This is a genomic window from Microbacterium shaanxiense (assembly GCF_054779995.1).
Map to the genome: position 1 here is coordinate 556897 of NZ_BAAGXE010000003.1, position 55857 is coordinate 612753.

At 66.9% G+C, this 55857-nt stretch carries 56 protein-coding genes and 1 tRNA gene (2 of these 57 cut by a window edge); 20 read left to right on the forward strand and 37 right to left on the reverse strand.

Going from position 1 to position 55857, the window contains the following annotated elements:
• A protein-coding gene (locus ACYVG2_RS12290; RefSeq protein ID WP_460781244.1) for a Pr6Pr family membrane protein crosses the window boundary here: on the forward strand, window positions 1-342 show its 3' portion. Its footprint begins 312 nt before the window's first position; the window shows 342 of its 654 coding nt (coding positions 313-654); its start codon lies off the left edge, out of view; its stop codon occupies window positions 340-342.
• Here ACYVG2_RS12290 and ACYVG2_RS12295 read toward each other — a convergent pair.
• Together ACYVG2_RS12295 and ACYVG2_RS12300 are read right to left on the reverse strand one after the other, a co-directional pair.
• Window positions 299-1675 (reverse strand): flavin monoamine oxidase family protein, encoded by a 1377-nt coding sequence (locus ACYVG2_RS12295; protein ID WP_460781245.1) that lies wholly within the window; start codon window positions 1673-1675, stop codon window positions 299-301. The genes ACYVG2_RS12290 and ACYVG2_RS12295 overlap by 44 nt on opposite strands.
• 74 nt (window positions 1676-1749) lie before the next feature.
• Window positions 1750-2325 carry a dihydrofolate reductase family protein gene (locus tag ACYVG2_RS12300; RefSeq protein ID WP_460781246.1) on the reverse strand — a complete coding sequence of 192 codons (576 nt, stop codon included), beginning with the start codon at window positions 2323-2325 and terminating at the stop codon, window positions 1750-1752.
• A 69-nt stretch (window positions 2326-2394) separates the two neighbouring features.
• On the opposite strand from ACYVG2_RS12300, the gene ACYVG2_RS12305 reads away from it, so the two are divergent.
• A complete protein-coding gene (locus tag ACYVG2_RS12305; protein WP_460781247.1) occupies window positions 2395-2964 on the forward strand; it encodes a TetR/AcrR family transcriptional regulator in 570 nt (189 codons plus the stop codon).
• A gap of 126 nt (window positions 2965-3090) precedes the next feature.
• Here the strand turns inward: ACYVG2_RS12305 and ACYVG2_RS12310 are convergent, their stop codons facing one another.
• The 3 genes from ACYVG2_RS12310 to ACYVG2_RS12320 form a co-directional block, all read right to left on the reverse strand.
• Window positions 3091-4725, reverse strand: a complete 1635-nt coding sequence (locus ACYVG2_RS12310) for a fucose isomerase (RefSeq protein WP_460781248.1) — start codon at window positions 4723-4725, stop codon at window positions 3091-3093.
• A gap of 19 nt (window positions 4726-4744) precedes the next feature.
• Window positions 4745-6247 (reverse strand): FGGY-family carbohydrate kinase, encoded by a 1503-nt coding sequence (locus ACYVG2_RS12315; RefSeq protein ID WP_460781249.1) that lies wholly within the window; start codon window positions 6245-6247, stop codon window positions 4745-4747.
• Window positions 6248-6352: 105 nt separating this feature from the next.
• Complete coding sequence (locus ACYVG2_RS12320) at window positions 6353-7414, reverse strand: LacI family DNA-binding transcriptional regulator (protein WP_460781465.1); 1062 nt, start codon at window positions 7412-7414, stop codon at window positions 6353-6355.
• Between the two features lie 48 nt (window positions 7415-7462).
• Here ACYVG2_RS12320 and ACYVG2_RS12325 point away from each other — a divergent pair, with 48 nt between their 5' ends.
• Complete coding sequence (locus tag ACYVG2_RS12325; protein WP_448964230.1) at window positions 7463-8260, forward strand: DeoR/GlpR family DNA-binding transcription regulator; 798 nt, start codon at window positions 7463-7465, stop codon at window positions 8258-8260.
• Window positions 8261-8288: 28 nt separating this feature from the next.
• Here ACYVG2_RS12325 and ACYVG2_RS12330 read toward each other — a convergent pair whose 3' ends face one another.
• Genes ACYVG2_RS12330 through ACYVG2_RS12355 form a run of 6 tightly spaced genes read right to left on the reverse strand, consistent with a single transcriptional unit; the run spans window position 8289 to window position 14554 of the window.
• A complete protein-coding gene (locus ACYVG2_RS12330) occupies window positions 8289-9248 on the reverse strand; it encodes a ketose-bisphosphate aldolase (RefSeq protein ID WP_460781250.1) in 960 nt (319 codons plus the stop codon).
• Between the two features lie 8 nt (window positions 9249-9256).
• On the reverse strand, window positions 9257-9913 hold the full coding sequence (locus tag ACYVG2_RS12335) for a class II aldolase/adducin family protein (RefSeq protein WP_460781252.1): 657 nt from the start codon (window positions 9911-9913) through the stop codon (window positions 9257-9259).
• A complete protein-coding gene (locus tag ACYVG2_RS12340) occupies window positions 9910-11403 on the reverse strand; it encodes an FGGY-family carbohydrate kinase (RefSeq protein WP_460781254.1) in 1494 nt (497 codons plus the stop codon). The genes ACYVG2_RS12335 and ACYVG2_RS12340 overlap by 4 nt, the downstream gene beginning before the upstream one ends.
• Window positions 11400-12290, reverse strand: a complete 891-nt coding sequence (locus ACYVG2_RS12345; protein ID WP_460781256.1) for a carbohydrate ABC transporter permease — start codon at window positions 12288-12290, stop codon at window positions 11400-11402. Before ACYVG2_RS12345 ends, ACYVG2_RS12340 begins: the two co-directional genes overlap by 4 nt.
• Window positions 12287-13177: a carbohydrate ABC transporter permease gene (locus tag ACYVG2_RS12350; protein ID WP_460781257.1), complete on the reverse strand. Its 891-nt coding sequence runs from the start codon at window positions 13175-13177 to the stop codon at window positions 12287-12289. The genes ACYVG2_RS12345 and ACYVG2_RS12350 overlap by 4 nt, the downstream gene beginning before the upstream one ends.
• Window positions 13178-13237: 60 nt before the next feature.
• The gene (locus ACYVG2_RS12355; protein ID WP_460781258.1) at window positions 13238-14554 is read right to left on the reverse strand and encodes an ABC transporter substrate-binding protein; all 1317 of its coding nucleotides are present in this window, start codon (window positions 14552-14554) and stop codon (window positions 13238-13240) included.
• A 289-nt stretch (window positions 14555-14843) separates the two neighbouring features.
• On the opposite strand from ACYVG2_RS12355, the gene ACYVG2_RS12360 reads away from it, so the two are divergent.
• Entirely contained in the window at window positions 14844-15881 is a 1038-nt protein-coding gene (locus tag ACYVG2_RS12360) for a lactonase family protein (RefSeq protein WP_460781260.1), read from the forward strand.
• Window positions 15882-15889: 8 nt separating this feature from the next.
• Here ACYVG2_RS12360 and ACYVG2_RS12365 read toward each other — a convergent pair whose 3' ends face one another.
• The 9 genes from ACYVG2_RS12365 to dnaK form a co-directional block, all read right to left on the reverse strand.
• Window positions 15890-16759, reverse strand: coding sequence for a dihydrodipicolinate synthase family protein (locus ACYVG2_RS12365; RefSeq protein WP_460781261.1), 870 nt, complete (start codon window positions 16757-16759; stop codon window positions 15890-15892).
• Window positions 16756-18405 carry a tripartite tricarboxylate transporter permease gene (locus ACYVG2_RS12370; RefSeq protein ID WP_460781262.1) on the reverse strand — a complete coding sequence of 550 codons (1650 nt, stop codon included), beginning with the start codon at window positions 18403-18405 and terminating at the stop codon, window positions 16756-16758. The genes ACYVG2_RS12365 and ACYVG2_RS12370 overlap by 4 nt, the downstream gene beginning before the upstream one ends.
• Window positions 18402-18929: a tripartite tricarboxylate transporter TctB family protein gene (locus tag ACYVG2_RS12375; protein ID WP_460781263.1), complete on the reverse strand. Its 528-nt coding sequence runs from the start codon at window positions 18927-18929 to the stop codon at window positions 18402-18404. Before ACYVG2_RS12375 ends, ACYVG2_RS12370 begins: the two co-directional genes overlap by 4 nt.
• 54 nt (window positions 18930-18983) lie before the next feature.
• Window positions 18984-19952, reverse strand: a complete 969-nt coding sequence (locus ACYVG2_RS12380; RefSeq protein WP_460781264.1) for a tripartite tricarboxylate transporter substrate binding protein — start codon at window positions 19950-19952, stop codon at window positions 18984-18986.
• 152 nt (window positions 19953-20104) lie between these two features.
• A complete protein-coding gene (locus tag ACYVG2_RS12385; RefSeq protein WP_460781265.1) occupies window positions 20105-20770 on the reverse strand; it encodes a GntR family transcriptional regulator in 666 nt (221 codons plus the stop codon).
• Window positions 20771-20845: 75 nt separating this feature from the next.
• Entirely contained in the window at window positions 20846-21271 is a 426-nt protein-coding gene (locus ACYVG2_RS12390; RefSeq protein WP_448964670.1) for a heat shock protein transcriptional repressor HspR, read from the reverse strand.
• Window positions 21272-21298: 27 nt separating this feature from the next.
• A complete protein-coding gene (locus ACYVG2_RS12395; protein WP_460781266.1) occupies window positions 21299-22285 on the reverse strand; it encodes a DnaJ C-terminal domain-containing protein in 987 nt (328 codons plus the stop codon).
• 11 nt (window positions 22286-22296) lie between these two features.
• The gene (locus ACYVG2_RS12400; protein WP_460781267.1) at window positions 22297-22953 is read right to left on the reverse strand and encodes a nucleotide exchange factor GrpE; all 657 of its coding nucleotides are present in this window, start codon (window positions 22951-22953) and stop codon (window positions 22297-22299) included.
• Between the two features lie 2 nt (window positions 22954-22955).
• On the reverse strand, window positions 22956-24821 hold the full coding sequence (gene dnaK, locus ACYVG2_RS12405) for a molecular chaperone DnaK (RefSeq protein ID WP_448964673.1): 1866 nt from the start codon (window positions 24819-24821) through the stop codon (window positions 22956-22958).
• 143 nt (window positions 24822-24964) lie between these two features.
• Between dnaK and ACYVG2_RS12410 the strand changes: the two genes are divergently transcribed.
• Complete coding sequence (locus ACYVG2_RS12410; RefSeq protein WP_460781268.1) at window positions 24965-25642, forward strand: hypothetical protein; 678 nt, start codon at window positions 24965-24967, stop codon at window positions 25640-25642.
• Window positions 25643-25651: 9 nt separating this feature from the next.
• On the opposite strand, the gene ACYVG2_RS12415 is transcribed toward ACYVG2_RS12410, so the two are convergent.
• Window positions 25652-26113, reverse strand: coding sequence for a DUF3817 domain-containing protein (locus ACYVG2_RS12415; protein WP_448964675.1), 462 nt, complete (start codon window positions 26111-26113; stop codon window positions 25652-25654).
• A 95-nt stretch (window positions 26114-26208) separates the two neighbouring features.
• On the opposite strand from ACYVG2_RS12415, the gene ACYVG2_RS12420 reads away from it, so the two are divergent.
• Window positions 26209-27120, forward strand: coding sequence for a helix-turn-helix transcriptional regulator (locus tag ACYVG2_RS12420; protein ID WP_460781269.1), 912 nt, complete (start codon window positions 26209-26211; stop codon window positions 27118-27120).
• A 12-nt stretch (window positions 27121-27132) separates the two neighbouring features.
• Here the strand turns inward: ACYVG2_RS12420 and ACYVG2_RS12425 are convergent, their stop codons facing one another.
• Entirely contained in the window at window positions 27133-28323 is a 1191-nt protein-coding gene (locus ACYVG2_RS12425; protein ID WP_460781270.1) for an MFS transporter, read from the reverse strand.
• Window positions 28324-28590: 267 nt separating this feature from the next.
• On the opposite strand from ACYVG2_RS12425, the gene ACYVG2_RS12430 reads away from it, so the two are divergent.
• Window positions 28591-29448 carry a serine protein kinase RIO gene (locus ACYVG2_RS12430; protein ID WP_460781271.1) on the forward strand — a complete coding sequence of 286 codons (858 nt, stop codon included), beginning with the start codon at window positions 28591-28593 and terminating at the stop codon, window positions 29446-29448.
• 59 nt (window positions 29449-29507) lie between these two features.
• Here ACYVG2_RS12430 and ACYVG2_RS12435 read toward each other — a convergent pair whose 3' ends face one another.
• Entirely contained in the window at window positions 29508-30086 is a 579-nt protein-coding gene (locus ACYVG2_RS12435; RefSeq protein ID WP_460781272.1) for a TOPRIM nucleotidyl transferase/hydrolase domain-containing protein, read from the reverse strand.
• 76 nt (window positions 30087-30162) lie between these two features.
• On the opposite strand from ACYVG2_RS12435, the gene ACYVG2_RS12440 reads away from it, so the two are divergent.
• Window positions 30163-31533, forward strand: a complete 1371-nt coding sequence (locus tag ACYVG2_RS12440) for an MFS transporter (protein ID WP_460781273.1) — start codon at window positions 30163-30165, stop codon at window positions 31531-31533.
• A gap of 12 nt (window positions 31534-31545) precedes the next feature.
• Here ACYVG2_RS12440 and ACYVG2_RS12445 read toward each other — a convergent pair whose 3' ends face one another.
• The gene (locus ACYVG2_RS12445; RefSeq protein ID WP_460781274.1) at window positions 31546-32097 is read right to left on the reverse strand and encodes a MarR family winged helix-turn-helix transcriptional regulator; all 552 of its coding nucleotides are present in this window, start codon (window positions 32095-32097) and stop codon (window positions 31546-31548) included.
• 89 nt (window positions 32098-32186) lie between these two features.
• Between ACYVG2_RS12445 and ACYVG2_RS12450 the strand changes: the two genes are divergently transcribed.
• The gene (locus ACYVG2_RS12450; RefSeq protein WP_460781275.1) at window positions 32187-32921 is read left to right on the forward strand and encodes a MarR family winged helix-turn-helix transcriptional regulator; all 735 of its coding nucleotides are present in this window, start codon (window positions 32187-32189) and stop codon (window positions 32919-32921) included.
• A 137-nt stretch (window positions 32922-33058) separates the two neighbouring features.
• Here ACYVG2_RS12450 and ACYVG2_RS12455 read toward each other — a convergent pair whose 3' ends face one another.
• The 3 genes from ACYVG2_RS12455 to ACYVG2_RS12465 all read right to left on the reverse strand — a co-directional run bounded on the left by ACYVG2_RS12455 (window position 33059) and on the right by ACYVG2_RS12465 (window position 35555).
• Window positions 33059-34084, reverse strand: a complete 1026-nt coding sequence (locus tag ACYVG2_RS12455) for a hypothetical protein (protein ID WP_460781276.1) — start codon at window positions 34082-34084, stop codon at window positions 33059-33061.
• A 165-nt stretch (window positions 34085-34249) separates the two neighbouring features.
• Complete coding sequence (dcd, locus tag ACYVG2_RS12460; protein WP_460781277.1) at window positions 34250-34855, reverse strand: dCTP deaminase; 606 nt, start codon at window positions 34853-34855, stop codon at window positions 34250-34252.
• A 22-nt stretch (window positions 34856-34877) separates the two neighbouring features.
• Window positions 34878-35555 (reverse strand): GAP family protein, encoded by a 678-nt coding sequence (locus ACYVG2_RS12465; protein WP_460781278.1) that lies wholly within the window; start codon window positions 35553-35555, stop codon window positions 34878-34880.
• Between the two features lie 123 nt (window positions 35556-35678).
• Between ACYVG2_RS12465 and ACYVG2_RS12470 the strand changes: the two genes are divergently transcribed.
• A tRNA-Gly gene (locus ACYVG2_RS12470) sits at window positions 35679-35752 on the forward strand.
• 18 nt (window positions 35753-35770) lie between these two features.
• Here ACYVG2_RS12470 and ACYVG2_RS12475 read toward each other — a convergent pair.
• From ACYVG2_RS12475 to ACYVG2_RS12500, 6 genes are all read right to left on the reverse strand, one after another.
• Complete coding sequence (locus ACYVG2_RS12475; RefSeq protein ID WP_460781279.1) at window positions 35771-36550, reverse strand: alpha/beta fold hydrolase; 780 nt, start codon at window positions 36548-36550, stop codon at window positions 35771-35773.
• Window positions 36551-36601: 51 nt separating this feature from the next.
• The gene (locus ACYVG2_RS12480; RefSeq protein ID WP_460781280.1) at window positions 36602-37591 is read right to left on the reverse strand and encodes a PdxA family dehydrogenase; all 990 of its coding nucleotides are present in this window, start codon (window positions 37589-37591) and stop codon (window positions 36602-36604) included.
• Window positions 37588-39471: a beta-L-arabinofuranosidase domain-containing protein gene (locus tag ACYVG2_RS12485; RefSeq protein ID WP_460781281.1), complete on the reverse strand. Its 1884-nt coding sequence runs from the start codon at window positions 39469-39471 to the stop codon at window positions 37588-37590. Before ACYVG2_RS12485 ends, ACYVG2_RS12480 begins: the two co-directional genes overlap by 4 nt.
• 31 nt (window positions 39472-39502) lie before the next feature.
• Window positions 39503-40324: a carbohydrate ABC transporter permease gene (locus ACYVG2_RS12490; RefSeq protein ID WP_460781282.1), complete on the reverse strand. Its 822-nt coding sequence runs from the start codon at window positions 40322-40324 to the stop codon at window positions 39503-39505.
• A gap of 92 nt (window positions 40325-40416) precedes the next feature.
• The gene (locus ACYVG2_RS12495; protein ID WP_460781283.1) at window positions 40417-41346 is read right to left on the reverse strand and encodes a carbohydrate ABC transporter permease; all 930 of its coding nucleotides are present in this window, start codon (window positions 41344-41346) and stop codon (window positions 40417-40419) included.
• 2 nt (window positions 41347-41348) lie between these two features.
• The gene (locus ACYVG2_RS12500; protein WP_460781284.1) at window positions 41349-42623 is read right to left on the reverse strand and encodes an ABC transporter substrate-binding protein; all 1275 of its coding nucleotides are present in this window, start codon (window positions 42621-42623) and stop codon (window positions 41349-41351) included.
• Between the two features lie 144 nt (window positions 42624-42767).
• Between ACYVG2_RS12500 and ACYVG2_RS12505 the strand changes: the two genes are divergently transcribed.
• On the forward strand, window positions 42768-43826 hold the full coding sequence (locus ACYVG2_RS12505; protein ID WP_460781285.1) for a LacI family DNA-binding transcriptional regulator: 1059 nt from the start codon (window positions 42768-42770) through the stop codon (window positions 43824-43826).
• Window positions 43823-44701: an SMP-30/gluconolactonase/LRE family protein gene (locus ACYVG2_RS12510; RefSeq protein ID WP_460781287.1), complete on the forward strand. Its 879-nt coding sequence runs from the start codon at window positions 43823-43825 to the stop codon at window positions 44699-44701. The genes ACYVG2_RS12505 and ACYVG2_RS12510 overlap by 4 nt, the downstream gene beginning before the upstream one ends.
• 6 nt (window positions 44702-44707) lie before the next feature.
• Here the strand turns inward: ACYVG2_RS12510 and ACYVG2_RS12515 are convergent, their stop codons facing one another.
• A complete protein-coding gene (locus tag ACYVG2_RS12515) occupies window positions 44708-45337 on the reverse strand; it encodes a TetR/AcrR family transcriptional regulator (RefSeq protein WP_460781288.1) in 630 nt (209 codons plus the stop codon).
• Window positions 45338-45405: 68 nt separating this feature from the next.
• Between ACYVG2_RS12515 and ACYVG2_RS12520 the strand changes: the two genes are divergently transcribed.
• Genes ACYVG2_RS12520 through ACYVG2_RS12530 form a run of 3 tightly spaced genes read left to right on the forward strand, consistent with a single transcriptional unit; the run spans window position 45406 to window position 47861 of the window.
• Window positions 45406-45837 (forward strand): organic hydroperoxide resistance protein, encoded by a 432-nt coding sequence (locus tag ACYVG2_RS12520; protein WP_460781290.1) that lies wholly within the window; start codon window positions 45406-45408, stop codon window positions 45835-45837.
• A 30-nt stretch (window positions 45838-45867) separates the two neighbouring features.
• Window positions 45868-46443 (forward strand): hypothetical protein, encoded by a 576-nt coding sequence (locus tag ACYVG2_RS12525; protein ID WP_460781291.1) that lies wholly within the window; start codon window positions 45868-45870, stop codon window positions 46441-46443.
• Window positions 46443-47861 carry a dihydrolipoyl dehydrogenase family protein gene (locus tag ACYVG2_RS12530; protein ID WP_460781292.1) on the forward strand — a complete coding sequence of 473 codons (1419 nt, stop codon included), beginning with the start codon at window positions 46443-46445 and terminating at the stop codon, window positions 47859-47861. The genes ACYVG2_RS12525 and ACYVG2_RS12530 overlap by 1 nt, the downstream gene beginning before the upstream one ends.
• 54 nt (window positions 47862-47915) lie before the next feature.
• Here the strand turns inward: ACYVG2_RS12530 and ACYVG2_RS12535 are convergent, their stop codons facing one another.
• Window positions 47916-49505, reverse strand: a complete 1590-nt coding sequence (locus tag ACYVG2_RS12535; RefSeq protein WP_460781293.1) for a molybdopterin-dependent oxidoreductase — start codon at window positions 49503-49505, stop codon at window positions 47916-47918.
• Window positions 49506-49670: 165 nt separating this feature from the next.
• Between ACYVG2_RS12535 and ACYVG2_RS12540 the strand changes: the two genes are divergently transcribed.
• From ACYVG2_RS12540 to ACYVG2_RS12550, 3 genes are read left to right on the forward strand one after another with little or no spacing between them, the layout of a single operon-like run.
• On the forward strand, window positions 49671-50864 hold the full coding sequence (locus ACYVG2_RS12540) for a MalY/PatB family protein (RefSeq protein ID WP_460781294.1): 1194 nt from the start codon (window positions 49671-49673) through the stop codon (window positions 50862-50864).
• 32 nt (window positions 50865-50896) lie between these two features.
• Complete coding sequence (locus ACYVG2_RS12545) at window positions 50897-51490, forward strand: PQQ-dependent sugar dehydrogenase (RefSeq protein WP_460781295.1); 594 nt, start codon at window positions 50897-50899, stop codon at window positions 51488-51490.
• Window positions 51491-51497: 7 nt separating this feature from the next.
• On the forward strand, window positions 51498-51980 hold the full coding sequence (locus ACYVG2_RS12550; RefSeq protein ID WP_460781466.1) for a PQQ-dependent sugar dehydrogenase: 483 nt from the start codon (window positions 51498-51500) through the stop codon (window positions 51978-51980).
• Window positions 51981-51983: 3 nt separating this feature from the next.
• Here the strand turns inward: ACYVG2_RS12550 and ACYVG2_RS12555 are convergent, their stop codons facing one another.
• Together ACYVG2_RS12555 and ACYVG2_RS12560 are read right to left on the reverse strand one after the other, a co-directional pair.
• Window positions 51984-53000 (reverse strand): magnesium and cobalt transport protein CorA, encoded by a 1017-nt coding sequence (locus tag ACYVG2_RS12555; protein ID WP_448964702.1) that lies wholly within the window; start codon window positions 52998-53000, stop codon window positions 51984-51986.
• Between the two features lie 9 nt (window positions 53001-53009).
• Window positions 53010-54545, reverse strand: coding sequence for an MFS transporter (locus ACYVG2_RS12560; RefSeq protein WP_460781296.1), 1536 nt, complete (start codon window positions 54543-54545; stop codon window positions 53010-53012).
• A gap of 225 nt (window positions 54546-54770) precedes the next feature.
• On the opposite strand from ACYVG2_RS12560, the gene ACYVG2_RS12565 reads away from it, so the two are divergent.
• Together ACYVG2_RS12565 and ACYVG2_RS12570 are read left to right on the forward strand one after the other, a co-directional pair.
• Window positions 54771-55697 (forward strand): ABC transporter ATP-binding protein, encoded by a 927-nt coding sequence (locus ACYVG2_RS12565; RefSeq protein WP_460781298.1) that lies wholly within the window; start codon window positions 54771-54773, stop codon window positions 55695-55697.
• Window positions 55694-55857, forward strand: the beginning of a protein-coding gene (locus ACYVG2_RS12570) for an ABC transporter permease (RefSeq protein ID WP_448964705.1). It continues 649 nt past the right edge of the window; only the first 164 of its 813 coding nucleotides appear in the window; its start codon is at window positions 55694-55696; its stop codon lies off the right edge, out of view. Before ACYVG2_RS12565 ends, ACYVG2_RS12570 begins: the two co-directional genes overlap by 4 nt.

Here is a 55857-nt window from a genome sequence, read left to right on the forward strand (position 1 = left end):
GTCGATGTGCCGTGGTCCGATCAGGTGCTGCACTTCTGGTTGCCCGCACTCACCGCGATCGCGTGGACCCTCACGCCCGGCCACAGGTCGGTGCCGTGGTGGATCATCCCCGGGTCGCTGCTGTTCCCGCTGGTGTGGGGCGCGGTGACGATGTGGCGGGGGCCGATGATCGGCTGGTACCCGTACTACTTCCTCGACCTGCGCCAGGTCAGCGGCATCGGAGAATTCCTGGTGACGAGCGTGCTCGCTCTGGCGATCTTCGCCCTCATCGCCGCCGTGCTCGCGGTGATCAGCAGGGTCAGTCCGTCGCGCCGGAAGGCAGGAACAGTTCGAGGGATGTGAGCGCCGACAGCAGCGCACTCTCCTCCTCGAGCTCGGCGAAGCGCTCCGCGTCCTCACCGCCGACGATGCCCACCAGCAGGTTCTCCCCCGTGACCGGAAGCAGGTTGATCCAGGTGCGCACCGGCACCGTGTCCTCCCGCACCAGGCCACCGCCGACCAGGCCATCGCCCGCGACATGCCAGATCGTCGCCTCGGTGTCCCAGAACGGCTCGTCATAGCGCAGCCAGATCGTCTCGATGTGCCCCATGCCGAGCGCGTTCAACGCACCGCGGTGCGTGAAGGGCAGCGGCGGGGCGAACTCGATGCCCTCGCGTTGCAGCACCCCGAGCGGAACCGTGACCACGACCCGATCGAACGACGTCGACTCCCCGGTGCCGAGTCGCAGGCTGACGCCGGAGTCGTCGTAGGCGATGCGCGTCACAGGCGAGGACAACGTCAACTGCGCGTCGGCCAGCTGCTCCTGCACATACGCGCCCAGATCCCCGATGAATCCTCCGCGCACACTCTGCGGCAGCGCGGGAGGGAACCAGGTCGAGAGCTGGTCCGCATCGGCACCGGCAGTGGTCGCCAGGTAGGCGAGAAGGCCTGCGAGGCCCGGTTCCTCGGGGTTCGCGCCCGTCTCCTCCAGGGCCTCGGCCAGCGCGACATCGGCGGGGAACGCCTGCGCCGCAGCGATCGCCGCTTCCAACGGCGCGGTGCTCGGGGGCTCGTTCGCGCCCTCCGCCGAGCGCCATACGGCGGTCGCCAACTCGACGGTGTCGGAGAGGCCGGTGTCATCGTCAGGGCCGACCAGCCATCCGCCGAGCTGCACCGGCAGAGGCCAATCGTCCTCGAGCTGGGAGTGGATGCGTCCGCCGACCCGGTCGCGTGCCTCGAAGACCGTGACCTCGACGTCGAGATCGGCGAGGTCGGCCGCGACGGCGGCGCCGGCGAGGCCCGCGCCGATCACCGCGATGCGCTCCCCCGCCTCGACGGTGGCCCGCAGCCGCATCGCGGCGCTCTCACCCGAGCGGATGGCGCCTCGTATCGTGGCGGGATGGTCGGAGTCTGTCGCCTCGCCCGCGAAGTAGACCCGCCCCTGGATGGGCTCTGCCAGCGTCTCGCGTGTGGCCGACTGCACGCCGATGCGCGTGTAGCTCACTGCGCCGCGCGAGAACGGATCGCTCGCCCAGGTGCTGCGCATGTGCGCGGCGGGAGCCGGCACCCTCGTGGTCGGCAGAGGTGTCGGACTGCGCGTCGGCGTGGGCGTCGGCGCGGGCTCCGGGGTGCAGGATACGAGCAGCACGCCGAGAGCGCCTGCTCCGGCGCCGATCAGCAGCTGGCGACGCGTCATCCTCATCGTGTCGCCACACTACCCGCTCCCGGCCGACTTCTCGCTTCGGCGCAGGAGCGGGCAGTCGACGCGGCTCAGCCGCGCACGTACTCGGCGAGCACGACTCCGGACTTGTACGGCGTGACGCCGGTCGGGCGGAAGTCGGCCGGCGCGTAGTCGCGCCCCTCGAACAGAGGGATGCCGGCGCCGAACAGCACGGGATTACGCTTGAGCGCCAGGCGGTCGATCTCGTCGCGCAATACCGACGCCAACGCGCCGCCGCCGCAGAGCCAGATCCCCTTGCCCTCCTCGGCCTTGAGTTCGCGCACGACCTCGACAGGGTCACGATCGGTGAATTCGACGTCACCTGAGCCCTCCGGTGCGTCGTGTCCGCGCGTGAAGACGATCTGCCGGAAATGCCGATACGGGCTCGGCAACTCCGGAAGCCCCACGGCGTAGGTGTTCCACCCCATGAGCACGGTGTCGAACGGACCGCCGTCGATCGGGAAGCCCGCTCTCTCGGCGAGTTCGGTCGGCGCTGTGCCCTGATACTTCTCGCCGATGCCGGCGGCATGGTCGCCCTCGAACAGGAACCGGTCGAATTGTCCGTCAGGGCCGGCGATGAAACCGTCGATGCTCACGGCGACGTAATAGGTGAGTTCTCGCATCATTTCTCCAATAACTACAGGTGCAGTGATTGGAGACTACAACAGTTGCAGTGGTTGCGCTAGAGTCATCGCATGGCGAAGAACGAGACGCGGCGAGCGCTCCTCGCCGATGCGGGCATCGCGGTGCTGGCACGCGAGGGATCACGGGGGCTGACCCATCGGGCCATCGACGCGGAGGCGGGCGTGCCCGTCGGAACCGCCTCGAACTACTTCCGCAGTCGAGAGGCCCTGATCACCGGGCTTTTCGAACGCATCGGCGTCCGGCTGGCACCGACATCGGCCGAGCTGGAGGCCAGGGCGGCGGAGCACCCGAGCCGCGAGCTCTTCGCCGACTACATCCGTGACATCGTGCGCCGTCTGCTGACGAACAGAGAGGTCACGCTCGCACTCTACGAGCTGCGCCTCGACGCCGCCCGTCGCCCCGAGCTCGCCGCATCATTGGGCGAGTGGCAGCGCACGGGCTTCGACGGCGACGTCGCGTTCAACGAGGCGGCGGGACTTCCGGGCGGTCGCCGAGAAGTGGCCCTGTTCCACTACGCGATCGAGGGGCTGGTGTTCGACCGGCTCACCTCGCCGATCGATCCCGGCACCCCGACCGACGAGGTCGTCGACGCCCTCGTGGCGGGGCTGCTGCCCGCCTGAGCGGGCGCGCTCGCCCGCGAGAAGGCGTCTGCAGCGCGAGAAGGCACGTGCGGCATGAGAAGGGGTCACGCAACTCCCTTCTCATGCCGCAATTGCCGCTTCGTGCCGGAAACGGGCGTGAGCGCGTCAGATCGCGACGTCGCCGATCAGGTTCACCTTGATGCCCATGCCGTCGAACATCGCCGCCTTCGCGATGAGGGCCTTGTCGGCGGTCTCGGCATCCGGCGCGTAGACGAGCTGGGCGTGGTTGGCCTTGTGGCGGGCCATGAACTGGTCGCGCGAGACGCCGTGCAGCACGACGTGCGCGAGCGGCCACTCCTCGTTCGTGGCGGCCTTGCGGCGCTGCGTCTCCTCCTCCGGCAGCTCGACGACCGAGGCGCGGAAGATGTCGGCCTGCAGGATGCCGTCGGCGATGAACACGCGGCTCAGCACCACTTCGCCGGGCTGGGAGACGCCGTTGAGGGTCGCGCCGCCCGCGGGGAAGAAGACGTGGCCCTGACGCCATCCCTCCGCCTTGTCCCAGCCGCCGAGGTGCGAGGCCGGCACGGAGCCGGAGATCTCGTACGCCCAGACGAACTGACCGTCGTACTCCTCACCCCAGCGCACGTCGTGCAGGGTGTTGTCGGGCACGAGGCCCATGGCGCGCCACACGCGGTCGGTGACCAGTGCGTCGACCGCGACGCCCTCGTCGGCCTCGTTGAAGTGCGGGAAGGCGCGGCCCTCGTGCAGCACGCGCGAGCCGTCGCGCGAGGTCACCGGAGGGCGCTCAGTGGAGTTCAGGATGCCTTCGGCGAGGTCGGATGCCGGGACGAGGTCCTTCAGCCCCTGCTGGTACTGGATGCCGACAGCATCCAGTCCGAAGTCGTCAGCGATGCGCAGGGCGGCGATGTACATCTTCATCTGCCACTGCACCTGCTCGCGGGTGAGCTCGGTGGCGCCGTCCTCGCCGTAGCGGAACGTCATGCCGTGATCGATGAGCCAGTCGTAGGCGGCATCCGCCTCGCGCTCCTGCACCTGCAGCATCTCCGCATAGAGCGCCGACTGCGACAGCCGCTCCTTGTAGATCCCGGTCTGGTTGAGCAGCTCATCGTCGAAGATGGCGTTGTACATGCCCATGCAGCCCTCGTCGAAGACGCCGATGATGGCCTTCTCGTCGAGAAGCTGCGCCGCGAGCGCCTCGCCGAGCTGCTTCTCCGGGCTGTCCGGCAGCGCCGGCAGCTCTCGTACGTGCGAGTAGTCGTGGGTGATCGTACCGGTCTCGATCCACTCCTTGATGGTCGCCTTGAACCAGTCGTCGGAGAAGTCGACCGACCAGGTCGACGAGTAGGGCTTGCCCATCTTGGTGAGTCCGGCGTTCAGGCCGAGCAGTCCGACCAGGCCGGGCCAGTCCGGCGCGAAGTTCGCGGTCGTGAGGATCGGGCCCTCGTGCGTGCGGAGACCTGCGAGCACGTGGTGCGAGTACTGCCAGTTGGCGATCGCGACGATCAGCGGCGCGTCCGTCGGGATGTTCTTGAAGACCTCCATGCCCATGCGCTGGCTCGAGATGTAGCCGTGACCGGTCTCGGGGTCGACGTCGAACGCGCGGATGACGTTCCAGCCGAACTCGTTGAAGACGGAGGTGACGCTGACCTCGAGCGCCGCCTGCGTCGCCCATCCGGCGGTGTTGGCCGACTCTCGCAGGTCACCGGAGGTGATCAGGTAGGCGGTCTTCGGGGCGGATGCCGGGCGGGATGCCGCGGCGGGAAGTGTGTAGCTGGTCATGATTCCTCCGGGGTTGGGGTCAGGCACCGCGCTGATCGGCGGCGAGTTCGTGGACGACGTCCTTCGTGCCTTCGTAGAGCCGCACGTAGCGATCGAAGAGGGTGTCGTAGAAGGCACGGGTGTCGGGATTCGGCGTGATGGTCTGCGCGATCGGGTTCCAGTCGGTGATCGCCGGCTCCGCACCTTCCGGCGCGACCGCGGATGCGGCGAGGAACGCCGCACCGTAACTGGCGCCGATCGTGGTCTCTGGGACTTCCTGCACGAGGCCGGTCACATCGGAGATGACCTGCAGCCACAGCTGCCCCTGCATTCCGCCGCCGACGGCGACGATGCGGGTGATGTCGGCACCGGCTGCGCGCATCGTTTCAACGTTGTGACGCACCCCCAACGCGGTGGCCTCGAGTGCGGCGCGGTACAGGTCGCCGCGGCCGTGTTCGAGCGTGAGGCCTGCGACCACCCCGCGCGCGTCGGGGTCCTGGATCGGCGTTCGCTCCCCCGCGAAGTAGGGCAGCATCAGCAGTCCTCTTGCGCCCGGGCCCGAGATCGCGGCCTCTGCGAGCAGCTCCCGATAGTCGGATCCGGTGAGGCCCTTGAGCCATGCCGTGAGCGCACCGGACGTGGAGAGACCACCGGCCAGGTTTCGGGTGCCGGGGAACGCGCCGGCAGTGGTCCACATCGAAGGTGTGCGCAGGGTCTGTCCGCCCGTGGCGACGGTGTTCGTGAAGACCATGAACATCGTGGTGCCGTACATGAGCATGAGGTCGCCGGTCTCATGGGCCCCCACGCTGACGGCCTCGGTCCACGCGTCGATCGTGCCCGTGATGACCGGCGTGCCCGCCGGGATTCCGGTGATCGCGGATGCCGCATCCGTCACCTCACCGGCGATGTCTCCCGCCCAGGCGAGCCGGGGTTGCTCGATCGTGCCGGCGTACCGCTGCCACCACGGGTCGTACCAGGTCTCGTTCTCGATGTCGTACAGCGGTGACGTCTGGCTCGCCGACTGGTGGTCGAGCACGTAGGCGCCGGTGAGCTTGCGAGCGAGCCAGGATGCCGGCATGAAGAAGCGACGGGCCGCGGCCGATGCCTCTGGCTCCTCTTCCGAGATCCAGGCGATCTTCGCGCCTCCCGCCTGGGAGGTCAGAGTCGATCCGCCGACGCGTGTGATCTCGTCGATGCCGAGCTCTTCCGTCATGCGTGCGATCTGGGCACCGGAGCGCGTGTCGACGCCGTAGAGGATCGCGGGCCGCACCGGTTCGTCGTCAGCGTCCGCGAGCAGCACGCACGGGCCCATCCCGCTCACGCCGACGGCGGTGATCTCCGCTTCCGGGTGCGCCGAGATCAGCTCATTCGCGATGCTGACGAACTCATCCCACCAGATGTGCGCATCCATCTCGACCCAGCCGGTGCGCGGGCGATCGACGCCGTGGGAGCGTGTGGCCGATGCCACGATCGAGCCGTCTGCCGCGACGAGAACGCCCTTCGTGCTCGACGTGCCGATGTCGACACCGAGGGTGCAGTGCATGGCGGTCCTCCTTGAACACGTCGGTTCTTCAACTTTACGCGAAATCGATTTCATGAATCAACAACGGCTGGGCTCCGCAAGGCGGAACGGCGCCGTTGCGGGCGCTCAGCGCAGGGCGCTCGCCACCTGCACCTCGTTGCGCAGCACGACAGTGCGGGCGGGCTGCCGGTCGCCCCTGATGCGTTCGAGCAGCATGTTGGCAGCGGTCATCCCCATGTGCCGAGCCGGCAGTCGCACGACCGTGACCGCGGTCGGCGACAGTGTCGTGAACGGCAGCGAGCCGATCACGGCGACACCGACCTCGGGCGGTGTGAGTCCGCGCTCGGTGAGCACCTGGATCGCGCCGACGCCGATCAGGTTGTTACCGGCGACGACGGCGTCCGGCGGGTCGTCCATCGACAGCAGCTCCTGCATGGCTGCGCGCCCTCCGTCGACCCGGAACGTCGCGAACCGTTCCAACGCGCGGGTGTCGAGTGCAGGATCCGAGGCCGCGACGACCGATCTCCACCCCTCCGCACGCTCCACTGCGGTGTCGATGTGCTCCGGCCCTCCGATGTAGGCGATGCGTCGGTAGCCTGCATCGATCAGCGCGCGAGTGGCAGCGACACCCGCGACCCGGTTCGCCATCACGACCTCGTCGACGTCATGCCCCGTGCCGCGGTCGACGACGACGACGGGACGCCCCGTCGAGAGGACGGGAGTCAGATCCGTCGTCTCGGATGCCGGAGCGATGATGACCCCCGACATGTGCTCTGCGACGGCGATGTTCAGGTACGTCGATTCCTTGTCGGTCTGGGAGTCGGAGTTGCACAGCACCACCGAGTACCCCGCCTCCGAGGCGGCGTCCTCCACACCCCGTGCCATCTCCGTGAAGTAGGGGTTCTCGATGTCGGGGATCACGAGCGCGATGACTTCCGAACTCTGCAGTCGCAGGGAGCGTGCGGTGCGGTTGGGAGTGAACTTCAGCAGCTCGGCCGCCTCGCGAACGGCGGTCACCTTCGCAGCGGACACGTTCGTGCCGTTGAACACGCGCGACACGGTCGCCGGCGAGACTCCCGCCTTCTTCGCTACGTCATAGATCGTGGTCATGCTCGCCTCCTCCCGTTCTTCATGCCCATCGGACTGAAGAACAGTATCTCGTCGTTGGAACGCCCACGCGCGGCGCAGGACGGCTGTCGAACGCGACCCTCGTCAGACGCGGCTACGCTGAGCACCATGCCTGAGTGGTCGCAGTCCGTACCAGCGACGGTTCGACGCGAACAGATCGTGTCGATCATCGAGCGCCAAGGCTTCGCCCGCGTGCAGGAATTGAGCCGAACGCTCAGCGTCTCCGAGGTGACGGTACGCAGCGATCTGGATCTGCTTGCGGAAGAGAACGTGATTCAGCGCGTGCATGGCGGCGCCATCTCAGGCATCAAATCGACCGCGCAGTCGCCGGATTATGAACGAGCACTCGCGCGAGCAGTCACCGAGAAACGACGCATCGGCAATGCTGCAGCAGCGCTCGTCGACAGTGAGATGGCTATCCTTCTCGATGCGGGCACCACCACCCTCGCGATCGCTCGAGCGCTCCGTGCTCGTGAGGACCTGCGGGGTGTCGTCGTCTTCACGAACTCCCTCACGATCGCACTCGAGCTCGGCGTCGCCGAGCCGCACCACATCACCGTCGTGGTCACTGGCGGCACCGTCAATTACAAGCAGCGTTCGCTCATCGATCCGTTGGGCGATATGTTCATCGGCTCCGTGCACAGCGATATCTGCTTCATCGGCTGCAACGGAGTCTCGTCGCGCGGCTTCACGAACTCGAGCCTCCCGGAAGTGACGATGAAGAGGCGATACCTCGACTCGGCTGCGCGAGCGATCGTCGTCGCCGACAGCTCGAAGATCGGGAAAAGTCAGGTAATCCAAGTCGCGCCACTGCAACGGATCGACATGCTCGTGACCGGCGTCGAAGCGCCTCCGGTCGAACTGGAGGCGCTTCGAGAGGCCGGTCTGACGATCGAGCTCGCCTGACGCCGCAGCGGCGCCCAAGAATTCGGGGTCACGCTCGGCCGGCCGAGCCGAACTCGCGCATGCGCCGCGCGACCATCTCGCGAAATCCGCGGATCGCCGGGCGAAGCTGCTCGCTCGGCTCCACCACTGCCGGGTTCTCCTGCAGGAAGCGCCGCAGCTCCGCGCTCCAGGCGAGGTGCGAGTCGGTGCCCTGATTGATCTTGCGGATGCCGGCCGCGACGCCCTGCGTTTTCTGTACTGGAGTGATTCCGTAGGACGGACGAACCTCGCCACCGTGCGCGTTGATCACGGATACGGCATCCGCCGGCACCGAGGACGAGCCATGCAAGACGAGGAACGTCTTGGGCAAGCGGCTCTTGATCTCGGCGATGAGCTCGAGTCGCAGGCGCTGTCCGCCGGCGGCATCCGTGAACTTGACCGAGCCGTGGCTGGTACCGACGGCCACGGCGAGGGCATCCACCGCCGTCTGTGCCACGAATTCCACCGCCTGATCCGGGTCGGCGAAGACGATCTCCTCGACGATGGCGCCGACGCCCGCCTCCGCGCCGCCAATGGTGCCGAGTTCGCCCTCCACGCTCACGCCGGCCGGAGTTGCCGTGTCAACGACTCGTCGGGTAGCTGCCACGTTCTCGTCGAACGATGCCGGTTCGTCCGTATCGGTGGAGCGCGAGGCGTCGATCATGACGCTCGTGAATCCGTGGTCGATGGCCCGCACGCAATCATCGTAGGTACGGCCGTGATCGAGGTGCAGCACGACCGGCACCTCGGTGTAGTCCTCGACCAGACCGCGCAGACGGGTCCACCAGCGCGACTCGTCGTCGTAGGCCGACATGCCGGCGATCGACTGCAAGATCACCGGCGAGCGCTCTGCCGCAGCCGCATCGAGCACCGCGATGGCCTGATCAATGCTCGAGACGTTGAAGGCGCCGACGGCGTACGCACCCGATTCGGCTTCGGCGAGCGCGGCCCGCAGCGTCTGAAGTGTCATCCCGAGCCTCAGAGCGACTCGGTGATGCCGAGGGTGTCGTAATCGAGCACGATCGGGGTGTCTGTGAGCGCGCGGGCGTAGGCCTGCACCTTCGCGGCAGACTCCACGGCCACGCTCGTCTTGAAGGCATCGCGCAGATTCGGGCCGACGGTGAGCAGACCGTGGTTCGCCCAGACGACCGCATTCAGATCACCCATCGTGTCGCACATGTGTTCACCGAATTCGGTGTTGTTGCTGAGCTCGAACGGCATGATCGGCACGGCGCCTTTGGTGTAGATCACCATGTTGACCAGCGTGCCGAGAATCGGGGAGCCCACGACACCCCAGACATTGGAGTAGATGGGCTCTGAATGCACGATCGCATTCACATCGGGGCGTCGCTTGTACACGGCCATGTGCACTGTGACCTCACTCGACGGCCCGAGACGCCCCTCGATCAGTTCGCTGTCGCCGTTGACCAGGACGATGTCTTCGGGGGTCATCCTGTCGTACTCGAGATCGGTGGGCGTGATGAGGAAGCGGTCCTCGACCCCTGGCACGCGGATGCTGATATTGCCCTGCGTGTTGAAGTTGAGTCCGTACTCCATCGAGCGCAGGCAGTAATCGAGTATCTCCTTTTTCGCGGCGGCGATGTCGAAGCCGACCTGCAGAGTGGTCTCGGTCATGTCATGTTCTCCTTCTCGTGTGGCTGGGGTCGTGTAGTTAGGTGCGGGTTGAGGCAGCGTGTCGCCTCGTAGAGCGCGACGTAAGCGGCGCGTTGATCGGCGTACCAGCCGGCGAAGGCGTCGTCGGCGACGGGCGTGGCGCCGGCGGGCTCGAGTCGCAACGGCGTCGGGTCTTTCCCGACGCCGCGGAGCGCGAGCATCGCGGCGCCGCGGGCCGAGGCATCCCTGCCGACGGGCGTCAGCGACGCGCCGGCGGCCGCCGCACGGGCGGCGAGCGCATGTGCATTCTCCGCGCCGGCGCCGGTGACATGCAGGGCGGAGATTTCGACTCCGTGCGCGCGGAACGCAGCGATAATCTTGTGGAACTCGAACCCTGCGGCCTCGACGACGGCCCGCGCCAGTTCCGGTACCGTCGTGTCGAGGGTCAGTCCGTGGATCGTGCCCCGGGCGGAGGGATCGTTGTCGAGTGTTCCTGAGCCGGCGAGGTAGGGCAGCATGAGAAGGGCGGGAGGCGCGTCCGCAAGTTCCCCGAACACATCGGCGACGTCACGGTTCAACAGTCCGGCGAGCCATTCGAGCGCCCATCCGCCGGCCGCCGTACCGGCAAGGGTCACCCATAGCTCCTCGTCGACGCGGTAGCTCGCGAACCCGGTGGCGCCGAGACCCTGGGGACGCACGCGTGAGCCGACGGTCAGGCAATCGCTGGAGCCGAGCGCTATCACCGAGCGCACGCCGGGCTCGCCTCCCGCGCCCAGGAAGGCTGCAGCCTGATCGTGCGTCCCCGCCACCAGCGATGTGCCGGGCTCGACGCCGAGTGCATCGGCGGCCTCCGCGCGTACGACACCGATGACGTTGCCGGATGCGACTGGAATGGGCAGACGCTCTGCCTGCACCCATGGCGCTGTGACCGCGGCCGCAGCCAGGATCTCCGCGCTCCACTCCCCTCTATCCACATCCAGCATGCCGGTGCGCGCCGCTTGACCGAGGTCGATCGCCGCGACGCCGCTCCATCGCTCCGCGAGCAGGTCGCCAATACAGCGGTAGCCGGCCGCATCCGCCCAGGCATCGTCTCCGGCCATGATCTTGAACAGCGAGAACATGCCGTGCAGCGGCTGACCGGTTATCTCGGTGAAGCGTCCGTCGCCCAGGAGCGCTCCGACCGCGACAGCCGCCGCCGCCCCCCGGGTGTCCATACTCACCGCGACCCGCGCCGACGGGGCGCCGGCGCCATCTATCGGGACAACCGCTTCGCCCAGCACGCTGAACCCGATCGCACGCACAGGATCACCGGACTCCGCGGACTGCTGAGATGCGCGACGGACCACGTCTTCGGCAGCTGTGATGATCTCCTCGGCCTCGAGCTCCACGCGGCCCGTACCGTCGCGCCGCAACGTGAGTACCGCAGAGGCCGTACCGCGCACGTCGCCTCCGTCGGAGAACGCCACGGCACGTACGCCGCTGGTGCCGAGGTCCAATCCAATGACGCTCATTTGATCGCCCCTGAGAGGCCGTTTACGAGGTACTTCTGAATGAAAAGGAACAGCAGCACGACCGGGATCGAGATCAGTACCAGGATTGCGAAAAGCGCTCCCGGCTGCGAGAGGTACATGCCCCGATAGGCGAGCGGCACGAGGGTGAGCGGCTTGAGGGCGTTGTCGCCCAGCGTCACCAGCGGCAGCAGGAAGTCGTTCCAGCTCATCATCGTCTGCCACACCGCGACGACCGCGAGCGCAGGCTTGCCCAGCGGCAGGTAGATGGTCCAGAAGATCTGCCACGAGTTGGCGCCGTCCAGACGCGCAGCCTCGTAGGTCTCGAGCGGGATCGCGAGATAGGAGGTGCGGATGATGATCACCGCGAACGGCAGTCCGAGCGCCGTGTAAACCAGCACGAGCCCGAGCAGGTTGTTGTAGAGCTGCATCGACTGCAGTATCCGGAACGTCGCGACCACGATGCTTGACATCGGCAGGATCAGCGCGAGGATCAGAATGCCGAAGATCAGAGCCTTCAGCGGCACGCGCAGCCGTGCCAGCGCGAACGCCGTCATGGAACCGAGCAGACACACCAGCAGCACCGACGGCACCGTGATCAGCAGGCTGTTCAGCAGGTGCAGCAGGATCGGGTTCTGTGCCCAGATCGTGAGGTAGTTCTTGATGCTGAACTCCTCGGGGAAGATCCCGAAGAACTGGGTGCCGGGGTTGTTCGGCGGCATCATCGAGAGGCCGATCACCATGATGATCGGCACGAGCCAGAGCACCGACAGCGGGATGAGCGCGAAATGTAGCCAGCCCACGCGGCGACCGGGCGCCCCGTGACGCGAGCGGGTCTTCGCCGCCTCCCTCGGGACGATCAGGTTGCGGGTCTCGTTCATCGCGGTCATTTCTCGTCTCCTGTGATGAATCCGGCGCCGAAGACTCGCACCATCGAGAGCGAGCTAACGACAGCGATCACGAGCAGCACCACGCTGATCGCCGAGGCGTAGCCCACGTTCTGCAATTGGAAGGCCTCGAGGAACGCAAAGGTCGGCAGCATCTCGGACGCGTGGTTGGGTCCGCCCTGTGTGAGCACGTAGACGAGTTCGAAGGTCTTGAGCGATCCGATGATCCCGAGCAGCACGAGCGAGAGGGTCGTGGTCTTGAGGAGCGGGAACGTGATGCGCACCATGGTCTGGAAGCCGCTCGCGCCGTCGATCCGCGCCGCCTCCATCAGGCTCGGATCGATCAACTGCAGGCCAGCGAGATAGAAGAGCATCGAAAACCCGGTCCACATCCACACGTTCACGAAGATCACGGCGAAGATCGCGGTCTGCGGATCGGCGAGGTAGTTGCCGCCGAGGAACTCGAGCCCCGTGGCCTTGCCGATCGCGGTGAGAACACCGTTGAACGGGTCGAGGATCCGCTGCCAGACAATGCCGACGACCACGGGCGAGAGGATCGCGGGGATGAAGAAGATCGCCCGGTAGATCGTGCTGCCCCGCAGCCCCTGGTTAAGAGCCACTGCGAGGAGGAAGCCGATCACCCCCTGCGGGATGATCGTGAGCACGATCCAGAAGGCGGAGTTGCGGACGGTGATGAGGAACGTCGAATCCCGGAACAGCTCCAGATAGTTGTCGATCCCGACGGCGGCGCCGACGTTGACGCCGTCCCACTGCAGCGTGCTCGCCTGCACGTTGTAGAAGATGGGATAGACGACGAAAACGCCGAAAAGGATAAGGGTCGGGGCCAGGAAGGCCAGTCCCACCAGCCTCTCTCTCGTCAGGGTCTTCATGCGCGCTCCTCTCAAGCAGGGTTCGGGGATGACGCCCCGAACCCTGCACGAATCCGGTTGTTACAGAGTGTCCTGGACAGCCTGCACGGATTCCGCGGCCTCCTGCGGAGTGGCGTCACCGGTCGCGATCGCGGCCAGTGCGTCGGCGACCGCCTGGTCGAGCTTGGGAGATTCGAAGTAGCGCGACCATTTCACCTGCGGCAGCCACTCGTCGACGAACAGGTTCCAGATCTGCTCCTGCTTCTCGCTCGTGAACTTCTCGGGAGCGAGGCCGGTGACGGCGGGGACGTCGTTCATCGTGTTGACGAGCTTCTGCGCCGCGGAACCGGCGATGAAGTCCGTGAGCACCTTGCACGCCAGCTCGGGGTTGGCGGTGTTCTTCGAGATGCCGAGGCTTACGTCGATGCCGCCCACGAACTGCGACTCCGCCGCTCCTCCCGGGATGGTCGGGAACAGGAACGGCTCGTAGCCGGACATGCCCTCCGACAACGGCGGGATGTCGGACTTGGTCGGGTCGGACTGCTGGATCCACCAGGCGCCCAAGGGGATCATGGCCGCGTTGCCCGCCTCGAACTGGTTCACGGCCGAGGGGTACGCGTCGAGTCCAATCGCACCGTCCTGAGCGATGCCGTCGGAGAAAAGCTTGCCCCAGTACTCGAACGCCTTCACGATCGCGGGATCGGTCCAGTCCTTGGTGCCGGCCTCCGCCTCGTACACGGTGCCGGGAGACACGTTGTTCGCAATCTGGAGGAAGACCACGTTGCGCAGCCAGGAGTCCTTGGCCGGAAGCAGGAACGGCGCGGCATCCCCGCCGCTGAGATCTTCGGTGGTCTGCACGAGCTCGTCCCAGGTCTTCGGCACGCTCAGGCCGGCATCATCGAAGATCTCGGAGTTGGCCCACAGGTTGACCGTCTGGGTGAGGATCGGCAGCGAGTAGAAGTTGTCGTCGCCCTCGGGGTTACCCATACGCGCCTGCTCGATGCCGATCGGGTAGAACTTGCTCTGCCAGTCGTCGCCCCACGTCTCGGCCGCGCAGTCCTGCAGGGGCATCAGGTTCTCGCGGTACTGCTGAGTGAGCGCCCCCGGTTGGAGACCGAGCACGTCGGGCATGGTGTTCGAGCTCGCGCGGCTCTGCAGGTCGACGAGGTACTCCGGGTAGTTGAAGATCGTCGCATCGATCTTCGCGTCCTTGTTCTCGGCCTGGAAGGCGTCGATCATCTGGCGCGTGGTCTGTTCGATCGGGCTCCAGGAACGGAACGTGATCGCATCCCCAGACGCATTGCCCGATTCCACCGGCGCTGCGCCGCCGGCGCATGCGGTGATCCCCAGTGCGGTGACGACGGTGGCTAAGCCTGCAAGGCTCCTCTTGAGCTTCATTCTGCATTCCCCTTACTTCGGTGTAAGTCCTCGGCAAAGTGCCGGTGCCCTTCAGCTTAGGATTACTTGCGTATTTCTTGCTAGAAAATCAGGCTTGGTTGACGATCTTCTTTCTTTTTTTGTGTTATCGCATGCGGCTATTTGTCCGTTCGAAAGTGAGACCAAAGACATCCAGCGCTGTGATGCAGGATCTGGTTTGTCTGCTCGCAACCGCCGTCGATCGGGAGGGAAGCACATCGTGAGTCGCGTGAGACGGCATCTAATCGCGAGTGCGCTCTACGATCGACACATGACCGATTCCGCACTCGTCCTGGTCGCCAACTCGGGCGACGGGTCCGTCACCGCTTTCCGGCTCGAGAACGGTCGGCTCGAACGCCTCGCCGTCACCGAGGGGCTTCCCGGATGCTCGACCTTCGCCGTCGATCCCGATCGTGACCTCGTCTACGCGGGAGTGAAGGGCGTGGAGGGTGCCCCCGCCGGCATCCTGACCCTGTCGCTCGATCGCGCGAGCGGAGCCCTCACACCGCAGTCGCGTCTCGATCTCCCGGACGGGAGCATGAACTATCTGTCGCTCTCGCGGGACGGCGCGGGGCTGCTCGGTGCCTCATACGGCGGCGGCTACGGCATCAGCTGCCCGATCGTGGACGGCGTCGTGGGCGAGCCCGTCTCGAAGATCGAGTACCCGAACCTGCACTCCGTGCTGCCGAGCACCGACGGCCGCTTCGCGTACTTCGTGTCGCTGGGCGCCGACCTCGTGGCGCAGTACGCGCTCACCGACGATCTCCGCCTCGCGCCGCTCGCACCCGAGACCGTGGCCGCGCCCGACGGCAGCGGCCCTCGCCACCTCGTGCTGAACGACGCGCAGGATGCTCTCTACGTGCTCACCGAGTTCTCCGGTGAGGTGCTGCACTACAGCCGCGACACGAGCAGCGGAGAGCTCACGCTTCGCGGCGCCGCCGACGCCTACGACACGACCAAGAACCTGGGGCACAGCGTGTTCGGCGCCGATCCGCTCGCCCACCATTACATCTGGGGTGCCGACCTGCACTTCGGCGCCGACGGCCGCCGGCTGTGGAGCTCGGAACGCACGGAGAGCACGCTCGGCGCCGTCGCAGTCGCGGATGACGGTTCGGTGTCCGCGCCCGAACGCTTCACCGTCACCGAGACGCAGCCGCGCGGGTTCGCAGTGAGCCCCGACGGTGCGTTCCTGATCGCCGCAGGAGAGAGGTCGACGACGGTCTCGCTGTACGCGGTGCACGACGACGACCTCGAGCTCCTCCAGCAGATCGAGACGGGTCAGGCCGCGAACTGGGTGCGCTTCGTCTGAGGGGGAACTCAGCGGTAGCGCTCGACCACCTGCCGGACGTCGGCGCGCTCGGCATCCGTCGGCTCGGCGATGGCCATGCGGCAGTGCGCGTCGGTGACGCCGAGCACGCGATAGCCCTCTTTCATCCGCGCCATGTCGCCGCCGATGAGGGAGACGACCTGGTCGACATCCGCCTGCGCCGCGGCGATCGCCGCCGGGTCGCCGGAGCGCCCGGCATCCGCCAGTGCACGGAACGGCTTCGGTGTGACGGACGAGACCCCCGACACCACACCCTGCGCTCCGACCTCGACGGCCGCGATCAGATCACGATCGGCGCCGGTGTACAGCTCGAAGTCCGCGGGGACGACCGCGCGGTACGCCGCGATCTCGTCCAGCGACAGTTCACTGATCTTCGCCCCGACGACGTTCGGCAGCGCTGAGAGCCGCACGAGCAGTTCCGGCGGGACGGGGTTTCCACTGCGTGCCGGGTAGACGTACACATACAGGCGTCCGTCGCCGACGGCATCCGAGACGGATTGGAAGTAGTCGAAGAGCGCGTCATCGGTGGAGCGGAGGTAGTACGGGGTGAGCGCGGCGAACTCGGTCGCGCCGAGCTCGCGCGCGATGCGCGTCAGTCGTACGGCCTCGAACGCGCTGGGCTGGCCGACGTGCACGACGACGCGCATCCGATCCGCGAGTTCCGCGAGCGCGGCCTCGACGAGGGCCGTGAACTCTGCCACGTCCACCGCCGGGAACTCCCCCGTCGTGCCGAGCACGAATGCACCCTCGTTGCCGGACTCCCCGACGTAGCGGAAGATCGCGCGCGAACCCTCGAGGTCGAGGCTTCCGTCGCGGTGGAACGCGGTCGGGATCGCGGTGAGGATGTCGTAACGGGTCACTTCTTGTTCTCCTTGGAGCTCTTGCGGGGACGACGCGTCTTGGGCGCCTGCGGGTTGCGCACGGTCGACGTGAGCAGGTCGGGGTCGGCGGCGAGTTCATCGTGAGCCTTCGAGAGCTGCGTGATGCTCGCGGTGTCGAGCACGGAGTCCGCGAACGACGCACGCGAGGCGCGCGGCTTCCGCGCTGCGCGGATCGCCGGCATGACGATCGAGAGCACGGCGAGCACGAGCAGCACGATCGCGATCGGGCTCACGACCTCGAAGAACGGTCGCGTCGGCAGGATGGCCAGCGTGCGCGCGAGGTTCTCCTCGGCGAGAGGTCCGAGGAGGAGGCCCAGGACGACGGGCCCTGCGGGCACCTGCATCCGCTTGAGCAGTACTCCGATGACGCCGAACACGAGCATCGTGATGACGGTGGAAAGGCTGTTGGACGTGGCGTACGTGCCGATGATGCAGAAGATCAGGATGCCGCTCCACAGGTAGGGCTGCGGCACGTCGAGCAGCTTCACCATGCCCTTCATCCGCACCAGGCTCAGCACGAGGGAGAGCAGTGTCGCGACGAGCATGATCCCGACGATCGAGACCACGAGATCGGGGCGTTCGGTGAACAGGGTGGGCCCCGGTGTGATGCCCCAGATGATCATCGAGCCGATCATGACCGCCATCACCGAGTCGCCGGGGATGCCCAGCGCCATCGTCGTCGTGAGCGAGCCGCCGAGTGTCGCGCTGGATGCCGTGTCCGACGCCGCGACGCCTTCGATCGAGCCCTTCCCGAACATCTCCGGCCGCTTCGAGGCCTTGCGCGCGCGTTCCCAGCCGATGAGCCCGGCGATGTCGCCGCCCGCGGCGGGGATGAGCCCGACGCCGAGTCCCACTGCGCCGCCGACCGCGGTCGCACGACCGCTCTGCGCGAACTCCGACCTGTTCGGCCACCAGCGACCGAGGCTCGAGATCGGACGCACATGGCTCTTGCGGTGGGTGAGCAGCTGGTCGAACAGTTCGGCGATACCGAAGAGCCCGATGATCACGGCGATGAAGTTCACGCCCTCGACCAGATCCAGAGATCCGAAGGTGAAGCGCTTGTCAGCCGTGGCGGCGTAGGTGCCGACGGTGCCGAGCATGAGTCCGAAGACTCCCGCGAGGATCCCCTTCAGCATCGACTTCGACGAGATGCCGATCATGATCGCGATGCCGAACACGACGAGCGCGAACAGCTCGGGCGACTTGAAGTAGTCGCGCGCGAAGCTCGCGATCGGAACCGCGGCGAGTGCGAAGAGGACGAGCGAGGCGAGGATTCCGACAGCGGACACGATCGCCGACATCGTGAGGGCGAGGCCGGCCCTGCCCTGTTTCGCCATGGGATAGCCGTCGAGCGTGGTCGCGATGGATGCCGGTGTGCCAGGGGTGTTGATCAGGATCGACGGCACACGGTCGCCGAAGTTTGCGGCGACGTAGATCGTCAACAGCACGGCGAGGCCCTGTACGGGCTCGAGCGTCATGGTGAATCCGGCCGCCAATGCGACGGCCATCGTGGCCGTGATGCCGGGGAATGCGCCGACCATGAAACCGAGCAGCAGGCCGACGAGCATGTACAGCAGGATCGAGACGTCGAGGAGCGAGTTCAGCCCCTCCAGCAGCGGGGTCATAGCGGGATCCTCAGCAGCATCCCGAACACGACGTAGATGAACGCCGTGAGCGATGCGGTGTAGATGATGAGACTCAGCCAGCGCCGGTGCCCGTAGACGAGCATCAGAGCGACCAGAAGAAGGGCGGCCGCGATCGGGAACACCTCGATGCGGTAACCGAACAGGATGACGGAGCCGAGTGACCACAGCGCGATGAACGCGATCGAGATCGCGAGCGTCGCCGCGACTCGTACGACCCCACCCGGCTGGATCCGCTCGATCTCCTCACGGCCCGGTGCCGGGCGTGTGATCGCGATCGCGAGGAGCACGATCGCGACGACGATCCCGGTGACGGCGAGCACCATCGGCCAGAAGCGCGCATCGATCTGCCCGGGAAGAGCTTCTCGACGCAGCGGGATCTGCGTGGTCAGCACCAGGTAGCCGGCGGTCACGGCGAGCGCCACGACGGCGAAGGCGATCTCGAGCGCGCGCGATGGCGCCGCGCTCTGATACTCGTCGCTCTCGGCGACTTCTGCTTCTGACATGTGCTTCCTCCGACGGTTGCGGAGGCCGGGGAGCACCCGGCCTCCGGCACCTGATCAGCCCAGCAGGTCCTGGAACAGGGTGAACTGCTCGCCGACGAACTCGGTGAACTCCGCGGAGTTCCGGTAGACGACGAGGTTTCCCGCATCCTCCTGGAACTTCTTGTACGCGTCGGACTCGACGGCCTCCTTGATGGCGGCCTCAAGAGTGTCGTGGACATCGTCAGGCAGACCGGCGGGAGCGTAGATCCCGCCCCAGCCGCCGAAGACGATCTCGGTGCCGATGGCCTCTTCCACAGTGGGCACGTCCGGTGCGTCAGGGTGACGCTCGTCGTTCATGACCGCGAGGATGCGCACGGCGGAGCCCTGCGACAGCGCCTCACCGAGGCCGGAGACAGCAGCGACGGTCTCGCCGGACGCCGCTGCGGCGACGGCAGGTGCACCGCCGTCGTACGGAACGGGGGTCACTTCACCGCCGGTCTCGGCGCCGAGCGCGATGCTCGCCGCTTCCCAGATCGAGCCGGCACCAGAGTTGGCGACGGTGACCGGTGCGGTCTCGGCTTTGGCGATGAGATCCTCGAGCGTCTGGATGTCGCTGCTTGCGGAGACGGTGATCACGCCGGGTGCGAGCATGATCTGACCGAGCATGTCGAAGTTCTCCGGCAGGACGTTCGCGTCCTGCGTCGTGTTCAGCATCGCGATCTCGACGGGCCCGAAGCCGATCACATAGCCGTCCGGGTCCTGCTCGGCGACGTACTCCATCGCCAGCGCGCCGGCGGCACCGGGCATGTTCTCGGGGATGACACTGACGTCGAGGATCTTCTCGAGCTCGGTGGCGAGGGCTCGCGACGACAGGTCTGAGCCACCTCCAGGATTGGCCTGGATGATCAGCCGGATGTCCTTCTCGGGGAAGGAGGACTCAGCATCGCCGCCCTCTTCGACCTTCGTGCATCCGGACATGACCAGTGCTGCGGTGGTGAAGACCGCGGCGGCTGCGAGCACGCGGTTCATTCGCTTGATGGGCATCTTTGCTCCTCTTTGAGTGCAGGTGGGGACCGTACCAACGCGCCTGAGCGTAGCATTGTTGACTGTTAACAGTCAACGCGAGGTCGTTCACGCGTCCGAGTGATCACCAGGGCGGGCTCCTGAGAAGGGATCGCCTGGTCGGAACGCCCGGATCAGGATCGACGCTGCGAGAGCTCGCTCAGCATCCGATCGCGCGCGCCGTCGAGATGCTCCGTGAGCACGAGCGCGGCCTGTTCCGGCGTACCGGTGCGCATGACGTCCATGAGCCTGACATGATCGCCGGACGACTCATGCAGGTCGTCGTCATGGTTGATCGTCACCTCGAGGAGCGCAGAGAAGGTGGGCAGGTACTGATTCCATGCGCCGGCCAGTCGCGGATGATCGGCGAGCGCGTAGATCTGCGTATGGAAGTCGAGGTCCGCGGCCACGAACGCCGCGTGATCGCCGGAATCCGCGGCTTCTCCCATACGCCCCACCGCCGCAGCCATCGCCGTCCAGCGCGACGGGTCATCGACACGCATCGCGCGCGAGAGCGCGAGCTGCTCGAGAGCACCGCGCAGGCTGTAGAGCTGATCCACGTCGTCGTCGCTGAGGCCGACGATGTAGACGCCGCGCGGACGCTGCACCTCCACCAGCTTCTCGAAGCTCAGCTGGGTGAGCGCATCGCGGATCGGGCCGCGGCTGACCGCGAACTCCTCGGCCAGCGACTCCTCCGTGATGCGCGCTCCCGGAGCGAGCTCTCCACGCACTATCCTGTGCCGCAGCACGCCCGCGACCTGGGCGCCAAGAGACTCACCGCGCTTCACTGTCTGCGTCACGACGACCTCCTGTTGACTGTTGACAGGATACACAACGCGCCGCCTCACCTGCGCGGTGAAGACGGCGGCGCGGCGTCAGCCCTCTCCGCGTCCGCCCGGCCGCCACAGCACGATGTCGGTGGAGCGGCGGATGCGGCGTCCGCTCGGTACGGGCACGACGCCGCTCGCGCCGGCGGCGAAGACGCGCACGCCCGGGCGGTTCTCGCGTTCGGCACGCAGCGCGCCCTCGAGATCGACGACGCGTCGGCGCAGCATCCGGACCTCGTCCTCGAGGTCGAGCAGACGGGCGATCGCCGGCAGGCTCATCCCGTCGGCGGAGAGGCGGGCGACCTCGCGCAGTTGAGCGATGTTGCGCGCCGAGTAGCGGCGCGATCCCCCGCGTGTACGCCCGGGGACGACGAGCCCGATCCGGTCGTACTGACGCAAAGTCTGCGGATGCATGCCCGCGAGCTCTGCGGCGACGGCGATCGCGAAGATCGGGGCGTCTTCATCCTCGACCATCGCGATCACCTCCGCCTGCAGTGTTCATCAACCCTGCGCCTTCGACATCAGGTCGGACCGCGGGTTCTCCTTGGGCTCCAGGTCATGGAACTTCTGCAGCGCTTCGCGCGCGGCATCGTCCAGGTGCGTCGGCACCGCTACCTGCAGCTCGGCGAGGAGATCGCCTGTGCCCTTCGACGTCGCGACGCCGCGGCCCTTGACCCGTAGGACGCGTCCGGACGGGGTGCCGGGCGCGACGCGCAGCTTCACGATGTCGCCGGCGAGCGTCGGTACCTCGATCGTCGCGCCGAGTGTCGCCTCCGTGAACGTGACCGGCACCGTCAGGCGCAGGTTCAGGCCGTCACGGGTGAACACCGGGTGCGGGCGCACCTTGATCTGCACGACGATGTCACCGCTCTCGCCGCCATCGGGCGAAGGACGCCCGCGCCCGCGCAGACGGATCTTCTGCCCGTCTGCGACGCCGGCGGGGATCTTCACCTTGAACGGCTTGCCGTCCTCGCCCTGCAGCGTGATGGTCTCGCCCTGCACGGCGGTGACGAAATCGAGCGTGGTGCGTGCCGTGACATCGGCACCCTTCTGCGGTCCGCCGAAGCCGCGGTATCCGCCGCTCGTCTGGCCGAAGCGGCCGGATCCGAAGCCGCCGCCCTGACTCTGGTTGAACATCGCGAAGATGTCCTCGAAGTCGGCGTTGCTCTGGTCCCGCCCGCCCTGACCGAACCGGCTGAACACGTCTTCGAAGCCGCCGGCACCGCCGCCGCTCGCAGTGAACCGCGCACCCGAGCCCATGGCCCGGATCTCGTCGTACTCCTTGCGCTGCTCGGGATCGGAGAGCACCGAGTACGCCTCGCTGATCTCCTTGAACATCGCCTCGGCCTTGGCATCACCCTGATTGGAATCGGGATGGTACTTGCGCGCGAGCTTGCGGTATGTCTTCTTCAGATCCGCATCACTGACGTTCTTCTCGACGCCGAGCGTCTTGTAGAAGTCCTTGTCGAACCAGTCCTGGCTTGCCATCGATCACCCGCCTACTCAGCGGGCACCGCGACGACGACCTTCGCCGGGCGCAGCTCGACATCGCCGAGGCGATAGCCCACCTCCACGACCTCGAGGATCGTCGAGGACTCTGCGCCTGGAGTCGGCTGCTGGAAGATGGCCTCGTGGTGCTGGGGGTCGAATTCCTCGCCCTTCTCCCCGTAGGCGACGACGCCGAGCCGCTCGACCATGGTGCGGATCTTCTCGCCGATCACGAAGAACGGCGTGCCCTCGACGAGATCGCCGTGCTGGGTCGCACGGTCAAGGTCGTCGAGCACGGGGATCAGGCCCTTGGCCGCCTCGCCCTTCGCGCGGTCGATCTCGAGCTGACGCTGCTCCTCGGTGCGCCGACGGTAGTTGGCGTACTCCGCCTGCAGGCGCTTGAGGTCGTTGAGCAAGGTGCTCTCGAGGTCGGCGAGCACGGCGTCCTCCGCCGCAGCCTCGCCGGTCTGCTCGGCACCGAGGATGTCGTCGACCGTGAGGTCGTCGATCGTCAGATCGTCGTCGGATCCTTCGGCGGCAGCCGCCTCAGCGGCATCCGGATTCTCCTGCGACGCTGCGCCTTCCTGCGGCGATGGGCCGGATGCCGCAGCATCCGACCCCTCGTCCTCAGGAACTTCACCGTTCTCGTTGAAGTTCTTGTCCGTCATGGTTACTTCTTCTCGTCCTCGTCGTCGACGACCTCGGCGTCGATGACATCCTCGTCGTCCGAGGTGTCACCGGCCGGGGCCTCGCCGTCTGCGGGGCCGGCTTCGGATGCGGCATCCGCCTGCGACTGCGCGTAGATCGCCTCGCCGAGCTTGCCCTGCGACTCGTTCAGCTTGTCGAGAGCCGTCTTGACGGCGTCGTCGTCATCGCCGGCCAGAGCCGCCTTCAGAGCGTCGACGTCAGCCTGGACGGAGTCCTTGACGTCGGCGGGGAGCTTGTCCTCGTTCTCCTTGATGAGCTTCTCGATCGAGTACGACAGAGTCTCGGCCTGGTTGCGCTGCTCGAGAGCGTCTGCACGCTTCTTGTCCTCAGCCGCGTTCTCCTCGGCCTCGCGCACCATGCGCTCGATGTCCTCCTTCGACAGCGACGAGCCGCCGGTGATGGTCATCGACTGCTCCTTGCCCGTGCCCTTGTCCTTGGCGGACACGTGCACGATGCCGTTCGCGTCGATGTCGAACGTGACCTCGACCTGCGGGATGCCACGGGGCGCCGGCGCGATGCCGGTGAGCTCGAACGTGCCGAGCGGCTTGTTGTCGCGGGTGAACTCGCGCTCGCCCTGGAAGACCTGGATCGCGACGGACGGCTGGTTGTCGTCTGCCGTGGTGAAGGTCTCGCTGCGCTTGGTCGGGATGGCCGTGTTGCGCTCGATGAGCTTGGTCATCCGGCCGCCCTTGGTCTCGATGCCGAGGCTCAGCGGAGTGACGTCGATGAGCAGGACGTCCTTGCGCTCGCCCTTGAGGACACCGGCCTGCAGGGCCGCGCCGACGGCGACGACCTCGTCAGGGTTGACGCCCTTGTTCGCTTCCTTGCCGGTCTCGCGCTTGACGAGCTCGGCGACGGCGGGCATACGCGTCGATCCACCGACGAGCACGACGTGGTCGATGTCGGCGACCTTGACGTTCGCCTCGCGGATGACGTCCTCGAAGGGCTTCTTCGTGCGGTCGAGCAGGTCCTTGGTGAGGTCCTCGAACTTCGCGCGCGTGATCGTCTCGGAGAGCGAGACGGGGCCCGACTCGGTCAGCGACAGGTACGGGAGGTTGATCGAGGTGCTGGTCGAGGAGGAGAGCTCCTTCTTCGCCTGCTCCGCAGCCTCCTTCAGGCGCTGCAGGGCGATCTTGTCACCGGAGACATCGACGCCGCTGGTCTCCTTGAACTGCTTGATGAGGTGGTCGACCAGGCGCTGGTCCCAGTCGTCACCGCCGAGGCGGTTGTCACCCGCGGTCGAGCGCACCTGGATCGTGGAGAAGTCGTCGTCCTTGCCCACTTCGAGCAGCGACACGTCGAACGTTCCGCCGCCGAGGTCGAAGACGAGGATGAGCTCGTCCTCCTTGCCGCGGTCGAGGCCGTAGGCCAGAGCGGCGGCGGTCGGCTCGTTGATGATGCGCAGCACGTTGAGGCCCGCGATCTCGCCGGCTTCCTTCGTGGCCTGACGCTCGGCGTCGTTGAAGTACGCGGGGACGGTGATGACGGCATCCGTCACGGTGTCACCGAGGTAGGACTCGGCGTCGCGCTTGAGCTTCATGAGGATGCGCGCCGAGATCTCCTGCGGCGTCCACTTCTTGCCGTCGATGTCGAAGCTCCAGTCGGTGCCCATGTGGCGCTTGACGGATGCGACGGTGCGGTCGACGTTCGTGACGGCCTGGCGCTTCGCGGTCTCACCGACGAGCACCTCGCCGTCCTTCGTGTATGCGACCACCGAGGGGGTGGTGCGGAAGCCCTCGGCGTTGGCGATGACCTTCGGCTCGCCACCTTCGAGGACGCTGACGACGGAGTTCGTCGTACCGAGGTCGATTCCGACAGCACGTGCCATGTGATTCTCCTTTGGGTTGAAGTCTGGGACGACCAGGTCGAAACCTGAGTCGCGATGGCTCAACTGTACTCCCCGGTCGAGATGTTGTCAAACAAACTTGATATGACTTCACTCAACTTTGGCGGCGGACTAGGCTGACCGGCATGAGCAGCATGCGCACGAGAATCCGTCCCTCCCGCCTCGCTGCGATCGCCGTCCTGGCGTTCGCGACGCTGCCGCTCAGCGGATGCCTCTTCAGCGCGATCCCGTCCGAGACCGCGGCGACCGATGAGCCGTCGAACGCCCCTTCGCCGACGCCCGAGCAGTCGGATGAGACCGATGGAGGCGCACCCGCCACGCTCTCGTTCGAAGACGGCGACCTGCTGACGGACTCCGTGTACGTCGAGTGGAGCGACGGCCTGCTGGCAGACGACGGGTGGGAGGTCACCTCACCGGACGACGGGAACGGCGGTTGGGCCTACGGCACGATCGACGGAACCTGCACGGCGCAGTTCTGGCAGGGATTCACTCCGGACATCCCTGTGACACCGGGCGACGACAGCGCCTCCTCCGACGCGATCCTCGGGACGCTTCTGCAGACGGATGCCGCGAGCATCACCCCGCACGCCGTCGACGGCGCCTTCTCATACCAGTCGACCGGCAACACGGACGTCGCCAACCGGCAGATCACCGGCCAGGACGGCGATCGCACCTGGATCATGGCCGCACGCGCGTTCGCGACGCCCGGCCTCGGCTTCTACGTCATCGTCGACTGCACGAGCGGCGACGCGAATGCGATCCTGTCAGAGGTCCTCGACAAGAACGCCATCGTCGCGTACTGACCGGAGGGGTCATTTGCCGCCGGGCGGGCCGATCAGCAGCAGCGCGATGTACAGCGCGACCACGGCGACGGCGATGAGCACCACGAGCACCCAGGCCCGGCGCAGGAACCAGCGCATCGTACGGTCGTACCAGGTGCGGTCCTGCGGATGGTCGCTCTCCTCGAGACGCCACTCGCCCGTCAGGCGCCCCGATCTATGCAACCAGATCTCCATCGGGATGGTCGCATAGGGCACGATCGCACTCGCCACGGCGAGCACCCCGACCCCGATCGACCAGCGCTGGTTGAACGCCACGAGGATCGCCGTCGCGGCGTAGGAGAGGAAGACGAACCCATGGACACCACCGCCGATCGTGACCACGATCGGCGGGACGCCGACGGCGCGCGCGATGAGCGCGCCGATCAGGATCGTCCAGGTGATCGCCTCGGCTATCGCGAGGACACGGAAGAGACGGGCAGGCGTGCGGAACATCGCGCTCCTAGTGATCGGGGTGCTTCCAGCGTACGCACTCGGACGGGCGGCCCCGTCTGCGGAATAGCATCCGAGGCCCTGTCGTTGCGATCATCATGGCGACGATCGATCAGACGACACTGGAGCGCTTGCTCTCCGGAGTGAAGGTGATCTCCGGCGGCACACGGCGCGTCGAGCTTCCGGCGTCCGGTGCGCTCCCCCTCGCCGACGGCGTCGTGACCCTCGTGCACGTCGTCTCCGGAGAGGTGCGCGGCCACCCGCCGCTCGCCGCCGGCTGCAGCCTGGGCATCGACCGCGCCACCCAGCGGATCAGCGTCAGCCGGCCGACCGCCCCCGACGTTCTCGCCGCAGGCGGTGCACTGCTGACACTCGGAGACCGCTCCGTGATCCTCGATGCACCCGACGGCGCCACCCTGGTCGTGGGTGAGGTGCAGCTGTCGGATCCGACCGCGCTGCACATGGTGCCCGGTTTCGTCGTCGTCAGCGACTTCGCAGCCCTCGAACCCGCCGCGGCCGCACTCGCCTCGCAACTGGGACTCGATCCGTACGCACCCGCAGACGCCCGTTCCGGCGATCCCGTGATCTGCCGGATGATGGTGACCACGGTTCTGCTCTCGGTGCTGCGCGCATGGGCGGAGAACGGCTGCGCCCCCGAGTCGTGGGCCGCGCGCTCGCGCGATCCGTACCTCGAGCGCGTGATCGCCGCGATCCATCAGGCGCCGGGGCGGGATTGGACCGTCGAGTCCCTGGCCGGAATCGGCGCGATGTCGCGCTCGGTGTTCGCCGAACGGTTCCGCGCCGTGGTCGGCCGCTCCCCCGCGAACTACGTCACGGAGGTGCGCATGGACACCGCGAAGTCGATGCTGGCGGAAGGGCGCACTGTCGCGGAGACGGCGAGGACGCTCGGCTACTCCTCCGACGAGGGCTTCAGCCGCGCCTTCCGCCGCCACGCCGGGATGACCCCGTCGGCGTGGCAGCGGATGCGGCGCGAACCCATTCCCGCGTAGGGCTCCCCCAGATCAGCTGCGCACGCGGTTCGAGAGCCCGAACAGCAGCGCTCCCAGCACGAGCGCGGCAGCGCCGAGACCGTACGAGGGCTCCACGCCGATGCTGTCGACGAGCACTCCGCCGACACCGGCGGCGATCATGATCGCGCCCTGGAATCCGACCACGACCAGGCTGCCGCCGGCTTCGAGGCGGTCCGGCATCCGGTGTCCGACCCAGGTGTTGACCACGATCAGCCACGATGCGAAGAAGAAGCCCCACACGAACACCGCGATCCCGACGCCGAGCACCGAGCCGGAGAGCAGGATGGTGCCGGCCACCGCGACGGCGATCACGGCAGGTGCGAGAACGGCGAACAGGCGGAACGAGCGATCGATGATCAGTCCGATCGTGAGGTTTCCGACCAGACCGCCGATACCGAACACCGCCAGCAGCATGACGATCGTGCCGGCGTCGACCTCCGGGATCCGCTCGAGCGCGAGGCGGACGTACGTGTACGCGAGGAAGTGGCCGAGCACGACGAGCACGTGCCCGGTCAGCCCCAGCCCGATCCCTGGGCGACGGATCGTGTCGGCGAGCAGCGCGAAGCTCGATGTCTGAGCGGCGGGCACCCGCGGCAGCATGGTGCGCAGCGCCACAGCCAGCAGGCCGGTGACGACGCCGGCCAGAGCGAACACCCCGCGCCAGTCCATGATCTGGCTCAGCATCACGCCGACCGGAACACCGGCGACGGTCGCGAGCGACGTGCCCGCCGAGGTGAACATCACCGCGCGTCCGAGTCGTTCCGGTCCTGCGATCCGCACGGCGACGGTGATCGACATCGACCAGAAGGTGCTCAGGGCAGCACCGAGCAGGAAGCGCGCGAGAAGGATGATGATCAGGTTCGGCGATATCGCGACGATGAGGTTCGACGCCGCAGCGGCGACAGCCATCCACACCAGCAGGGTGCGGCGATCGACACGGGGGAACACCATTCCGACGGTGGGCGCGACGATGAATCCGACGAGCGCGGTGACCGTGACGGTCTGCCCGGCCTGCCCTGGCGTGACGCCGAGCGCGTCCGCCATCTCCGTGAGCATGCCGTTGGGCAGGAACTCCGCTGTGACGAGCAGGAAGCTGAGCAGCATCATGACGACCAGGGCACCGTAACGGATCCGCTCTACGGGGGCGGAGACGTTCACGGGTATGGGTGCGGTCGTTGTCATGTCTCCATGCTGACAGGCGCGCGGATGCCGCACCCGACTGCGCGTCCGCGGCATCCGACCATTCGTCCGCGGTCGGAGGTCAGACGCAGCACGTGACAGCGCCGCACCCTCGCGGTACTCTCGGAGGGCACCGGGATCGCCCCGGGAAGAACCGAGCGGAAGGAGCCGGAGATGTCCAACGTCTTTGTCGCGCCTCTCGCCGACATCCTTCCCCTCGAGGCCGCCCGCTCCTGATCCGCGTGTGGCCTCCCTTCCGGAGCAACCACAGTGACTGATCCCTTCGCGTCGTTCGACGCATCCTCTCCCTTCTCCCTCGAATCCTCGCTCTCGTTCGCCGACGTCGAGCCCGGCGACGGCCAGCGCTGGTCGACCTGGCCGGCGATCACCCCGACCGAGCGCGGGCCGCAGCCATGGCCTTCGTGGGTCGTGACCTCGGCCGGCGCGCTCGACACCGAACTCGGCATCCTCAAGACCGGCAAGGAGGCGGATGTGTTCCTGATCGAGCGCGCTGTGCCCGACGATCCGGCCCGGCGCACGCTGCTCGCGGCGAAGCGGTACCGCAGCGAGGAGCACCGATCCTTCCACCGGTCGACGGCGTACACCGAGGGCCGACGGGTGCAGAACTCGCGCGATGCGCGCGCCCTGGCGAAGAAGTCGTCATTCGGACGCGAGGTCGCCGCCGCGGAGTGGTCGTTCGCGGAGTTCACCGCGCTCTGCCGGATGTGGGAGCTCGGCGCTCCGGTGCCGTATCCCGTCCAGGTCAACGGCACCGAAGTGCTCATGGAGTTCATCGGCACAGGCGCCACCGCCGCACCTCGGCTGGCGCAGGAGCGCGGCGATCGTCGTGCACTCGCGGACTACTTCGCCCAGATCGTCGACCTCATGCGCATCTTCGCGGCAGCGGGCTTCGCGCATGGCGACCTCTCGCCGTACAACCTCCTCGTCCATGAGGGACGCGTGCGGGTGATCGATCTGCCGCAGATCGTCGACATCATCGCGAATCCGCAGGGGCTCGACCTGCTGCATCGGGACTGCGTGAACGTGTGCGACTGGTTCGCACGGCACCGGGTCGAGTGCGATGCCGAGGAGTTGTTCGCCGAGTTGATGGCCTCGTCATACAGCTGAGGCCATCGGAACCCGGCACCGATGCCGCGCACCTCGTCACCTGATGCGCCCCGTGTCGATCACGGACGCCGGAGCACCGCGCGGAGCAGGGCGACGATCGGGCGCGGCATCCGCTCGACAGGCAGGGCGTCGACGATGTCGGCAGCGAACCTCGCCTTGCGCCCCGCAGCCGTGCCCGCGAACCGGTGCAGTTGCGCCTCGATACTGCGGGCGCGCTGTGCGGGTTGCGTCTGGAACATCTGGAACCGCGTGAGCTCGCCCCGTGCTGCGAGCGTGTGCAGCACGAACTCCGGCCCGGCCGCCGCGATCACCTCCGCTTCGAGGTCGCGCTCGCACGCGAAGAAGCCGATGGGTTCCGGTTCGCCGTCTGCGGCGAGCATGCCCGCGTCGATGAGGACACGCATCACGTAGCGCCGTTCGGCGCCGTCATAGAGGCCGAGCACGCGCGCAGGATGCGCCTCGGATCGCAGCTCGGCGAGCCGGCGACGCAGGTTCGTGATGCCGCCCATGTCGACGAGCGTGATCGATTCGCGCTCGAGCACCATGTCGAGTCGGCGCGCGGCGGCTTCGAAGGCGAGCAGGTCGCTCGCGCCCTCGAACAGCACGACGGTGCGCGGCCGCGGGATGGTCTTCGGCATGCGTCGACACTACTCGCGGGTTTCCCGAGCGGCGCGCCGCTACCTCTCGTTCACCGGTTCCCGCCAGACTTCGACCATGAGCGCTTCCGCACCGAAGGCCGACGACATCGAACGCCCCGCCCGCAGCCGCGGCGTTCTCGCCTGGGCGCTGTGGGACTGGGGATCCGCCGCCTTCAACGCGGTCGTCACGACCTTCGTCTTCAGCACGTTCCTCGCGAGTCAGCTGTTCGTCGACCCCGAGATCGTGGCCGCAGCAGGCGGCGACGCGAAGAACCCCGCACTCGTCGCCGCGCTCGCAGGCAACGCCAGCCTGGTCGGCTGGGCCCTCGCGATCGCCGGCGTGCTCATCGCCGTGCTCGCACCGGTGCTCGGCCAGCGCTCCGACGGGACGGGGCGCCGCAAGCTCTGGCTCGCCATCAACACCGGCATCGTCGTGCTCGCCATGGCCGCGATGGTCTTCGTCGTCGGAGCGCCCGAGTACCTGATCCTCGGCGCGACGCTGCTCGCCGTCGGCAACATCTTCTTCGAGTTCGCCGGCGTCAACTACAACGCGATGCTCGTGCAGGTCTCCACGAAGGAGAACATGGGTCGCGTGTCGGGCTTCGGCTGGGGCATGGGATACGTCGGCGGCATCGTGCTGCTGGTCATCCTTCTCGTCGGTTTCATCGGCCTAATCGCAAGCCCCGGCCCGCTCGGGATCACGACCGACGACGGTCTGCACATCCGCCTCGCCGTGCTCGCCTCCGCGATCTGGTTCGGTGTCTTCGCGATCCCCGTGCTGCTGCGGGTGCCCGAGATCCCGGCCCGCGAAGCGCAGAACCGGGTCGGGTTCTTCCGCTCGTACGTCGTGCTCGCCGGCACGATCAAGAAGCTCTGGCACGGCAACCGCCAGGTGCTGATGTTCCTGGTCGCGAGCGCCGTGTTCCGCGACGGACTGGCCGGTGTCTTCACCTTCGGCGCGATCATCGCCGCGCAGGTATTCGGGTTCTCCAGCTCGCAGGTTCTCTACTTCGCCGTGGCCGCCAACGTGGTCGCGGGGATCAGCACGATCCTCGCCGGCCGCCTCGACGACGCATTCGGGCCCAAGCGCGTGATCATGACCTCGCTCATCGGACTCGTCGTCGCGGGCACCGCTGTGCTGTTCATCGGCGATGCGCAGATCGGCTTCTGGATCGCCGGGCTCATCCTGTGCATGTTCGTCGGCCCCGTGCAGTCGGCGAGCCGGTCGATGCTCGCTCGCATCACGCCGGAGGGTCGTGAGGGCGAGATCTTCGGCCTCTACGCGACCACGGGTCGCGCCGTCTCCTTCCTCGCCCCGACTCTGTTCGCCCTGTTCGTCGGCCTCAGCGGCGACACGCGCCTCGGCATCCTCGGCATCGTGATCGTGCTGCTCGTCGGGCTGCTGCTGATGCTCCCGGTGAAGGCCAAGCAGGCGGTCATCGAGTAGGGCGCGGGATGCTCAGCTCCCCCAGTTGTCGGCGAGCTTCGACAGCAGACGCGCGAGTTCGCGCGCTTCCTCGTCGGTGAACGACTCGAGCGCCTTCGACAGCACCTCCCGCCGCTCACCGCGCATGCCGCGGGCGATCTTCTGACCGGTCTCCGTGAGGGCGATGCGGGTGCGTCGCGCGTCGTCGGGGTCGGCCTCCCGCTGCACGAGGCCGCGCTGAACACCCTGCTGCACGAGGCGTGAGGCGCGCGGCTGATCGACGCCGACGGCCTCGCCGAGCGCGCTGACGCTGAGCGGTTCGGATGCCGCGGCGAGCACCTCCAGCATTCGCATCCACGCAGGACCCCCCAGGCGCCCGCCCGGCCCGCCTGCCCAGGGCGGCGGAACGATGCCACGGCGACCGAGGGGCGGATGCTCGCCGTGACCGTGGCCGTGGTGATCAGCCATGAAGTCGCCGCGCTTGCCGTGCGGGCCACCACGACCAGGGCCGTGCGGTCGCCGGCTCCGCATACGCGCGAGTGCCTGCGCGATGATCTCGGCCGGGTCCGGATTGTCTGTGCTCACGCATCCGATTTTACATGCGACTTGACATGCATTCAGATTGCATGTCACACTACATATACATGCACAGTTACAAGCAAAGGACTCCACTCATGAACACCATCACCTCTGAAGAGACTTCCCGCCCGTTCGGATTCTGGCTCAAGGCCGTCGACCGCCTCATGGCTGCCGAGTTCGCCTCCGCCTTCGAGTCCGAGGGCGTCACGCGCCGCGAATGGCGCATCCTGAACGTCGTCGACGGCACGGTTCCTGCCCGGCACCCGAAGAACGATCGACCGCTGCCGGCGCACAAGCTCACGCGACTGATCGAACTCGGCTGGGTCGCGGATTCCGACGGCACGTGGACCCTGACCGACGAAGGCCGCGCGGCGAAGGATCGTCTCGACGTCATCGTCGAAGGCATCCGCGCCAAGGTCACCGATGCGGTCCCCGCCGAAGACCTCGCCACCACCATGGCCACGCTCGAGCGGCTCGCCCGCGCGTTCGGCTGGGACGAGGAGACGCCGCTCCCCCGCGGGCGCGGACGTCGCGGCTTCGATCCTCGCGGGTTCGGGCGCGGAGGCTTCGGTCCTCGCGGCTTCGGGCGCGGTTTCGGTTCGCACGGGTTCGGCAGGCCCGGATTCGGCCCCCAGGACTTCGATCACGAAGGCCACGGCGCCCCCGAGCACGGCGGACGCGGGCACGGCGATCACAGCGATCAGCGGTTCGCGCACGACGCCGAGCACGGACACCGCGGTGGGCCGCGCGCACACTTCGCCCGCTTCGTGCAGGGCTCGTACGAGCGCGGATTCGACGCCGGATTCGCCCGCGGCCGCAACGCGCAGTGAACACCGTGGTTGCGACCACGTCACATTCACGAATGGCGGATGCTTCGGCATCCGCCATTCGTCATTCGTCGTTCGTCCAGTGCGAAGCGCACGGACTGCGGAGTGGATGCGTTCGACGCGCTGGATGCGGCGCGGGCTCAGATCGGCAGCGCGAGATAGAAGTCGAAGACCGTGCCGTCGGCGTCGGGGCCTGCGAGTTCCATCACCCACGGCCGGCCGTTGTCGCCGGTCACCGACCAGAGCACCGTCTCGCTCGCATCCGCGAGGAACGAGTCGCGGTTGCCGGAACCGTCCTCGTACACGCTGTCCGAATGATCCGGCGAGCCGCGCTCCGCCGACAGTGTCGTGAACGCGTCGTCCGCAGCACCGTCGTCGTCGAACGCCCAGATCGTGAACGTCAGGTCGCCGGCACTCGACGCGTACCGCCCTACGACGGTCTCGGTGGCGGCGACGTCTACGACCTCGACGGTGGCCCATGATCCCGACAGGGTCCAGGTCACGCCGTCCTGCCCGGTCACCTCGTCACCGACGAGCGCCGCGACATCGTCGCACAGCGCAGCGCATTCGGTGCCGGTGGTGGGAGTTTCGGGTGCGGGCGCTTCGGTGCTCGTGGAGGTGACGGTCGTGGTGTCGACCGGTTCGGATTCGTCCTCCGACGATGCGACGGTCGTCTCGTCGGAGGACGGCAGCGCCAGCGGTGCGTTGTTCACGAGGTACGCCATCAAGACGATGGCTCCGATGAGCAGCACCGCGAGTCCGGCGAAGATCGCGACGGTCCAGCCACGGTAGCTGTTGCCTTCTGTGCCACCCGCAGCCGGACTGACATACGTGCGACTCGCTTCGTCGCGGGCGGTGGCGGCACGGGAGGCGGCCGCCCGCGATTCGGCCTTCTGCGCGGCGGTCGGCGGCACGACTTCCTGCTTGTGCGCCGATGCCGAGGTCCAGGTGTCATTGGGCGCCCATGTGCTGCGCGTGCGCGTCGCGGGCTCTGTCGCCGCGGCATCCGTCTTCTCGGGCGGCGCGGGAGGGATGACCGGCTCCGCGCGGGGAGCAGGCGGCGCGGCACTGAACGTGGGCGGCGGTGGCACCTCGAAACCCTCGATCGCGGCCTCCGCGTCGGGGATCGCGACCGTCTCCGGAGCCGGGACGTCGAAACGCTTCACCCCTAGCGCCGCGGGAGGAAGGCCCTGTTCACCACCCGGAACAGGCGCATCGGTTGTGGCATCCCGTCGGGGATCTTGCGGTTCTTCCGTGTTTTCGCCGCTCACGCTCTCGATACTACGTGCGACCGCGCGATCCGCATCCGGTCTCCCGGCGATCTGCGGGACTCAGCCGCCGACCGACCCCACATCGGTGTTGCCGACATCGGTGCGGTGGAAGTTCTGGAACGAGCGGGATGCCGTCGGTCCGCGCTGTCCCTGGTAGCGGTTGCCGTACGGGCCAGAGCCGTAGGGGTTCTCGGCCGGAGAGGTCAGGCGGAAGAAGCACAGCTGCCCGATCTTCATCCCGGGCCACAGTTTGATCGGCAAAGTGGCGACGTTCGCGAGTTCGAGCGTGACATGGCCGGTGAAGCCGGGGTCGATGAAGCCCGCCGTGGAATGAGTGATGAGCCCGAGTCGTCCGAGTGAGCTCTTGCCTTCGAGGCGCGCGGCGATGTCATCCGACAGCGTCACCTGCTCGAAGGTCGCACCCAGCGCGAACTCGCCGGGGTGCAGGATGAACGGCTCGTCGGGCTTGACCTCGATGAGCCGGGTGAGCTCCGGCTGATCCTCGGCGGGATCGATGAAGGGGTACTTGTGGTTGTCGAACAGGCGGAAATACCTGTCGAGGCGAACGTCGATGCTCGACGGCTGGATCATCTCCGGCTCGTGCGGAGAGAGACCGATTCGGCCCGAGGCGAGTTCTGCTCTGATGTCGCGGTCGCTGAGAAGCACGGGTACAGCCTACTGGCGCGGCCTACGGCCACAGGATGCCGATGCCCTTGCCCAGCGTCACGAAACCGAGCACGACGAACAGCACCCCCATGATCGTGTGGTTCTCGCGGGTGAGCCAGGCGTGGAGGAATTCCAACGGTGCACGCAGACGTGCAGCGGCGATCGCGTAGGCGATCACCGGCACCAGGACCGTGGATGCTGCGACGAGAGTGAACACGGCGGTCGCGACAGCGAGTGCGCCGAAGTCGAGGTCTGACGTGCCGAGGTCGACACCGACGCTCGTGCTCAGGATCACGTTCTTCGGGTTCACGACCGACAGGAACAGCCCCAGGCGGATGCCGCCACCGAACCTCAGCGCGTCGACCTTCTTCATCCAACCGGGCAGCTCGGGCGTCGCGTCGCCGTGCGGGCGCTTGCGCCACTGCTTCAGGGCGAGCAGCAACAACAATGCGCCGAGCACCAGTTTGAGAATTCCCGACCAGACGCTCGGCTCGGAATCGGCGCGGTCGGGAAGGATGCTCGAGGCGGCGGTCAGAACGGCGATCACCGCGAGGATGCCGATGAGCCAGCCGAGCAGGAACCCTGCACTGCTCGTGCGCGCTCGCGGACTCAGCAGGGTGAGGATCACGACGATGATCGGCAGCGGGCTGATCGCTATGCCGATCGCGAAGGGGAGGAACTCACCGATGACGGCGCCCATGCAGGCCTCTGTTCTCCTCCACTCATGCAGAGGTCACGACCAGCATGGCCTGTCGCATCGAGCTTTGGCCATCGCCGCGAGTGCAGGTAGGCTTGCCTTCACCTGTTCTTCATGAGCGGGTTCGGGACTGTAGTTCAATGGTAGAACTTCTGCTTCCCAAGCAGATAGCGCGGGTTCGATTCCCGTCAGTCCCTCCACTTGTCACGACGAGTTCGTCATTCGACCAGGCGCGCAGCCACGATCCGGGCGCTCGCCTCAGGATCCATGCGGTGACCGATCGACTCCGGCACCTGCAGGTACTCGGCATCCGGCATCATCTCCGCGAGTCGGGATGCTGCGGTCACGAGGATCGGCATCGTCTCGACGCCGCACAGAATGGTGACCGGCATCCGTACTCCGAGCATCTCTGCGGACGGTGTCGACGCACGTCGGGTGACGAGTGCGTCGTAGATCGTCGACCTGCCGAGCGGGAAGATCTGGGCGAAGGCCGGCGAGGCGCGGAACTGCTCGATGAACGGTTCGGGCAGACCGACGGCCTCTCGCTGGAAGAGCACGACGGCCTCTTCGGGACGGCCATCGTCGACCGCTGCCTGAAGACGATCCTCAAGATCTGCCGCGGGCATATCCTCACCGAACCGGAACGGCGGCTCGGAGAGGAACAGCCTCGACATCGGCACGCCCTGCCCTGCCGCGTACAGCGCGAGGACGGCTCCGGATGAATGACCGATCACGGCTGCGTCAGCGCCGGATGCCGCGATGACCGCCGCGAGGTCTTCCACCTCGCGCTCCGGCGCGGCGACTGCGCCGTCTCCGCTGTCGCCCCTGGCGCGTCGGTCGTAGGTGATCGCACGCAGCCCCGCTTCGGCGAAGGCACGGGCGATCTCAGCGGCATCCCGCGCAGTCGACAGAGCGCCGTTGACGATGACGACCGTCGGGCCCGCACCGGACTCGTGCATGGCGATGGGGGTTCCGTCTGCAGACGTGACGTGGTTCATCGCTCAAGGCAACACCCGGGCCATGACCAGGTCAAGGTGCGACTACGAGTCTCATCCCGCTTCGTCGACCTTGTGAGCCCCACTCGCAACGAGCCGGCGAAGCAGACGATACGCATTCCGCGTCGAGTCGAGGCTGGCCCTTCCCTGCCCTGCGATGTCGAAAGCGGTGCCGTGCGCAGGTGTGCATATCGGGATGCCCAGCCCGGCTTCGAGAGTGACGCCACCGTCGAACGCACGAGTCTTGAGAGCGATCTGGCCCTGGTCGTGATACATCGTCACGATGCCGTCGTACGTCCCATCGAACCCGTGACGGAACAGAGTGTCACAGGGGAAAGGGCCCGCCACATCGATCCCCTCCCCGCGCGCGAGCTCGATTCCCGGCGCGATCGCGATGATCTCCTCATCGCCGAAGAGCCCGTTCTCACCCGCATGCGGATTCAACGCGCAGACCGCCAAGCGCGGTCGCGACAGCCCGGTGGACACCAGCAGTTCATGCAGGAGGCGCACAGCGTCCCTGACCGCGTCGGGAGTGATCAGGTCGGGCACCTCTCGCAACGCGACGTGCGAAGTGACGCGCGAGGTCCAGAAGGTGGTGCTCACGTTCACTTCCGAGACGCTCAGTCCTGAGCCCAATCTGCTCTCGAACCACCGCATCTCATCGGGTTCCGTCATCCCCCCTCGATGAAGTGAGGTCTTGTTCAGAGGTCCGAACAGGAGTCCCGAGGCTTGCCCTGCGGCATGAAGTCCGAGCGCCCGCTCGAGGCCCGCCAGCGCCCAACGTCCGCTCGCCGCATCGACCTCTCCGACCGATTCCGGCCGTTCTGCGTCGATCTCGATCAATCGGAACTGAGGGGCGCTCAGCAGCTGTTCCGCGTCGATCTCGAGTCCCGCGTGCGAGAGCCCCTGGGCGATCTCCGCATGAGACGAGATGACCACGACAGGCTCCGCGTACTCGTCGCGAATCTCATGAAGCAGACGTGCGAGCAGTTCCGGCCCCACGCCGGAGGGATCGCCGGCTGTGAGCGCGATAGTCGCACTCACTGCGAGAACTCCGTCGGCATCTTCGCACCGAGCACCGGCACCACCGTGGGGAACTCGGCGATCCGAATCGTCGCATTGCCGTAGGGAACCAACTCGACGAGGTTGATCCAGCGCGCCGGCGAGGGCCCGTCCGGTGGGTTCGACGCATTCCCTCCGTCGCGTCGCCAGTCCGCAAGGTCGCGGATACCTGCCGCGCGGATCGTCGTGGCGATGTCGTTCCGCCCGAACGGCACGTCCGGGACAGGCTCACGTTCGACCAGCCAGGCTTCGAGCGGCACCGGAGCATCCGCATAGAGCGCGATGTTCCAACTGCGTTCGGGGAACACTTCCCACTCGCCAAGGCCGCGGGCGTCGGGCACGGGTCGCCACCGCTCCCCCGGGGTACCGACCATCACGAGGGGCCCGAGTCGAACTCCGACCGCCTGACGCTCGCGCTTTATGCGTCGGGGACGCATCGGAAGCGTGAGCTCGAGCTCATCATCCGCCGACCACACCCGTGTGACGGTGACGTAGCGCTGGGCGTCGGCGTCGATGCGTACCTCTTCGCCGTTCAGCGTCAGCGTGGCATCCGTCGCCCATTCCGGTACCCGCAATCGCAGGCCGACCTCGCGCTCCGCGGTCGTCGATGCGATCTTCAGCGAGATCGTCTCGTCGAAGGGATAGTCGGTGACCTCATCGATCGTGATCACTCCGCCCCCGACCTCGGCGGTGACACGGCTCGGCCCATAGGCCGTGACAGCGAGCGTGTCCTCCGCCACCATCCAGAGCGAGGCGACGAGTTTCGGCCACCCCTGGTGGTAGTTGGCGGTGCAGCATCCGAAGTGCGGCTCGAGCCCGAAGACGTTGGCTCCGTTGGTGCTGTAGGCCCAATCGCGGTCGCAGGTGGACGCCTCGATCTGGTTCGCCTGCTGATGGTACTGATGCGCGCGCATGAGGGGGTCCGACGACGCGGGGAGGAGGTTGTACGCGGCACCCTCCAGCAGATCGGAGTACGTGCCCTCTCCGGTGACGCGCGCGGCGACCTCCATGGTGAACATGTACTCGACGATCTGACACGTCTCGACGCCTCGAACCGCTTCGCGTCCGGCCAGCCATTCCTCGCCGGAGAACATACCGTGCACCATCCCGTGCCAACGATCCAGGTTCGCCAGGGCGCGCTGCGTCGCGATGTGCGGTTCGCCGTCGCCCAGCATCATCGCGCGCACCACCGGGTTCTTGAGGGCCATGGCGACGTTGGGTCCGTGGGTTCGATGGTCGAAGCCCATCGCGCGGCCGGTGATGAGGCCGTCTCCCAACGCGTGCTCCCAGTCGAGGCCCTGTGCGAACAGAAGCCCGGCCAACTCCACCCACTCCTGGCGTGGGCGGCGTTCATGGACCCAGGCCAGCGCCAGCACGTTGTCGGCCGCACGCGCAGCTGCCCATCCTTCCAACGGACGAGCGGGCAGTTCGCGAAGCTGGAACTCGAAGTAGCGCTCCAGGAAGGGCAGCACGCGCTCGTCATCCGTCGCTTCGGCGTGCTGCTGCAGCACCTTGGCCGCCACCATCCGAGTCCACCAGTCCTCGTTGGTCGCCGGCCCGAACTGGCCGCTGGACTGCTGGCTCGACAGCATCCACTCGATCCACTTCTGTGCACGAGCGATCAGCTCCTCGTCTCCGAGAAGATGGGCGAGCGGCACCAGCCCGTCCAGATAGTAGGGGCCGCGCTCCCAGCTCTCCCCTGTGCCTCCGAGCCAGCCCGAGTCCGGACCGACGTCATCCCACAGCGCCTCGATGGAACCGGAAAGGCCATCGGCCTGAATCTGCAGTTGTCGCCGCAGCCATCCGGAAGGCGCCACCGCGCCGAGCGGAAGCGACGTGAAGGCGGAGTGGATAGAAGGCATGGGTTCTCCTGGAAGTGAATGCGGTCGGAAGTCAGCCACGCAGCGCACCCTCGGTGAGACCGCCGATGTAGTAGCGCTGCAGGACGAGATAGAGGACGAGACAAGGAAGGATCGCCACCGTGGTGCCGGCCTGCAGCAGTCCCCAGTCGATCGATCCGTAGGCTCCGGTGCGGATGTTCACGAGCATCACGGACAGCGTGAAGTTCGCGCCGTCGTTGAGCATCAGCAGAGGAATGAAGAACTCATTCCAGGACACCAGGAAGGCGAACAGTGCGACCGTCACCACACCTGGCAGTACCAACGGGAGAGAGATGCGCATGAAGACGCCCAGGGAGGTCGCGCCGTCGACCCTGCCGGCTTCCTCGAGCTCCAAGGGGATGGCCTCGAAGCTGTTGCGCATGAGGAAGATGCTGAACGGCAGTTGGAAGACTGTGAGCACGAGCCCGACCGCGACAAGGCTGTCCTGCATTCCTGCGCGCGCGAACATGAAGTACAGCGGCAGCACGAGTGTCGCGTGGGGCACCATGAGCACCGCGATGACGGCGAGGAACACGATGTTCTTGCCCCGGAAATGGAAGCGCGCGAAACCATAGCCCCCGAGCGTCGCGATCACGATGGTCAGCACGACCGACACACCGGCGACGATGAGCGAGTTGCCGAGGTACTGACCGAGTCCCTCGCCGTTCGCGACGAGTTCCTCGTAGTTCTCTGCGCTCCACTGCTGCGGCCAGAGCGTCGGGGGTGAGGAACTCGCCTCCGACGCCGTCTTGAACGAATTCAGCGTCGACCACAGCAGGGGGAACAGGAACAGGAATGCGAGGACGATTCCGGCGACGTGGTACGGGATTCCCATCACTTTCCGGCGAGTGCTGGACCGCCGTCGACCTGGGATCGTCGTCAGAAGCTGCGTCTGCGTCGTAGAGGTGGGGGTGCGGTTGATCGTACTCATTTGTCGTTGCCCTTCACGAACTTGAGCTGCAGGCCGTTGATGACCACGAGAGCGATGAGCATGATGATGGAAAGCGCCGCAGCCTTGCCGAGGTCGAAGGATGTGAACGCCGTGTTGTAGATCGACATCACCATGGTCACGGTCGTGTTGTCGGGCCCGCCTTGCGTCATGACCATGAACTGATCGAACGCGAGCAGCGAGCCAGTGACGGAGAGCACGAGCAGCAGCGCCAGCGTCGGGCGCAGGAACGGCAGAGTGATGTAGCAGAAACGCTGCCAGGCGTTCGCGCCGTCCATCACCGAGGCTTCGTTGACGCTGGAGGGAATGGACTGCAATGCCACCAGAAGGATGATGACCTGGAAGCCCACGAACTTCCAGACGATCATGAACGTCACGGCGAGCGTCGCGCTCAATGGCGTGTCGAAGAAGCCGACCGGCCCGTCGGCGATCCCCAGCCAACGCAGCGCCTGCGCGAAGATGCCGACCTGGTCGTTGTAGTTGACGACCCACATCAGGCTGGCAGTGGACAATCCGACGACATAGGGAGCGAAGATCGCGATCCGGTAGAACTTGGCGCCACGACGCGTCGAGTTGAGGAATGCCGCGAGCAGGAGGGCCAGCACGAAGATCGCGATGGTCGCGAGCGCGGTGTAACCGAGCGTGAACAGGATCGCTCCGATGTACCCGGGGTCCGTGAAGATCTCGACGTAGTTGTCGATGCCGATGAGCGTCGGCGAGCCGAGCAGCGGCCAGTCGCTCAACGACATGAACAGCACGATCGCGAGCGGAAGCATGAACAGCACCAGGATGGTGATCGCGGTCGGGCCGATGAACGCCCAGCCTGCCAACTGGTGGCGCACGTTACCGCGGCCTCCGCGCGACCGGTGCGCTCGCACCGGCCGCGCGGAGAGTGATGCGACGGCCACGATCAGTAGGCTCCGTCGATCAGCGCCTGGATGGCCTTCTGACCTTCTGCGAGCGCGTCGGATTCGTTGTTGAACACCACTCCGCGCATGGCGGTCAGCCACGGCCCGTTGGGCGAGTTGATCGCCTCTCCGTACGGAAGAGTGGAGGGGGTGTAACCATCGGCCATGCCTTCGGTGATGGCCGTGAGACGGGGATCTGCGGCCGTGTGCTCATTCTCTGCGAGGTCGACGCGCACCGGGAGATTCCCGTCCTTGGCGACGATGTCGACCTGCGCATCGTCGCCGAGGCTCCATTCGATGAAGTCCCACGCGGCATCGGCGTTCTCGGTGGTGCTCGTCACTCCCACCACATCGCCACCCACGAACGTTCCCGTGGAGGACCCGTCAGCGGTCGCCAGGGGCATATAGCCCCACTCGAAATCGACCGCCTCGTTCACCGTCGGGATCGAGTACGAACCGTTGGGCCAGATACCGACCTTCCCCTGGAGGAAGGGTTCCTGCTGTGTCGTCGAATCGCCTGTCGAGGCCCCGGACGGCACCAGCCCGTCTGCGTACAGCCGCTGATAAAGGCCGAACCAGTCCTGGAGCGCATCGCTGTCGATGTCGGCCGTCTGACCGTCGGCGCTGATCGGCATCTCATCGCCCGCGCGTGCGACACCGAAGGAGGTGTAGGCGTTGCAACCTGCGCAGTTCCCGGGGAAGTAGAAGCCGTACGTGTCATCGCCCAGGGCTGTGATCGCCTTTGCTGCTTCGTAGATCTCGTCGTAGGTCGTCGGCGGGTTCTCCGGATCGAGACCTGCCGCGGCGAAGAGGTCCTTGTTGTAGAAGATGAAGCTGGAATCGACCTTGTGCGGCACTGCGTAGGTCTTGCCGTCGAACGTCGATGCCTCGATGTGCGCCGATACGAGATCCTCCCCGAACGGCAGCTCTGCGATCCGGTCGGTGATGTCGAGGTAGACCGACTGCTTCGCGTAGTTCGGGGCGTACACCACGTCAGAGGCCAGGATGTCCGGCAGCGATCCGGCTCCGGCGGCGGCACCGACCTTCTGCTGGAAGCTGTCGGAGGCGACGATCGTCAGCTTGATCTGGGTGTCGTGGGAGTCGTTGTACTCATCGACGAGCGCCTGAGTGTAATCCTGCGTGGACGATCGCGCCCACATCGTCAACTCGTCGGCCTCGCCCGAGCCGCCTGCGGTGGACCCACCGCACGCGGTGAGAACCAGGGCGGTGGTCAGGACGCCAGCACTGCCGAGTATGGCCCTTCGTACTGCAGTCATAATTGCTCCTCATTGAGATGGACCGGCTGTCATGTCAGTCTCAGGGCAACTCTGAGCAACCACCAAACTTTTCTCAGACTTTCTCAATTACGCGCTTGACCTATCCTGATTTAGAGAGAAAACTCGTGCGCAAGGAGGGTACAGGTGACTGAAATTTCTCATCCCACCATCTCAGACGTCGCACGGGAGGCAGAGGTGTCCATCGGGACGGTCTCCAAGGCACTCGGCGGTAGCGGGCGCATGCGCGACGACACGAGAGCACGCGTCGTCGAAGTGGCCAAGCGACTCGGATACACGTCCAGGTCGCCGCGGCGACAGACAAGAGCGTCGCGTTCATACACGATCGGCCTCCTGACGACGGACAGCTTCACGAGGTTCGCGATCCCCATGATGCTGGGCGTGGAGGACGCCCTGAGCGCCGGTCAGATCTCGGTCTTGCTCGCAGACGGCAGGGGCGATCCGATTCGCGAGAACCATCACCTGCAGACCTTCCTCGCCCGCCGCGTGGACGCGATCATCGTCACCGGGCGCCGAGCGGAAGCTCGCGCACCGATCGGCATCCCGACGCGTGTGCCCGTCTGCTACGTGCTGTCCCCCTCGCAGCGTTCAGAGGACCTCTCGATCGTGATCGACGACGAGCAGGGGGCGCGGCTGGCGATCTCCCATCTGCTGTCGCTGGGACGACGACGGATCGCCTATGTATCCGGGCCGCAGAAGCACCTGTCCGCGCGTCTTCGCCACACCGGGATGGTGAAACGACTGCGCGAGGCGGGTATCGAGCAGTCGGAGGACGTCGTGATGTGGGGTGAGTGGAGTGAAGCGTGGGGTCGGCAGGCGGCGAGCATCCTGGCTCGCTCCAGCACCCCCGTCGATGCCGTCTTCTGCGGCAGTGATCAGATCGCCCGGGGAGTCGTGGAGCAGCTTCAACAAGAGTCGATCCGCGTCCCCGAGGATGTCTCGGTCGTCGGCTTCGACAACTGGGACGTCATGGCGATGGCATCGCGTCCGATGCTGACGACGATCGATCCCCGGCTCGATGATCTGGGGCGACTGGCGGCAGAGTCGGTGCTGTCGATTCTCGATGGGAACGAGCTCAGAGGCGCGATCGCGCACGAGTGTGAACTCGTCGTGCGCGAGTCGACAGCCGTCCTGAATGCCGGCAGCCCCGGCGTCGCACGCGCTGACTCGGAGGAGCGTCGATGACGACTGAAACGGACCTGCTCCCCGACGGCTCAGCCGTCGAACGACTCGCCACCGGCGCGACCTGGTCGGAGGGGCCGCTCTGGATCCCCGACGAAAGGGTCCTGCGGTGGAGTGACATCCCGGGTAACCGCATCATGCGGTGGGACGCGGCGACCTCCGCGGTGAGCGTTCATCGCAGCGACGTGGAGTTCACGAACGGCCGGATGCTGGACCGCGACGGCAGCGTCGTGCAGTGCTCGCACGGCCGGCGACGGCTGGAACGGGAACTGCCAGACGGGACAGTCGTCGAGATCGTCGGACGCTGGGGCGTGCACCGGCTGAACTCGCCGAATGACGTGGCACTCGCACCGGACGGCTCGTATTGGTTCACCGACCCCGACTACGGCATCACTCAGCCGCGCGAGGGTCATCCCGGCATCCGCGAGTACGGCGAGTGTCATGTGTTCCGCTGGTCGGATGCCGACGGGCTCACATCCGTGATCGATGACATGGACCGCCCGAACGGGATCGCGTTCTCGCCCGACGGCGGCGTCGTCTACGTCACGGACACCGGGCCGGAGCTGGGCGCGCGGCGCGACCACCGCATCCGCGCGTACGACGTGGACGGAGCGCGGGCGACCAACGGCCGGAGGTTCGCCGCGATCGAGGTCGGTCTGCCCGACGGCATCACGGTGGATGTCGAGGGCCGCGTGTGGTCGTCCGCCGGCGACGGCGTGCACGTCTTCTCTCCGGACGGGACGAAGCTGGCCTTCATCCCCGTCCCCGAGGTGGTCGCGAACGTCTGCTTCGGAGGTCCGGACGGCCGCGATCTCTTCATCACTGCGACCACCAGCCTCTACCGCGTCCGCACAGCGACGAGGGCTGCGCAGTTCTGACGCGGCTCATTCAGACCTGAGAACGGATACGAACGCGGCCTCGAGCGAGCCTGCCACAGCCGTGGATTCTCCGAGATAACCGCTCACCATTGCACCGTCACGCAGCATCATGAGCTGGTTCGCCACTGCTGCGATGTCTCGGACGCCCGCCTGTGCGGCCACCTCGGCGAACACCCCGGTCATCCACTCGCGATGTGCGGCGACCGCCGCACGCACAGGGTCTTCCGGGTCCGCGAACTCGGCTGCCGCGTTGATGAACGCGCACCCTCGGAATCCCGGGGAGCAGCTGGCCGCACCGATGTCCGCAGCGATCGTGCGTGCTCTCGCCAGCGGGTCGCCGCCGCGGGCGGTGCTCTCCAGCCACGCACGCTCTGCGGCTGACTGCTGCTCCAGGTAGGCCACGACGAGGTCGCTCTTGGTGCGGAAGTGGCGATAGAAGGTGACCTTCGTGATGCCGACCTGCTCGATGATCCGGTCGGCGCTGGTCGCTCGGATGCCCTGGCTGTAGAACAGCTCGTTCGCGGCGTCGAGTATCCGCTGTCGCGTGCCCGCACCGGTTGTCATTCGGGCCACGGGGTGGCTGGTGTCCTCGTGCACTTCGGGCTCCGATCCTGATCGAGCTGGTTGCGCCAGCACTGAAAGCAGTCTATGGTTTCTGAGGTAGACGTACTAGTAACTCTACTTCAGTCAACCGAGGAGACATCATGCCCACATCCCTTTACACCGCAGTCGCTACGTCCACCGGTGACGGTCGCGCCGGAGGCCGCGCAACCACCGACGACGGCCTTCTCGACGTGACCCTGGCGATTCCCACTTCCATGGGCGGCCCCGGCGGAGCGACCAACCCGGAGCAGTTGTTCGCGGCCGGCTGGTCGTCGTGCTTCCACTCGGCATTGAAGCTCGTAGCCTCGCGGCGCCAGTTGAAGCTCACCGACTCCACGGTGACTGCTGAGATCGCGGTCGTACCGACCGAAACCGGCGGCTTCACCCTGAGCGCGGCGCTCCGCGTGCACATCGGCGACGGAATCGATCCCGAGGTGGCCGAAAGCCTCACCGCTGCGGCGCACGAGGTGTGCCCGTACTCCGCCGCCACCCGCGGCAACATCCCCGTCGAACTCACCACGACCACCGCCTAACGCGGCCCTCCAACGAAAGCAACACACATCATGACTTCGTCAGCAACAACCTCAGCGTCGGCATCCACGTCGACGTTCGGCGCATCACTTCGCCGGCTGTACTTCATCCGCTTCGCCTTCGCCGTGGTCTGGGCCGGCCTGGTGTTCGCGACCGCAACCACGGCAGGCCCGGTTCTGACAGTCCTGCTCGTCGTCTACCCGCTGTTCGATGCGGGCGCAGTGCTCTGGCAACTCCGCGCCAACCCCGACTCGCAGCGCTCGAAGGCCGCGGAATGGGTCAACATCGTCGTCAGCGTCGTCGTCGCGATCGCCCTCGGCGTGGCGTCGACGATCTCCATCGCGGCAGCTCTCGCCGTCTGGGGTGCGTGGGCCATCGGGGCCGGCATCCCGCAGTTGATCGCTGCCATCCGCAACCGTCGCTCTGGTGGCCAGGTGCCGCAGATGCTCAGTGGCGGAATCTCCGTCTTCGCGGGCAGCGGGTTCCTGTTCCAGGGCCTCCAGGGTGCCGACAACATCGCCGGAGTGGCCGGATACGCCACCCTCGGTGCGATCTTCTTCCTGGTCTCGGCCATCCGCCTGAGCATGATCCTTCGGAACAAGGCGTGATGTCGGATCAGCGGAAGAACTTCGACTACGACCTGATCGTCATCGGGGGCGGAGCCGTCGGCGAGAACGTCGCCGACTATGCCAAGAAGCGCGGCGTGAGCGTCGCGATCGTCGAATCGGAACTGGTCGGAGGCGAATGCTCGTACTGGGCATGCATGCCCTCGAAGGCGCTCCTGCGCAGCGGCCATGCGATTCGTGCGGCGCGGCGTCTCGCCGGAGCCCGGGATGCGATCACGGGAACGATCGATGCGTCCGCCGTCCTCGCCAGGCGGACGGCATTCACGGACCATTGGAAGGATGACAGCCAGGTCTCCTGGTTGAATTCCGCCGGAATCGATCTGATCCGCGGCCACGGGCGCATCGTCGGACCAAGCCAGGTTCAGGTCGCCGAGACCATCTACTCGGCGCGCGCTGTCGCGGTGGCGACCGGCTCGGTCCCCGTGCTGCCCCCGATTCCGGGACTCGCAGAAGCTTCACCGTGGGGCACCCGCGAAGCGACATCGACCGACAGCATCCCACCACGTCTCATCATCATCGGAGGAGGGGTCGCCGGTACCGAACTCGCCTTCGCCTTCTCATCGCTGGGGTCGCGCGTCACGATGCTCTCTCGCACGGGCCTCCTCGACCGCGAGGAGCCCTTCGTAGGGGTGCACGTGGCCGCGGCACTGGCGGATGAAGGCGTCGTCGTGCAACTGGGAGTCTCACCGACACTGGTCGTTCGCGATGCCGAAGGCGCTGTCACCGTGACCCTGGAAGATGGCACCGAGTACGAATCCGACGAAGTCCTGGTCGCCACGGGGCGTCGCCCCAGTACTGCTGACGTCGGGCTGGAGACGATCGGTCTCGCGCCCGGCGCACCGCTCGCCGTCGACGACACGATGCTCGTCGAGGGGACGGACTGGCTCTACGCCGTCGGAGACGCGAACGGCCGAGCGCTGCTCACCCACCAGGGGAAGTACCAGGCCCGCGCAGCCGGCGAGGCGATCGCCACCCGCCTGAACGGAGCAACTGTGCGGGACGAGCAGTGGGGTCATCACGTCGCATCAGCCGACCACGCAGCGGTCCCACGCGTGGTGTTCTCCGATCCGGAGGTCGCCGCCGTGGGTCTCACGGAAAGCGCCGCGCGCGAATCGGGCATCCGCCTCCGCACGGTCGAGTACGACTTGGGGTGGGTCGCGGGCGCCAAGCTCCACGCCGATCACTACTCCGGTCGCGCCAAGCTCGTCATCGATGAGGACAGGCAGGTCATCGTCGGAGCCACGTTCGTCGGGCAGGATGTCGCTGAGCTCCTGCATTCGGCGACCATCGCGATCGTAGGGGAGGTCACGATCGCGCGGCTCTGGCATGCCGTTCCCGCCTATCCGACCATCAGCGAGGTGTGGCTCCGCCTCCTCGAGACGTACGGCCGATCCCGCTGATCGCCGTCGAAGCTCGGCTCGATCCGGAACCCAGGACCGAGCCGAGCAAGTCGATCACGTCACGCGGATGAGCGAGCGCTGCCACCCCGACGAGCCGTTGGGCGCGATGGGTGCGCGCTCCTCGATCTGGAGGTCGCCGTCCTTGTTGACGGCACGAACGGCGACGTAGTGCGTGCCGGGCGTCGCATCCCATTCCATGAACCACTGCACCCAGGTGTCGTCGTTGATGGGGGTCGACAGCGTCGCCGGCATCCAGTCGCCCTCATCGATGCGCACCTCCACGCGCTCGATCCCGACCGACTGCGCCCAGGCCACACCCGCGATCGGGATGCGTCCGGCCGGCACTGCCTCGCCGATGCTCGGGGTGTCGAGGCGCGACGAGAACTTGATCGGCGCCTCCGCGCTGTAACCGCGAGGCGTCCAGTACGCCTCGTCCGCGGCGAAGGTGGTGACCTTGAGCTCTGTAAGCCACTTCGTCGCCGACACGTAGCCGTAGAGCCCCGGCACGACCATCCGCACCGGGAAGCCGTGCTCGAGCGGGAGAGGCTCTCCGTTCATGCCGACAGCGAGGATCGCGTCGAGCTCGTCGTCGACGAGCGCGGCGAGCGGAGTGCTCGCGGTGTAGCCGTCGACGCTGCGGGAGAGCACCATGTCCGCTCCGGACTGGACGCCAGCCTTGCGCAGCACATCTCGCAGCGGCACCCCGAGCCACATCGCGTTGCCCACGAGCTCACCGCCGACCTCGTTCGAGACGCATGTCAGGGTGATCGCGTACTCATCCACGCCCATGTCGAGGATGTCCTGGAAGCTCAGCTCGACGCGCTGGTCGACCATGCCGTCGATGACCAGTCGCCACGTCTCCGGATCGATCGTCGGCACGGTCAGCGCCGTGTCGACCCGGTAGAAGTCTGCATTCGGAGTGAACAGCTTGCTGAGGCCAGGAACATCGAGTTCTGCGCCGGCCGGCACCGTCACGGTCGTGCGCGGGGCCGGCAGCTTCAGCGCCTTGCGGATCGTCTCGACGGATGAGACCGCCATGCTCACGGTGCGGGCCGTGATCCCGACGACGACGGCGGATGCTCCGGCGAGAGCCGCGAGCACGAAGAAGCGTCGCCGGTTGAGCTCCTTCGGAGTCGACGGCGCATCGACGGCGGGGTCGACCACCTCCTCATCACGCGCGATGAAGGACGCGCGCCATGCCTGCAACCGCCGCACGAGAAGGATCAGCAGGAAAGATCCGACCACGGTTCCGAGCACCGGCGGAAGGAATGCAAGGGGTGTCACGCCGGCGCGCGTGACGATCGCGGCGGTCGACAGCACACCGGCGATCATCAACGCGATCACTCCGAGCGGTGGGCGCACCAACTGCAGGATGCCGGCGATCGCCGAGGCGATGACCACGGCAAGGCCGAGACCCGCCAGCAGCGCGATCTTGTCGTACTCGCCGAAGGTCGCGATCGCGAACTCCTTGAAGGGTTGCGGCACGATGTCGATCACGAACCCGCCGACGGCGAGGATCGGGCTCGCCGTACGCGCGAAGAGCAGTGCGAACAGCTCTGCGGTGGCGAGGAAGACCGCCCCTGCGATCACTCCAGCGAGCGCCGCCCACGCGATGAATCGTCGGCCATTGCTGCGTTTTGTCACGATCTCCTCCAACTTCACCCGCGAAGGTGCTCCCCCGTTGTTCGGAGCCGGAGCGGAAACGGATCCCTCCCACGACCGACCCCATGCGTCAGATCCTGGTTACGCTGGAAAGCGGAGCGGCACATCCACGGCCGCTCCCAATCTCCGATCGAGAGGACGGCGCGGATGTCACCCCAGGACTTCGACGCGACCACGGAAGCCGACCTGCGCGCGGCCGGCAGCTTGAAGTGGACGATGTTCCCTGACGTGATCGGGGCGTTCGTCGCCGAGATGGACTTCGGTGTCGCACCGGCGGTCAAGGATGCTGTGAGCGGCGCGATGGAACGCGGACTCACCGGCTATCTCCCGCAGCAACTCGCCGACGACCTCTCCCAGGCGACAGCCGACTGGTATGCGGGCTCATACGGCTGGAACGTGCCGGCCGAGCGCGTGCACCACGTTCCGGACGTGATCGCGGCGTTCGAGTTCGCGATCGAGCAGTTCACCAGCCCCGGTGCCGCCGTCATCGTCCCGACGCCCGCCTACATGCCGTTCCTGATGGTCCCGCAGATGCACGGCCGTCGGGTCATCGAAGTACCGAGTGTGGAGATCGACGGCCGTTGGCAGATCGATCACGCCGCCGTGACAGCCGCGTTCGCCGACGGCGGCGAGCTGTTCGTGCTGTGCAACCCGCACAACCCCCTCGGCACCGTCTCCACGCGCGAAGAGCTCGAGCGCGTCGCCGAGACCGTCGCGGCAGCAGGAGGGCGGGTCTTCTCCGACGAGATACACGCCCCGCTCGTCTACTCCCCCGCACGGCACATCCCGTACGCCTCGATCTCGGAGACGGCCGCCGGCCACACGATCACCGCGGCATCCGCCTCCAAGGCCTGGAACCTCGCGGGCCTCAAGTGCGCGCAGATCATCCTCTCCAATGAAGAGGACGCTCGGCTCTGGGAGACGGCCGGCGCCTGGGTCGGCCACGGCACATCGACGATCGGCGCTGTCGCGAACATCGGCGCCTACACCGGTGGCGCCGGCTGGCTGAGGGAGGTCGTCGAGTATCTCGACGGTAACCGCCGCCTGCTCGCCGATCTCGTCGCCGAGCACCTCCCCGGCGTCAGGATGACGACACCGGAGGGCACCTACATCGCGATGCTGGACTTCCGGGCCACCGGACTCACGGGCGATCTCGGCACGTGGTTCCGAGAGAACGCCGGCGTCGCGATGACCGACGGCGCGGCCTGCGGAGTCGCCGCGGTCGGCTTCACGCGTTTCGTGTTCGCGATGCCCCGGCCCCTGATGGAGGAGGCCGTGAGGCGGATCGCCGCGGCTCTGGCAGACCGGACAGCGCCACTGCCAGCCGGTTCGGCGCGCTGACCGGACGGGCAGAGCTGACGGAGAGCGATCCCATGTCGACGAAGCGCTTCCTGAGTCCGATCCCCCTGATCCTCGTCGTCTCCGCGCTCACGGCCTGCACCGCTCCCGCGGACGTCGCGCCGTCCGAGACCGCGACCGCATCCGCGACCCCGACCGCGTCGGAGACGCCGTCATCCTCGCTCGCTGTCTCGGACCTCGACGCCCCGTGGTCAGTGGCCTTCCACGGCACGACCGCGCTGGTGAGCGAGCGCGACTCCGCGCGCATCCTCGAACTCGACGGCGCGGGCGCCGCCCGCGAGGTAGCCGTCATCGGCGGCGTCGCGCCGGCCGGAGAAGGCGGACTCCTCGGCATCGCCGTCCACGATGATCATCTGTACGCGTACTACACAGCGGGTGACGAGAACCGCATCGACCGCTTCGCACTGACCGGAGAGCCCGGCGCGCTCGGCCTCGACGCTCCCGAGCGCGTGTTCGACGGCATCCCCGCAGCACGCAATCACAACGGCGGCCGCATCGCGTTCGGTCCGGACGGCATGCTCTACGCCACGACCGGCGACGCCGGGGACGAACAGAGCGCGCAGAGCCTCGACAGCCCGGGGGGGCAAGATCCTCCGCCTCGCCCCTGACGGGCGCATCCCGCAGGACAACCCTTTCCCGGGTTCGGCCGTCTACAGCCTCGGGCACCGCAATCCCCAGGGCATCGCGTGGGATGCCGACGGCGCCATGTACGCCAGCGAGTTCGGGCAGGACACCTGGGACGAACTCAACGTGATCGAGCCCGGCGGCAACTACGGCTGGCCCGAGGTCGAGGGCATCGCCGACCAGGACGGCTTCATCGATCCGGTGCAGCAGTGGGCGCCGCAGGACGCCAGTCCCAGCGGCATCGTCGTCGCGGGAGACGTCATCCTCATCGCGAACCTCCGCGGCGAGCGCCTCCGAGAGGTTCCCCTGTCCGACCTCGCGGCGTCGACCGAGCATCTGGTCGGCGAACACGGGCGCCTGCGCGACGTCGTGCTCGCCCCCGACGGATCCGTCTGGGCGATGACGAACAACACCGACGGTCGGGGCGCCCCAGCGCCGGATGATGACCGGATCTTCCCGGTCGACCTCGACTGAGCGTTACAGCCAGCCCTTCTTCTTGAAGACGGCGTAGAGACCGAGCCCCATCACGAGCATCGCCCCGACGGCCATCGGGTAGCCGTACGTCCAATGGAGCTCCGGCATGACGGTGAAGTTCATCCCGTAGATCGTGCCGATCAGCGTCGGTGCGAACAGGATCGCCGCCCATCCCGAGATCTTCTTGACCTCCTCGTTCTGACGGATGCTCAGCTCCGTCATCCTTCGCATCTCCTCGTTCTGACGTCGCGCGACGATCGTCGACTCCACGGTGAGAGCGTTGTCGAGCACCGTCCGGAACGTCGTGGCGCGATCCGCGATGCGCAACGTGTGATCGAGCACGTCGCGCAGGTACTGCTGCAGCTCGAGCTCGACCTGATACTTCTCGGATCCGCGCTGCAGCGCCTCGAGCATGCCGGGAAGCGGCTGCGTCGCCCGCTGGAAGTCGATCACCTCACGGGCGAGTTTGTAGATGCGCTCGGTGGCGTCGGCATCCTCGACGAACAGCTGGTTCTCGATCTCGTCGATGTCGTTCTCGAGGCCGGCCAGAACGGGAGCGTACTCGTCGACCACTTCGTCGAGGATCGCGTACAGCACCGCTTCAGGACCGCGCGCGAGCAGCTGCTGATCGTGCTCGAGCCTCGCGCGCACGCGTCCGAGGTCGGGAGACTCGGCATGGCGGATCGTCACGACGAAGTCGGGACCCGCGACGACGTGCACCTCCCCGAACTCGACCTCCTCCACATCGTCCAGATACCGGGCGGGGCGCAGCACCAGGAACAGCACGTCCCCGTAACGCTCGATCTTCGGACGCTGGTGCCCGGCGAGAGCGTCCTCCACCACGAGGGCGTGCAGCCCCAGTTCGTCCGCCACCTCGCGCACCTCGTGCTCGCTAGGACGGTACAGCCCGATCCAGCCCATTCCACCGCGCTCGCGCATGGTCTCGAAGGTCTCGCTCAAGGTGTGCGGGTTCTCCGTACGGACACCGCTCACGTATATCGCGTTGTCGATGATGGCCATCGGGAGACCTCAGTTCTGGATGATGGGCAGGGGCATGGTGCTGGTGTCGAGCAGTTCATTATCGTCCTGCTCGGCGACCAGTTCCTTCGCCTCGGCACGCGTCTCCACCGTCGGGAACGATCCCTTCAGCGGCCGCTTCGCCGTCTCCTTCATCGAGAGCATCGCCACGCCGCCGAGCGCGGCGAAGAACATGATGTAGAACGCCGGCATGTACGTGTTGCCGGTGAGGTCGATCAGAGCCTGGCTGAACAGCGGCGTCGTGCCGCCGAACAACGACACCGCGACGTTGTACGCGATCGCCATCGCCCCGAATCGGGACGCGGTCGGGAACAGTGCGGGAAGAGCGGATGCCGAGATCGCGACGTAGAACGCGACCGGGATCGCCACCATCGCCAGCGCGATGATGACCGCCCATTCCTGACCGATCTGCATCACCGCGAACGCGGGCACCATCAGCACGATCGTCGAGATCACCGCGATGCCGTACACGGGCTTGCGCCCGATGCGGTCGGACAGCCTGCCGATCAGCGGCAGGCACGCGCTCATCACGATCAGCACCGGCACCGTGGCGATCGCCGCCATGAGATTGGACACGCCGACCTCGGTCTCGAGATAGGTCGGCATGTAACTGGTCAGCGCATAGCCGGCGGTGTTGGTCGCAGACACCAGCGCGATGCCGATCAGCACCTCGCGCCAGTGGTGCCGGAAGATGCCGATGACGCCCTGGCGCGCCAGCGGATCGTTCGGGTTCCCCTCGCGCTCCTCCTCCGGTTCGGCTTCGAACGCGGGGGTCTCGGGGATCTTCAGCCGGAACCAGATCGCCACGACGCCGAGCGGGATGGCGATGAGGAACGGGATGCGCCAGCCGTACTCGATCATCGCCCCGGTGCCCGAGATGCCCTCGGTGATCCACGTGACGATCGCGACGGTCGAGGCACCGGCGGCGAAGCCGATGTACGAGCCGACATCGAGGAACGATGACCAGTACCCACGCGAACGGTCGGGGGAGAACTCGGACACGTAGGTGGTCGCGCCCGCGTACTCACCGCCGGTGGAGAAGCCCTGCACCATCTTCAGCAGGTACAGCGGCACGATGGCCCACAGCCCCAGTTGCTCGGACGTCGGCAGCAGTCCGATGAGCCCGGTGGCGATCGCCATCATCGTCATCGTGAAGAACAGCACCTTCTGCCGGCCGATCCTGTCACCGAGCGGCCCGAGCACCAGCCCGCCGAGGGGACGCACGAGGAACGAGATCGCGAACCCGAGCAGGGTCAGCAGCAGGCCGAAGCCGCCGGGGGCGTCGGATGCGAACACCGCGGTCAGCGTGACAGCGAGGTAGCCGTAGATTCCGAAGTCGAACCATTCCATGAAGTTGCCGACCACCGTGCCGGAGATCGCGATGCGCAGCCGCGACCTCTTGACCACGAGCACATCGTCGACTTCGAGCCTTCTGCGGCGGACGATCGGTTTCCTGAGGCGCCGCGAGCGCGCACCGCCATCGGATGCCGCGGCCTGAGGATCGGAGACAGGATTGTCATTGGACATGGGATGATCCCTTCGGTCCGATCCGGTCCGGATCACGGGCTCGCACCCCTGGAACGGATCTCGATGGGTCTCACGATACCCACCGGGCGCACCCGTGCAGCCAGTGTGCGCGGCGTTGTCACCTATTGCCGAATCCTCGCAGTGGGCCCGCAGTGCCACCCTGATCCGTGCAGTCGGCACCTGGGGAGGACGCGCGCATCCGGCGCATCTTCGTAGCGTGGAGACATGATCACAGCAGAAGGCCTCACGAAGAGGTTCGGAGACAAGACCGCAGTGCAGGACGTCTCGTTCACCGTGAAGCCGGGTACCGTCACCGGCTTCCTCGGACCGAACGGCGCCGGCAAATCCACCACGATGCGCATGATCGTGGGCCTCGACAGACCCACCGCCGGCAGGACGTCCGTCAACGGCAAGGAGTACCGGCACCTGCGTGCCCCTCTCACAGAAGTCGGCGTGCTCCTCGACGCCAAGGCCGTGCACACCGGCCGCACCGCCAGGAACCACCTGCGCGCGATGGCGGCGACCCACGGCATCCCCTCATCGCGCGTCGACGAGGTCATCGATCTCGCCGGTATCGGGTCGGTGGCCCGCAAGCGCGCCGGCAAGTTCTCGCTCGGCATGGGCCAGCGTCTCGGCATCGCCTCGGCGCTGCTCGGCGATCCCCACACGCTGATCCTCGATGAGCCCGTCAACGGCCTCGACCCCGAGGGCGTGCGCTGGGTGCGTCAGTTCGTGCGCTTCGCCGCGTCCGAAGGACGAACCGTGCTGCTGTCCAGCCACCTCATGAGCGAGATGGCGCAGACCGCGGATCACGTGATCGTCATGGGCCGCGGTCGAGTGCTGGCGGATGCTCCGCTGGACGAACTCGTCCGTGCTTGGACCGCAACGACGGTCAGGGTCCGGAGCCCGCGGATCGCGGATCTGGCATCCGCCGTCGCTTCCAGCGACGTCGAGATCGTCAGCACGAGCCCCGATTCACTGGACATCGTCGGACTCCCCGCCGCGCGCATCGGCGACATCGCCGCCGATCGCGGCATCCCGTTGCATGAGCTCACCCCGGCGAACGGCTCGCTCGAGGACGCGTATCTCGCACTCACCGGCGAATCGGTCGAGTACCGTTCCGCCGACTACTCCGTGAAGGAACTCGCATGACCACCACAGCCGCCCCCGCCGCACGCCCGCGCGTGGCCTCGACGCACCGCCTCACGTTCGCGCGTGTGCTGCGCAGCGAATGGATCAAGCTCTCGACCCTCCGCTCCACCTGGTGGTCGATCAGCATCGCCGCGCTGTTCACGATCGGCATCGCCGTGCT

Coding starts and splice junctions, on each gene's coding strand:
- ACYVG2_RS12295 (WP_460781245.1), bottom strand. CDS start 1,675: ATGACGCGTCGCCAGCTGCTGATCGGCGCCGGAGCAGGCGCTCTCGGC.
- ACYVG2_RS12300 (WP_460781246.1), bottom strand. CDS start 2,325: ATGATGCGAGAACTCACCTATTACGTCGCCGTGAGCATCGACGGTTTC.
- ACYVG2_RS12305 (WP_460781247.1), top strand. CDS start 2,395: ATGGCGAAGAACGAGACGCGGCGAGCGCTCCTCGCCGATGCGGGCATC.
- ACYVG2_RS12310 (WP_460781248.1), bottom strand. CDS start 4,725: ATGACCAGCTACACACTTCCCGCCGCGGCATCCCGCCCGGCATCCGCC.
- ACYVG2_RS12315 (WP_460781249.1), bottom strand. CDS start 6,247: ATGCACTGCACCCTCGGTGTCGACATCGGCACGTCGAGCACGAAGGGC.
- ACYVG2_RS12325 (WP_448964230.1), top strand. CDS start 7,463: ATGCCTGAGTGGTCGCAGTCCGTACCAGCGACGGTTCGACGCGAACAG.
- ACYVG2_RS12330 (WP_460781250.1), bottom strand. CDS start 9,248: ATGACACTTCAGACGCTGCGGGCCGCGCTCGCCGAAGCCGAATCGGGT.
- ACYVG2_RS12335 (WP_460781252.1), bottom strand. CDS start 9,913: ATGACCGAGACCACTCTGCAGGTCGGCTTCGACATCGCCGCCGCGAAA.
- ACYVG2_RS12340 (WP_460781254.1), bottom strand. CDS start 11,403: ATGAGCGTCATTGGATTGGACCTCGGCACCAGCGGCGTACGTGCCGTG.
- ACYVG2_RS12345 (WP_460781256.1), bottom strand. CDS start 12,290: ATGACCGCGATGAACGAGACCCGCAACCTGATCGTCCCGAGGGAGGCG.
- ACYVG2_RS12350 (WP_460781257.1), bottom strand. CDS start 13,177: ATGAAGACCCTGACGAGAGAGAGGCTGGTGGGACTGGCCTTCCTGGCC.
- ACYVG2_RS12355 (WP_460781258.1), bottom strand. CDS start 14,554: ATGAAGCTCAAGAGGAGCCTTGCAGGCTTAGCCACCGTCGTCACCGCA.
- ACYVG2_RS12360 (WP_460781260.1), top strand. CDS start 14,844: ATGACCGATTCCGCACTCGTCCTGGTCGCCAACTCGGGCGACGGGTCC.
- ACYVG2_RS12370 (WP_460781262.1), bottom strand. CDS start 18,405: ATGACCCCGCTGCTGGAGGGGCTGAACTCGCTCCTCGACGTCTCGATC.
- ACYVG2_RS12375 (WP_460781263.1), bottom strand. CDS start 18,929: ATGTCAGAAGCAGAAGTCGCCGAGAGCGACGAGTATCAGAGCGCGGCG.
- ACYVG2_RS12380 (WP_460781264.1), bottom strand. CDS start 19,952: ATGCCCATCAAGCGAATGAACCGCGTGCTCGCAGCCGCCGCGGTCTTC.
- ACYVG2_RS12390 (WP_448964670.1), bottom strand. CDS start 21,271: ATGGTCGAGGATGAAGACGCCCCGATCTTCGCGATCGCCGTCGCCGCA.
- ACYVG2_RS12395 (WP_460781266.1), bottom strand. CDS start 22,285: ATGGCAAGCCAGGACTGGTTCGACAAGGACTTCTACAAGACGCTCGGC.
- ACYVG2_RS12400 (WP_460781267.1), bottom strand. CDS start 22,953: ATGACGGACAAGAACTTCAACGAGAACGGTGAAGTTCCTGAGGACGAG.
- dnaK (WP_448964673.1), bottom strand. CDS start 24,821: ATGGCACGTGCTGTCGGAATCGACCTCGGTACGACGAACTCCGTCGTC.
- ACYVG2_RS12410 (WP_460781268.1), top strand. CDS start 24,965: ATGAGCAGCATGCGCACGAGAATCCGTCCCTCCCGCCTCGCTGCGATC.
- ACYVG2_RS12415 (WP_448964675.1), bottom strand. CDS start 26,113: ATGTTCCGCACGCCTGCCCGTCTCTTCCGTGTCCTCGCGATAGCCGAG.
- ACYVG2_RS12420 (WP_460781269.1), top strand. CDS start 26,209: ATGGCGACGATCGATCAGACGACACTGGAGCGCTTGCTCTCCGGAGTG.
- ACYVG2_RS12425 (WP_460781270.1), bottom strand. CDS start 28,323: ATGACAACGACCGCACCCATACCCGTGAACGTCTCCGCCCCCGTAGAG.
- ACYVG2_RS12435 (WP_460781272.1), bottom strand. CDS start 30,086: ATGCCGAAGACCATCCCGCGGCCGCGCACCGTCGTGCTGTTCGAGGGC.
- ACYVG2_RS12440 (WP_460781273.1), top strand. CDS start 30,163: ATGAGCGCTTCCGCACCGAAGGCCGACGACATCGAACGCCCCGCCCGC.
- ACYVG2_RS12450 (WP_460781275.1), top strand. CDS start 32,187: ATGAACACCATCACCTCTGAAGAGACTTCCCGCCCGTTCGGATTCTGG.
- ACYVG2_RS12465 (WP_460781278.1), bottom strand. CDS start 35,555: ATGGGCGCCGTCATCGGTGAGTTCCTCCCCTTCGCGATCGGCATAGCG.
- ACYVG2_RS12475 (WP_460781279.1), bottom strand. CDS start 36,550: ATGAACCACGTCACGTCTGCAGACGGAACCCCCATCGCCATGCACGAG.
- ACYVG2_RS12485 (WP_460781281.1), bottom strand. CDS start 39,471: ATGCCTTCTATCCACTCCGCCTTCACGTCGCTTCCGCTCGGCGCGGTG.
- ACYVG2_RS12490 (WP_460781282.1), bottom strand. CDS start 40,324: ATGGGAATCCCGTACCACGTCGCCGGAATCGTCCTCGCATTCCTGTTC.
- ACYVG2_RS12500 (WP_460781284.1), bottom strand. CDS start 42,623: ATGACTGCAGTACGAAGGGCCATACTCGGCAGTGCTGGCGTCCTGACC.
- ACYVG2_RS12510 (WP_460781287.1), top strand. CDS start 43,823: ATGACGACTGAAACGGACCTGCTCCCCGACGGCTCAGCCGTCGAACGA.
- ACYVG2_RS12520 (WP_460781290.1), top strand. CDS start 45,406: ATGCCCACATCCCTTTACACCGCAGTCGCTACGTCCACCGGTGACGGT.
- ACYVG2_RS12525 (WP_460781291.1), top strand. CDS start 45,868: ATGACTTCGTCAGCAACAACCTCAGCGTCGGCATCCACGTCGACGTTC.
- ACYVG2_RS12530 (WP_460781292.1), top strand. CDS start 46,443: ATGTCGGATCAGCGGAAGAACTTCGACTACGACCTGATCGTCATCGGG.
- ACYVG2_RS12540 (WP_460781294.1), top strand. CDS start 49,671: ATGTCACCCCAGGACTTCGACGCGACCACGGAAGCCGACCTGCGCGCG.
- ACYVG2_RS12545 (WP_460781295.1), top strand. CDS start 50,897: ATGTCGACGAAGCGCTTCCTGAGTCCGATCCCCCTGATCCTCGTCGTC.
- ACYVG2_RS12555 (WP_448964702.1), bottom strand. CDS start 53,000: ATGGCCATCATCGACAACGCGATATACGTGAGCGGTGTCCGTACGGAG.
- ACYVG2_RS12560 (WP_460781296.1), bottom strand. CDS start 54,545: ATGTCCAATGACAATCCTGTCTCCGATCCTCAGGCCGCGGCATCCGAT.
- ACYVG2_RS12565 (WP_460781298.1), top strand. CDS start 54,771: ATGATCACAGCAGAAGGCCTCACGAAGAGGTTCGGAGACAAGACCGCA.